The 56,686-nt window shown below is 73.3% G+C and carries 53 protein-coding genes, 1 tRNA gene, 1 pseudogene and 1 riboswitch (1 of these 56 cut by a window edge); of the genes and pseudogenes, 31 read left to right on the forward strand and 24 right to left on the reverse strand.

Annotation, left to right across the window (positions count from 1 at the left end; all coding sequences use genetic code 11):
* From shc to AB4039_RS24240, 4 genes are all read left to right on the forward strand, one after another.
* A partial coding sequence (shc, locus tag AB4039_RS24225; protein WP_442271808.1) for a squalene--hopene cyclase occupies positions 1–1,945 on the forward strand: 1,945 nt, incomplete at its 5' end.
* Positions 1,945–2,589 (forward strand): phosphorylase family protein, encoded by a 645-nt coding sequence (locus tag AB4039_RS24230; protein WP_266843850.1) that lies wholly within the window; start codon positions 1,945–1,947, stop codon positions 2,587–2,589. The genes shc and AB4039_RS24230, both read left to right, overlap by 1 nt.
* A 5-nt stretch (positions 2,590–2,594) precedes the next feature.
* Complete coding sequence (hpnH, locus tag AB4039_RS24235) at positions 2,595–3,626, forward strand: adenosyl-hopene transferase HpnH (RefSeq protein WP_266843852.1); 1,032 nt, start codon at positions 2,595–2,597, stop codon at positions 3,624–3,626.
* Positions 3,623–5,026, forward strand: coding sequence for a class-III pyridoxal-phosphate-dependent aminotransferase (locus AB4039_RS24240; RefSeq protein ID WP_266843853.1), 1,404 nt, complete (start codon positions 3,623–3,625; stop codon positions 5,024–5,026). The genes hpnH and AB4039_RS24240 overlap by 4 nt, the downstream gene beginning before the upstream one ends.
* Before the next feature lie 103 nt (positions 5,027–5,129).
* Here the strand turns inward: AB4039_RS24240 and AB4039_RS24245 are convergent, their stop codons facing one another.
* Positions 5,130–5,951 carry a tyrosine-protein phosphatase gene (locus AB4039_RS24245; protein WP_266843854.1) on the reverse strand — a complete coding sequence of 274 codons (822 nt, stop codon included), beginning with the start codon at positions 5,949–5,951 and terminating at the stop codon, positions 5,130–5,132.
* Between the two features lie 316 nt (positions 5,952–6,267).
* Positions 6,268–6,432, forward strand: a riboswitch (cyclic di-AMP (ydaO/yuaA leader).
* A 4-nt stretch (positions 6,433–6,436) separates the two neighbouring features.
* Between AB4039_RS24245 and AB4039_RS24250 the strand changes: the two genes are divergently transcribed.
* From AB4039_RS24250 to AB4039_RS24285, 8 genes are all read left to right on the forward strand, one after another.
* A complete protein-coding gene (locus AB4039_RS24250) occupies positions 6,437–7,465 on the forward strand; it encodes a peptidoglycan DD-metalloendopeptidase family protein (RefSeq protein ID WP_442271809.1) in 1,029 nt (342 codons plus the stop codon).
* 163 nt (positions 7,466–7,628) lie between these two features.
* Complete coding sequence (locus AB4039_RS24255; RefSeq protein ID WP_266843857.1) at positions 7,629–8,414, forward strand: SGNH/GDSL hydrolase family protein; 786 nt, start codon at positions 7,629–7,631, stop codon at positions 8,412–8,414.
* 219 nt (positions 8,415–8,633) lie between these two features.
* Positions 8,634–9,845, forward strand: a complete 1,212-nt coding sequence (locus AB4039_RS24260; protein WP_266843859.1) for an MBL fold metallo-hydrolase — start codon at positions 8,634–8,636, stop codon at positions 9,843–9,845.
* 275 nt (positions 9,846–10,120) lie between these two features.
* Positions 10,121–11,905, forward strand: a complete 1,785-nt coding sequence (locus AB4039_RS24265) for a sensor histidine kinase (protein ID WP_442271810.1) — start codon at positions 10,121–10,123, stop codon at positions 11,903–11,905.
* A 48-nt stretch (positions 11,906–11,953) separates the two neighbouring features.
* Positions 11,954–12,391 carry a roadblock/LC7 domain-containing protein gene (locus tag AB4039_RS24270; RefSeq protein ID WP_266843861.1) on the forward strand — a complete coding sequence of 146 codons (438 nt, stop codon included), beginning with the start codon at positions 11,954–11,956 and terminating at the stop codon, positions 12,389–12,391.
* Positions 12,388–12,807 (forward strand): DUF742 domain-containing protein, encoded by a 420-nt coding sequence (locus AB4039_RS24275; RefSeq protein WP_266843862.1) that lies wholly within the window; start codon positions 12,388–12,390, stop codon positions 12,805–12,807. Before AB4039_RS24270 ends, AB4039_RS24275 begins: the two co-directional genes overlap by 4 nt.
* The gene (locus AB4039_RS24280; RefSeq protein ID WP_266843863.1) at positions 12,785–13,390 is read left to right on the forward strand and encodes a GTP-binding protein; all 606 of its coding nucleotides are present in this window, start codon (positions 12,785–12,787) and stop codon (positions 13,388–13,390) included. Before AB4039_RS24275 ends, AB4039_RS24280 begins: the two co-directional genes overlap by 23 nt.
* Positions 13,387–13,932: a GAF domain-containing protein gene (locus AB4039_RS24285; protein WP_266843864.1), complete on the forward strand. Its 546-nt coding sequence runs from the start codon at positions 13,387–13,389 to the stop codon at positions 13,930–13,932. The genes AB4039_RS24280 and AB4039_RS24285 overlap by 4 nt, the downstream gene beginning before the upstream one ends.
* Positions 13,933–13,991: 59 nt before the next feature.
* Here the strand turns inward: AB4039_RS24285 and AB4039_RS24290 are convergent, their stop codons facing one another.
* Positions 13,992–14,888, reverse strand: coding sequence for a transketolase (locus AB4039_RS24290; RefSeq protein WP_266843865.1), 897 nt, complete (start codon positions 14,886–14,888; stop codon positions 13,992–13,994).
* 12 nt (positions 14,889–14,900) lie between these two features.
* Positions 14,901–15,602, reverse strand: coding sequence for a transketolase (locus AB4039_RS24295; protein WP_442271811.1), 702 nt, complete (start codon positions 15,600–15,602; stop codon positions 14,901–14,903).
* A 158-nt stretch (positions 15,603–15,760) separates the two neighbouring features.
* On the opposite strand from AB4039_RS24295, the gene AB4039_RS24300 reads away from it, so the two are divergent.
* A tRNA-Pro gene (locus AB4039_RS24300) sits at positions 15,761–15,837 on the forward strand.
* A gap of 118 nt (positions 15,838–15,955) precedes the next feature.
* Here the strand turns inward: AB4039_RS24300 and AB4039_RS24305 are convergent.
* From AB4039_RS24305 to AB4039_RS24320, 4 genes and pseudogenes are all read right to left on the reverse strand, one after another.
* Entirely contained in the window at positions 15,956–16,540 is a 585-nt protein-coding gene (locus AB4039_RS24305; RefSeq protein WP_442271812.1) for a tyrosine-type recombinase/integrase, read from the reverse strand.
* 3 nt (positions 16,541–16,543) lie between these two features.
* Positions 16,544–16,714, reverse strand: a pseudogene (locus AB4039_RS24310) (helix-turn-helix domain-containing protein); the annotation flags it as partial.
* A gap of 29 nt (positions 16,715–16,743) precedes the next feature.
* Positions 16,744–16,866: a hypothetical protein gene (locus AB4039_RS24315; RefSeq protein WP_266844180.1), complete on the reverse strand. Its 123-nt coding sequence runs from the start codon at positions 16,864–16,866 to the stop codon at positions 16,744–16,746.
* 335 nt (positions 16,867–17,201) lie between these two features.
* Positions 17,202–18,548, reverse strand: coding sequence for a hypothetical protein (locus tag AB4039_RS24320; RefSeq protein WP_052872400.1), 1,347 nt, complete (start codon positions 18,546–18,548; stop codon positions 17,202–17,204).
* A gap of 180 nt (positions 18,549–18,728) precedes the next feature.
* Here AB4039_RS24320 and AB4039_RS24325 point away from each other — a divergent pair, with 180 nt between their 5' ends.
* The 6 genes from AB4039_RS24325 to AB4039_RS24350 all read left to right on the forward strand — a co-directional run bounded on the left by AB4039_RS24325 (position 18,729) and on the right by AB4039_RS24350 (position 26,605).
* Complete coding sequence (locus AB4039_RS24325) at positions 18,729–19,748, forward strand: LacI family DNA-binding transcriptional regulator (protein WP_266843897.1); 1,020 nt, start codon at positions 18,729–18,731, stop codon at positions 19,746–19,748.
* 80 nt (positions 19,749–19,828) lie between these two features.
* On the forward strand, positions 19,829–21,172 hold the full coding sequence (locus AB4039_RS24330; RefSeq protein ID WP_266843898.1) for an ABC transporter substrate-binding protein: 1,344 nt from the start codon (positions 19,829–19,831) through the stop codon (positions 21,170–21,172).
* 217 nt (positions 21,173–21,389) lie between these two features.
* Positions 21,390–22,259 carry a carbohydrate ABC transporter permease gene (locus AB4039_RS24335; RefSeq protein ID WP_257553322.1) on the forward strand — a complete coding sequence of 290 codons (870 nt, stop codon included), beginning with the start codon at positions 21,390–21,392 and terminating at the stop codon, positions 22,257–22,259.
* A gap of 3 nt (positions 22,260–22,262) precedes the next feature.
* Positions 22,263–23,105, forward strand: a complete 843-nt coding sequence (locus tag AB4039_RS24340) for a carbohydrate ABC transporter permease (RefSeq protein WP_266843899.1) — start codon at positions 22,263–22,265, stop codon at positions 23,103–23,105.
* Between the two features lie 83 nt (positions 23,106–23,188).
* Positions 23,189–24,184 (forward strand): carbohydrate kinase family protein, encoded by a 996-nt coding sequence (locus AB4039_RS24345; protein ID WP_266843901.1) that lies wholly within the window; start codon positions 23,189–23,191, stop codon positions 24,182–24,184.
* A gap of 606 nt (positions 24,185–24,790) precedes the next feature.
* Positions 24,791–26,605: an ABC transporter ATP-binding protein gene (locus AB4039_RS24350; RefSeq protein ID WP_442271813.1), complete on the forward strand. Its 1,815-nt coding sequence runs from the start codon at positions 24,791–24,793 to the stop codon at positions 26,603–26,605.
* A gap of 1 nt (position 26,606) precedes the next feature.
* Here the strand turns inward: AB4039_RS24350 and dacB are convergent, their stop codons facing one another.
* From dacB to AB4039_RS24380, 6 genes are all read right to left on the reverse strand, one after another.
* The gene (gene dacB, locus AB4039_RS24355) at positions 26,607–28,211 is read right to left on the reverse strand and encodes a D-alanyl-D-alanine carboxypeptidase/D-alanyl-D-alanine endopeptidase (protein WP_442271814.1); all 1,605 of its coding nucleotides are present in this window, start codon (positions 28,209–28,211) and stop codon (positions 26,607–26,609) included.
* Between the two features lie 174 nt (positions 28,212–28,385).
* Complete coding sequence (locus AB4039_RS24360; protein WP_442271815.1) at positions 28,386–29,051, reverse strand: DUF305 domain-containing protein; 666 nt, start codon at positions 29,049–29,051, stop codon at positions 28,386–28,388.
* A gap of 63 nt (positions 29,052–29,114) precedes the next feature.
* On the reverse strand, positions 29,115–29,534 hold the full coding sequence (locus tag AB4039_RS24365; RefSeq protein WP_442271816.1) for a DUF6153 family protein: 420 nt from the start codon (positions 29,532–29,534) through the stop codon (positions 29,115–29,117).
* 70 nt (positions 29,535–29,604) lie between these two features.
* A complete protein-coding gene (locus tag AB4039_RS24370; protein ID WP_442271817.1) occupies positions 29,605–30,384 on the reverse strand; it encodes a class I SAM-dependent methyltransferase in 780 nt (259 codons plus the stop codon).
* A gap of 191 nt (positions 30,385–30,575) precedes the next feature.
* Complete coding sequence (locus AB4039_RS24375) at positions 30,576–31,724, reverse strand: NUDIX domain-containing protein (RefSeq protein ID WP_442271818.1); 1,149 nt, start codon at positions 31,722–31,724, stop codon at positions 30,576–30,578.
* A 103-nt stretch (positions 31,725–31,827) separates the two neighbouring features.
* Positions 31,828–32,451, reverse strand: coding sequence for a LysE/ArgO family amino acid transporter (locus AB4039_RS24380; protein WP_266843910.1), 624 nt, complete (start codon positions 32,449–32,451; stop codon positions 31,828–31,830).
* A gap of 69 nt (positions 32,452–32,520) precedes the next feature.
* Between AB4039_RS24380 and AB4039_RS24385 the strand changes: the two genes are divergently transcribed.
* From AB4039_RS24385 to AB4039_RS24395, 3 genes are all read left to right on the forward strand, one after another.
* The gene (locus tag AB4039_RS24385; protein WP_266844168.1) at positions 32,521–33,426 is read left to right on the forward strand and encodes a LysR family transcriptional regulator ArgP; all 906 of its coding nucleotides are present in this window, start codon (positions 32,521–32,523) and stop codon (positions 33,424–33,426) included.
* Between the two features lie 67 nt (positions 33,427–33,493).
* Positions 33,494–34,576, forward strand: a complete 1,083-nt coding sequence (gene corA, locus AB4039_RS24390) for a magnesium/cobalt transporter CorA (RefSeq protein ID WP_266844170.1) — start codon at positions 33,494–33,496, stop codon at positions 34,574–34,576.
* A 184-nt stretch (positions 34,577–34,760) separates the two neighbouring features.
* On the forward strand, positions 34,761–35,210 hold the full coding sequence (locus AB4039_RS24395) for a VOC family protein (RefSeq protein WP_442271819.1): 450 nt from the start codon (positions 34,761–34,763) through the stop codon (positions 35,208–35,210).
* 88 nt (positions 35,211–35,298) lie between these two features.
* Here AB4039_RS24395 and AB4039_RS24400 read toward each other — a convergent pair whose 3' ends face one another.
* Complete coding sequence (locus tag AB4039_RS24400; protein ID WP_442271820.1) at positions 35,299–36,018, reverse strand: anti-sigma factor; 720 nt, start codon at positions 36,016–36,018, stop codon at positions 35,299–35,301.
* Positions 36,015–36,602, reverse strand: a complete 588-nt coding sequence (locus AB4039_RS24405; RefSeq protein ID WP_371675690.1) for a sigma-70 family RNA polymerase sigma factor — start codon at positions 36,600–36,602, stop codon at positions 36,015–36,017. The genes AB4039_RS24400 and AB4039_RS24405 overlap by 4 nt, the downstream gene beginning before the upstream one ends.
* A 246-nt stretch (positions 36,603–36,848) precedes the next feature.
* On the opposite strand from AB4039_RS24405, the gene AB4039_RS24410 reads away from it, so the two are divergent.
* The gene (locus AB4039_RS24410; protein ID WP_266844172.1) at positions 36,849–37,670 is read left to right on the forward strand and encodes a chitosanase; all 822 of its coding nucleotides are present in this window, start codon (positions 36,849–36,851) and stop codon (positions 37,668–37,670) included.
* Here the strand turns inward: AB4039_RS24410 and AB4039_RS24415 are convergent.
* Positions 37,643–39,118, reverse strand: a complete 1,476-nt coding sequence (locus AB4039_RS24415) for a glycosyltransferase family 87 protein (RefSeq protein WP_266843915.1) — start codon at positions 39,116–39,118, stop codon at positions 37,643–37,645. The genes AB4039_RS24410 and AB4039_RS24415 overlap by 28 nt on opposite strands.
* A 219-nt stretch (positions 39,119–39,337) precedes the next feature.
* Between AB4039_RS24415 and AB4039_RS24420 the strand changes: the two genes are divergently transcribed.
* The 3 genes from AB4039_RS24420 to AB4039_RS24430 are packed head-to-tail and all read left to right on the forward strand — an operon-like array spanning position 39,338 to position 41,782.
* Complete coding sequence (locus AB4039_RS24420; RefSeq protein ID WP_442271821.1) at positions 39,338–40,480, forward strand: molybdopterin-dependent oxidoreductase; 1,143 nt, start codon at positions 39,338–39,340, stop codon at positions 40,478–40,480.
* Positions 40,477–40,920 (forward strand): hypothetical protein, encoded by a 444-nt coding sequence (locus tag AB4039_RS24425; protein ID WP_442271822.1) that lies wholly within the window; start codon positions 40,477–40,479, stop codon positions 40,918–40,920. The genes AB4039_RS24420 and AB4039_RS24425 overlap by 4 nt, the downstream gene beginning before the upstream one ends.
* Positions 40,921–40,969: 49 nt before the next feature.
* On the forward strand, positions 40,970–41,782 hold the full coding sequence (locus tag AB4039_RS24430; protein ID WP_442271823.1) for a GNAT family N-acetyltransferase: 813 nt from the start codon (positions 40,970–40,972) through the stop codon (positions 41,780–41,782).
* Positions 41,783–41,861: 79 nt separating this feature from the next.
* Here AB4039_RS24430 and AB4039_RS24435 read toward each other — a convergent pair whose 3' ends face one another.
* Genes AB4039_RS24435 through AB4039_RS24450 form a run of 4 tightly spaced genes read right to left on the reverse strand, consistent with a single transcriptional unit; the run spans position 41,862 to position 45,799 of the window.
* Entirely contained in the window at positions 41,862–42,254 is a 393-nt protein-coding gene (locus AB4039_RS24435) for a RidA family protein (RefSeq protein WP_266843922.1), read from the reverse strand.
* Positions 42,255–42,258: 4 nt separating this feature from the next.
* Complete coding sequence (locus tag AB4039_RS24440; protein ID WP_442271824.1) at positions 42,259–44,466, reverse strand: AMP-binding protein; 2,208 nt, start codon at positions 44,464–44,466, stop codon at positions 42,259–42,261.
* Entirely contained in the window at positions 44,463–45,092 is a 630-nt protein-coding gene (locus AB4039_RS24445) for a DUF2064 domain-containing protein (RefSeq protein ID WP_266843927.1), read from the reverse strand. Before AB4039_RS24445 ends, AB4039_RS24440 begins: the two co-directional genes overlap by 4 nt.
* Positions 45,089–45,799 (reverse strand): glycosyltransferase family 2 protein, encoded by a 711-nt coding sequence (locus tag AB4039_RS24450; RefSeq protein WP_266843928.1) that lies wholly within the window; start codon positions 45,797–45,799, stop codon positions 45,089–45,091. The genes AB4039_RS24445 and AB4039_RS24450 overlap by 4 nt, the downstream gene beginning before the upstream one ends.
* Before the next feature lie 122 nt (positions 45,800–45,921).
* Here AB4039_RS24450 and AB4039_RS24455 point away from each other — a divergent pair, with 122 nt between their 5' ends.
* The gene (locus AB4039_RS24455) at positions 45,922–46,659 is read left to right on the forward strand and encodes a response regulator transcription factor (protein ID WP_442271825.1); all 738 of its coding nucleotides are present in this window, start codon (positions 45,922–45,924) and stop codon (positions 46,657–46,659) included.
* A complete protein-coding gene (locus AB4039_RS24460) occupies positions 46,656–47,828 on the forward strand; it encodes a sensor histidine kinase (protein WP_266843930.1) in 1,173 nt (390 codons plus the stop codon). The genes AB4039_RS24455 and AB4039_RS24460 overlap by 4 nt, the downstream gene beginning before the upstream one ends.
* Before the next feature lie 63 nt (positions 47,829–47,891).
* Here AB4039_RS24460 and AB4039_RS24465 read toward each other — a convergent pair whose 3' ends face one another.
* Positions 47,892–49,418, reverse strand: coding sequence for an eCIS core domain-containing protein (locus AB4039_RS24465; protein ID WP_442271829.1), 1,527 nt, complete (start codon positions 49,416–49,418; stop codon positions 47,892–47,894).
* Between the two features lie 139 nt (positions 49,419–49,557).
* Positions 49,558–50,628 carry an NAD-dependent epimerase/dehydratase family protein gene (locus tag AB4039_RS24470; RefSeq protein WP_266843931.1) on the reverse strand — a complete coding sequence of 357 codons (1,071 nt, stop codon included), beginning with the start codon at positions 50,626–50,628 and terminating at the stop codon, positions 49,558–49,560.
* A 222-nt stretch (positions 50,629–50,850) separates the two neighbouring features.
* On the opposite strand from AB4039_RS24470, the gene AB4039_RS24475 reads away from it, so the two are divergent.
* From AB4039_RS24475 to AB4039_RS24485, 3 genes are all read left to right on the forward strand, one after another.
* Positions 50,851–51,204: a DUF805 domain-containing protein gene (locus tag AB4039_RS24475; protein WP_266843932.1), complete on the forward strand. Its 354-nt coding sequence runs from the start codon at positions 50,851–50,853 to the stop codon at positions 51,202–51,204.
* Positions 51,205–51,398: 194 nt separating this feature from the next.
* A complete protein-coding gene (locus AB4039_RS24480; RefSeq protein WP_442271826.1) occupies positions 51,399–53,618 on the forward strand; it encodes an NADP-dependent isocitrate dehydrogenase in 2,220 nt (739 codons plus the stop codon).
* Between the two features lie 158 nt (positions 53,619–53,776).
* Entirely contained in the window at positions 53,777–54,322 is a 546-nt protein-coding gene (locus AB4039_RS24485; protein ID WP_266843935.1) for a GNAT family N-acetyltransferase, read from the forward strand.
* 20 nt (positions 54,323–54,342) lie between these two features.
* Here AB4039_RS24485 and AB4039_RS24490 read toward each other — a convergent pair whose 3' ends face one another.
* Both AB4039_RS24490 and AB4039_RS24495 read right to left on the reverse strand, forming a co-directional pair.
* Positions 54,343–55,269 (reverse strand): formylglycine-generating enzyme family protein, encoded by a 927-nt coding sequence (locus AB4039_RS24490; RefSeq protein WP_266843936.1) that lies wholly within the window; start codon positions 55,267–55,269, stop codon positions 54,343–54,345.
* Positions 55,270–55,299: 30 nt separating this feature from the next.
* Positions 55,300–56,686 carry the 3' portion of a sulfatase family protein gene (locus AB4039_RS24495; protein ID WP_442271827.1) on the reverse strand. 29 nt of this gene lie beyond the right edge of the window, so 1,387 of the gene's 1,416 nt are visible here — the last part of the coding sequence; the start codon falls outside the window, past its right edge; it ends in the stop codon at positions 55,300–55,302.

Consider the following 56,686-nt stretch of genomic DNA (forward strand, 5'->3'; position numbering starts at 1 on the left):
GGGCGGGCCCGGCGGCCCGCCGCGCGGTGTCCAGGAAGCCACCGACAAGGCCGTCCGCGCACTGCTGGAGCGCCAGGACCCGGCCGGGTGGTGGAAGGGCGACCTGGAGACCAACGTCACCATGGACGCCGAGGACCTGCTGCTGCGGCAGTTCCTCGGCATCCGGGACGAGGACACCACGCGCGCGGCCGCCCTCTTCATCCGGGGCGAGCAGCGCGAGGACGGGACGTGGGCCACCTTCCACGGCGGGCCGCCCGAACTCTCCGCCACCATCGAGGCGTACGTCGCCCTGCGCCTCGCCGGGGACGACCCCGGAGCCCCGCACATGGCCCGCGCCTCGGCCTGGATCCGGGCCCACGGGGGGATCGCCGCCGCCCGGGTGTTCACCCGGATCTGGCTCGCCCTGTTCGGCTGGTGGAAGTGGGACCACCTGCCCGAACTCCCGCCCGAGCTGGTCTTCCTGCCCCCCTGGGCGCCGCTGAACATCTACGACTTCGGCTGCTGGGCCCGCCAGACCATCGTTCCGCTCACCGTCGTCTCGGCCCTCCGGCCCGTCCGCCCGGCCCCCTTCGCGCTCGACGAGCTGCACACCGACGCGCGCACTCCCTTCCCGGCCAGGCCGACCGCTCCGCTGGCCACCTGGGAAGGGGCCTTCCAGCGCATGGACAAGGCCCTGCACGTCTACCGGCGGTTCGCCCCGGGCCGGCTGCGCAAGGCCGCCATGGCGGCCGCCGGCCGCTGGATCGTCGAGCGCCAGGAGAACGACGGCTGCTGGGGCGGGATCCAGCCACCCGCGGTGTACTCCGTCATCGCCCTGCATCTGCTCGGCTACGACCTGGGGCACCCGGTGATGCGGGCCGGACTGGAGTCCCTCGACCGGTTCGCGGTCTGGCGCGAGGACGGCGCCCGGATGATCGAGGCCTGCCAGTCCCCGGTGTGGGACACCTGCCTCGCCGCGATCGCCCTCGCCGACGCCGGGGTGCGCCCCGACCACCCCGCCCTGGTCAAGGCCGCCGACTGGATGCTCGGCGAGGAGATCCGGCGCAGCGGCGACTGGGCCGTGCGCCGCCCCGGGCTCGAACCGGGCGGCTGGGCCTTCGAGTTCCACAACGACAACTACCCGGACATCGACGACACCGCCGAAGTCGTCCTGGCCCTGCGCCGCATCCACCACCCCGAACCGGCGAAGGTCGAGGCCGCCATCGCCCGCGGGGTGTCCTGGAACCTCGGCATGCAGTCGAAGAACGGCGCCTGGGGCGCCTTCGACGCCGACAACACCAGCCCCTTCCCCAACCGGCTTCCCTTCTGCGACTTCGGCGAGGTCATCGACCCGCCCTCGGCCGACGTCACCGCCCACGTCGTCGAGATGCTCGCCTTCGAGGGCAAGGCCGCCGACCCCCGCACCCGGCGCGGCATCGCCTGGCTGCTCGCCGAACAGGAGCCGGAAGGCGCCTGGTTCGGACGCTGGGGCACCAACTACATCTACGGGACGGGCTCGGTGGTCCCGGCCCTCACCGCCGCCGGCATCGCCCACTCGCACCCCGCGGTCCGGCGGGCCGTGCGCTGGCTGGAATCCGTACAGAACGAGGACGGCGGCTGGGGCGAGGACCAGCGTTCCTACCAGGACCGTTCATGGGCCGGCAAGGGCGCCTCCACCGCCTCCCAGACCGCCTGGGCGCTGATGGCGCTGCTGTCGGCGGGGGAGCGCGACGGCGGGGCCGTCGAGCGGGGACTGGCGTACCTGGTCGGGACCCAGCGCCCGGACGGGACCTGGGACGAGCCGTACTTCACCGGCACCGGCTTCCCCTGGGACTTCTCCATCAACTACCACCTCTACCGGCAGGTGTTCCCGCTCACGGCCCTGGGCCGCTACCTCCACGGAGAACCGTTCGGCCCGGACGGTCCCCGCGCGGCCGGGGCCCACCGGCCGGCCGGAGGCGCGTGATGACCGCCGGAGCGCCGCCGCCCCGGCCCCCGCTGCTGATCGCCTGCGCCCTGCGGATCGAGCAGGCGGCCCTGCGCAGCGCGGGCCGCGGCGGCGCACCGGACGGGGCGCTGCTGCGCACCGGCATGGGCCCGCGCGCGGCCGAGCGCGCCCTCACCCGCGCCCTGGGGCGGCCGGGCATGGAGCGGGCCGCCGTCCTGGCGACCGGCTTCTGCGCCGGCCTCGTCCCCGGGATGCACCCCGGCGACCTGGTCGTCGCCGAGGAGACCCGGGACCCCCGCGGGGCGGTCGCCTGCACCGGCACCGCCCTCCTCGCCGAGGCACTGGCCCGGGCGGTACCCGGCCGGACCGTGCACCTCGGCGCACTGACCGGATCCGACCACGTCGTCCGCGGGCAGGAGCGCGCGCTGCTGCGCGCCACCGGTGCCATCGCGGTCGACATGGAGTCCGCGGCCACCCTGTGGACCGCACACGGGGGCGCCGACCGTCCCCTTGCGGCCGTCCGGGTGATCGTGGACGCTCCGGAGCACGAGCTCGTCCGTATCGGCACGGTGCGCGGTGGAATATCGGCCTTCCGCGTGCTGCGTGCCATACGGCCCGCGTTCCATGACTGGCACCGTTCGTTGCTGCTCCCCAGGAGGTGAGCCAGATGGCCATGCCGTTGCGACAGTCCATCAGGGTCGGGACCTATCTTCTCGAACAGAAGCTCCGCAAGCGCGAGAAGTTCCCGCTGATCGTCGAGCTGGAGCCGCTCTACGCGTGCAACCTGGCCTGTGAGGGGTGCGGGAAGATCCAGCATCCGGCGGGGGTGCTCAAGCAGCGCATGCCCGTCGCCCAGGCGGTCGGCGCCGTCCTGGAGTCCGGCGCCCCGATGGTGTCCATCGCGGGCGGCGAGCCCCTGATGCACCCGCAGATCGACGAGATCGTGCGGCAGCTCGTGGCCAGGCGGAAGTACGTGTTCCTCTGCACCAACGCGATGCTGCTCCGCAAGAAGATCGAGAAGTTCACCCCCTCCCCGTATTTCGCCTTCGCCGTCCACATCGACGGGCTGCGCGAACGCCACGACGAATCCGTGGCCAAGGAAGGCGTCTTCGACGAAGCCGTGGCGGCCATCAAGGAGGCCAAGCGCCGCGGATTCCGGGTCACCACCAACTCCACCTTCTTCAACACCGACACACCCCAGACGATCATCGAGGTGCTGAACTACCTCAACGACGACCTCAAGGTCGACGAAATGATGATCTCGCCCGCCTATGCCTATGAAAAGGCCCCCGACCAGGAACACTTCCTGGGTGTCGAACAGACCCGGGAACTCTTCAAGAAGGCCTTCGCCGGAGGCAACCGGCTGCGCTGGCGGCTCAACCACTCCCCGCTCTTCCTCGACTTCCTCGAAGGAAAGGCGGATTTCCCCTGCACCGCCTGGGCCATTCCGAATTACTCCCTCTTCGGCTGGCAGCGGCCCTGCTACCTGATGAGCGACGGCTACGTGCCCACGTACCGGGAGCTGATCGAGGAAACCGACTGGAGCAAGTACGGCCGCGGCAAGGACCCGCGCTGCGCGAACTGCATGGCGCACTGCGGCTACGAGCCCACCGCCGTCCTCGCCACCATGGGATCCCTCAAGGAGTCGCTGCGCGCGGCCCGGGAGACGATCGGCGGCAACCGGGCCGGCTCGGCATGACGTCCGCGCCCGGAGGGGGCGGGGGCTTCGACCTCGCCGCGCTGCTGGCCGAGCGCGGCGGGGAGCGGTACGAGCTGCACGCCCGCCACCTCAACCACCAGCTGCCCCGGATGCTGCGCACCATCGGCTTCGACAAGGTCTACGTGCGGGCCGAGGGCGCCCACTTCTGGGACGACGAGGGCAACGACTACCTCGACATGCTGGCCGGCTTCGGCGTGATGGGCCTGGGCCGGCACCACCCCGTCGTGCGCCGGGCCCTGCACGACGTGCTGGACGCCCAGCTCGCCGACCTGACCCGCTTCGACTGCCAGCCGCTGCCCGGACTGCTGGCCGAGAAGCTCCTCGGCCACAGCCCCCACCTGGACCGGGTCTTCTTCGGGAACAGCGGCACCGAGGCCGTGGAGACCGCCCTGAAGTTCGCCCGCTACGCCACCGGCCGGCCCAGGATCCTCTACTGCGACCACGCCTTCCACGGGCTCACCACGGGCTCGCTGTCGGTCAACGGGGAGGGCGGCTTCCGCGACGGTTTCGCACCGCTGCTGCCCGACACGAAGATCGCGATGGGGGACCTGGACGCCCTGGAGGCGGAGCTCCGGCGGGGGGACGTCGCCGCCCTGATCGTCGAGCCGGTCCAGGGCAAGGGCGTGCTCGCGGCCCCGCCCGGGTACCTGCGCGCCGCACAGGAACTGCTGCACCGCCACAAGGCGCTGCTCATCGCGGACGAGGTCCAGACCGGCCTCGGCCGGACAGGCGATTTCTACGCGTACCAGCACGAGCCGGGCGTGGAACCGGACCTGGTGTGCGTGGCCAAGGCCCTCTCCGGCGGCTACGTCCCCGTCGGGGCGACCCTCGGCAAGGACTGGATCTTCCAGAAGGTCTACTCCTCCATGGACCGGGTGCTGGTGCACTCCGCCAGCTTCGGCTCCAACGCGCAGGCGATGGCGGCCGGGCTGGCGGTCCTCGCGGTCATGGAGGACGAGCAGGTGGTGGCCAACGCCCGCGCCATGGGCGACCTGCTGCGCGGGCGGCTCGCGGCGCTGGTGGACGAGTACGAGCTGCTGCACGAGGTGCGGGGGCGCGGCCTGATGATCGGCATCGAGTTCGGCCGGCCGTCCTCCCTGGGGCTGCGCAGCCGCTGGGCCGTGCTCCAGGCGGCCCGCAAGGGCCTGTTCGCGCAGATGGTGGTGGTGCCGCTGCTGAACCGGCACCGGATCCTGACCCAGGTCTCCGGCGACCACCTGGAGGTCATCAAGCTCATCCCGCCGCTGATCGTGGACGAAGGGGACGTGGACCGGTTCGTCGGGGCGTTCCGTGAGGTCATGGACGAAGCGCACGGTGGGGGCGGCCTGATGTGGGACTTCGGCAGGACCCTGGTCAAGCAGGCGGTCGGCAACCGCTGAGGGGGCGGCGGGGGGCCGTGCGACCCCCCGCCACGACCCCGCCACGGCCCCGCTACGGCCCAGCCACGGCCCCGCTACGGCCCCGCCGGGCCTCAGCCGGGCCTCAGTCGACGAGGAGCCGGTCGCGCAGCCGGTCCAGCGTGGCGGGCGCGAGGCCGAGTCCCTCGTTGAGGTAGGCCTCCACCCCGCCCCACTGGCCGTCGATGGTGTCGAACGCCGCGAGCAGGTACTCGGCGCGCGCCTCGAAGAGCGGGGCCAGCAGCTCCATGACCTCGGGGGAGCGGGCCTCGGGCGCGTCGCTGCCGCGCCGGACGCGGTAGCGGTTGTGCGGGGTGTTGGACTCCAGGTAGTCGGCCACGATCGCGTCGCGCCCGACGCCCAGGGCGAGCAGGGTGACGGCGATCGACAGTCCCGCGCGGTCCTTGCCCGCGGCGCAGTGCATCAGCGCCGGGACGCTGTCCTCGGCGAGCGCGTGCACCACCCGGCTGTGCTCGGCGGTGCGGGTGCGGATGATCGTCCGGTACGAGTCCCTCATCCGGGCGGCCGCCTTGCCGTCGCCCAGGACGGTGCGGAGCCGGGCGAGGTCCCCGTCGCGGACCATCGTCCAGAACTCCCGTCCGTCGGCCGGATCCGACAGCGGGATGTTCACGTTGCGCACGCCCGCCAGCTCGACGTCCGGGCCCTCCAGGGCCTGGTCGGCTCCGTTGCGGAAGTCGAAGACGGTGTGCAGCCCGAGTGATTCGAGGAACTCCGTATCGGTTTCGGTGGCATGTGCCAGATGTCCACTTCGGAACAGTCGTCCCGGCCTGACCCTCCGCCCGTCGGTGGTCGACAGGCCGCCCACGTCACGGAAATTGCGCACTCCGGAGAGCTTGGGCTCCGGCTCCGGGCCGCTCGGCAGGGGCTGGGGTATCTGCTGGGTCACGTGCGCTCCTCCGCGTGTCCTGCGTGTCCGAATTGCTCTGGTTGGGGCCAACTTGCCATACGTGGAGGCGAGATCGCGCCGGGCCCCGTGAGCCAGATCATACGGTGACCGTCCGTGCCTGATCGCGAAATCCGAATTCCCTTGCCAGGGTGGCTGTTGCGGCAGGGGAATGGACGGAGGGTGACGGGAATTCCGTTGATCCTTCATGCCTGCTATTCCGTCAGGGAATTCATGGCTTGTTGTGCGCACTCCCACTGGATTACCTTCGCGATCGATCCGGGTGGACCGCCTCATCCTGCCGCCGCCCGGGAACCGCACCCGACCATCGACGCGCGCGGCAGGAGCGGGGGAACCAGGTAAGCCGCCGTTCCGGATCACTTCCGGGCGGCTCGGGGTGAAGCCGTACGCGTGTTCCGCGAGTACGGCCGGACACCTCCAGTCCGAACCCGACAGCTCACCTCGCAGGCGCCGGAGAGGAATTCGCCATGCCCGCAAAGGGTAAGCACCGCCGTCCGAAGTCCCGTTCCCTATCCCGCGGTCTCGCCGTGGCCGGCACCGGTGGCGCCGCCCTCGCGCTGCCGCTGGCGGTCGCCGCCGGCGCCCACGCCGCCACCCCGGCCTCGACGCCCGCGCAGGTGCCCCAGGCCCTCCGGGCCCCCCTCTCCGCTCCGGCCTCCGTCCCGGCCTCCGCCCCCTCCGCCGCTCCGGCCGTCTACACCGTCGTGCCGGGCGACTACCTGTCGAAGATCGCCGCCGAGCGTCACCTCCAGGGCGGCTGGGAGCGGCTCTACGCGGACAACCGCGAGGCCGTCGGCGCGAACCCCTCCCTCATCCACCCGGGCCTCAAGCTGACCCTGGACGGCCACGCGGGGACCCCCGCGCCGAAGACTCCTGAGGCCGCGGCCGAGGAATCCTCCAGCGGGACTCAGGCGACCGACGAGGCCCCGTCCGCCGCCGGCGCGACCGGCGGGAACACCGCCCACGGCGCCGACGCGACCCCCGCACCGGAGTCCGGCACCTCGCGCGGACCGGCGGCCAAGGCTCCCGCCCAGAGCCCGGCGCCCTCCGCGCCCGCGGCCGCGGCCGGTTCCGCGGCCCCCGCGAACGGCTCCGGTTTCGTCGCCCCGGTCGACGGCGGCACCTCCACCCCGTACCACCAGAGCGGCAGCATGTGGTCCTCCGGTTACCACACCGGCGTCGACTTCGTCGCGAGCACCGGCACCACCGTCAGGGCGGTCGGCGCGGGCACCGTGGTTTCCGCAGGCTGGGGAGGTGCGTACGGCAACGAGGTGGTCATCCGCCACGCCGACGGCAAGTACTCCCAGTACGGCCACCTCTCCCAGCTGTCCGTCTCGGTGGGCCAGAGCGTCACCGCCGGACAGCGCATCGGCCTCTCCGGCGCCACCGGCAACGTGACCGGCCCGCACCTCCACTTCGAGATCCGCACCGGCCCGTCCTACGGCTCGGACATCGACCCGCTGGCCTACCTCCGCTCCAAGGGCGTGAACGTCTGACGGGAGCCGCGGCAGCGGCACGGACACGCGTGGGGCCGGGACCTGAGGGGGGTCCCGGCCCCACGTGTACTTATTCCTTATCCCCCGCGTGGTATAGATCACGGTCCGTCAACCCYTSATTACGTTGGCGTAGGTTGGTGGCGGGGGTGAAGGATGTCGTCCCGTGGCAGCGACGAAGACGACACTCAAGACCATCGGCTCGTACGCGGCGATCGGGGACAGCTTCACCGAAGGCGTGGGGGACCCGGGACCCGGGGATTCGTATCTCGGCTGGGCGGACCGGCTCGCCGTCCTGTTGGCCGATCAGCGCGACGAGCACGACTTCCGGTACGCGAACCTCGCGGTGCGGGGCAAGCTCCTCGACCAGATCGTGGCCGAACAGGTCCCCAGAGCCAAGGACCTCGCCCCGGACCTGGTCACCTTCTGCGCGGGCGGCAACGACATCATCCGGCCGGGCAGCGACCCGGACGACGTGGCGGAGCGGTTCGAGGCGGCGGTGGCCGACCTCACCGGGGCCGTCGGCCTCGTCATGATCACCACCGGCTTCGACACCCGGGGCGTCCCCGTCCTCAAGCACCTGCGGGGCAAGGTCGCGACGTACAGCGCGCACGTCCGCGCCATCGCCGACCGCTACGACTGCCCGGTCCTCGACCTCTGGTCGCTGAAGTCGGTGCAGGACCGCCGGGCCTGGGACGGCGACCGGCTGCACCTCTCGCCCGAGGGCCACACCCGTGTCGCGCTCCGCGCCGCACAGGTCCTCGGCTACGAGGTCCCCGCCGACCCGGACCAGCCGTGGCCGCCCACCCCGCCGCGCGGGTCGGTGGACGTCACCCGGGACAACATCCAGTGGGCGCGCGAGCACCTCGTGCCCTGGATCGGCCGCCGGCTGCGCGGGGAGTCCTCCGGCGACCACGTCGAGGCCAAGCGCCCGGACCTGCTGCCGCTCTGACGGCCATGGCGGCCCCGTGGGGGAAGGGCCGCCGGGAGAGCCCGCCGGGAGGCCGGCACGGGAGACCGGCACGAGAGGGGCCGCGCCAGGGGGGGGAGGTCGGCCGGGAGATCCGGCCGACACGCGGGCCGAACGCGGAATCCTCGGGGGCCGGTGCGCGTTGGGATGGTCGTAGTCGTACGACCGTCCCAACGTCCTGCACCTTTCCCAGGAGGCGCCTTGACCGGCTCCCTTCCCCTGCGTCCCCGGCTGCGCGCCCTGCGGCCCGAAGCCTTCGGCGCGGACCCGTCCGGCGCACGGCTGGAGCGGATCCTGCGCTCGCCGAACTTCGCCGACGGCGTCTTCCAGAACCCCGTGGGCGCACGGACCAGGCCCTCCGGGTCGCTGGTCGAGTTCGCCAAGATCTACTTCCACAAGGAGCAGCGGGTACGGCGCAACCCGGGCGCCCCCGTCCCGGTGTACCCCACCACCCTCGCCGAGCTGGCGAAACCGCCGGTCAGCGGGCTGCGCCTGACCTGGATGGGGCATTCCAGCGTGCTCGCCGAGATCGACGGGCGCAGGGTGCTCTTCGACCCGGTCTGGGGCGAGCGCTGCTCCCCCTTCCCCTTCGCCGGACCCAAGCGGCTGCACCCGGTCCCCGTGCCGCTGGCCTCCCTCGGCGAGGTCGACGTCGTGGTGATCTCCCACGACCACTACGACCACCTCGACCTGCCCACCATCAAGGCACTGGCCGGCACGGACACCGTCTTCGCCGTCCCGCTCGGCGTCGGCGCGCACCTGGAGCGCTGGGGCGTGGCACCGGACCGGCTGCGCGAGCTCGACTGGAACGAGACGACCGAGGTCGCAGGGCTCTCCCTCACGGCCACCCCGGCCCGCCACTTCTGCGGCCGCGGGCTGCGCAACCAGCAGTTCACCCTCTGGGCCTCCTGGGTCGTGACGGGCGGGGAACACCGGATCTTCCACAGCGGGGACACCGGCTACTTCCCCGGCTTCAAGGAGATCGGCGCCGCGCACGGCCCCTTCGACGCGACGATGATCCAGATCGGCGCCTACTCCGAGTACTGGCCGGACATCCACATGACCCCCGCGGAAGGGATCCAGGCCCACCTCGACCTCCAGGGCGGACTCCCGCACGGGACGATGCTGCCGATCCACTGGGGCACCTTCAACCTGGCCCCGCACCCGTGGGACGAGCCCGGCGAGGGGACCGTCGCCGCCGCGGGGGCGGCCGGGACGGCCGTCGCCCTGCCGATCCCGGGCCAGCCCTTCGAACCGGGCGCGGCCGACGCCCCGGACCAGGCCTGGTGGCGCCCCTTCGTGGCCGCGCCCCCGGCCCCGGTGACGGCCACCCCCGTACGGGCGCGGCCCGCGGCCGCTCCCGTCGCCCCGGCACCGGCCGGACAGGGCGAGCCGGAAGCCGTGGGGTCGTAGCGGACGGTGGGGCCCGGGGGCCCGGTGGGACGCCCGGGCCCCCGGGGTTCGTGGGGGGCGCGGGCCGGGCGGCGTACGCCCCCCGCCGAGCCGGGGTACGCGCTCCCGGYGCATTCGGGCTCTCGTACGAGCGCTCCGTCGGGAGCGGGAAGCAGCCCGCCGAAGTTCCCCAACTGGGCGTCAGGGGCGGGAGCGTGCGGTCTAGCGTGGGTATCCGGTGATCAATACCGGGCCCGGGACCGCCGGTGGCCGGGCCCCACGTACCGAGGACGCCGATGTCCGGATTCCGCGCCGCCCGCCACGCCCCGTCGAGACACGCCGTCACGGGACCCGGCCGGCAGATACGCCCCCAGCTGCTGCGCGCCGCCGTACTGCCCACGCTCGCCGCCGGGCTCAGCGGCACCGCCGCGGTCATCTTCACCCTCCAGCTCGGCGGGGGCGCCGGGGAGCGCGACGCCCGGCTGTGGCCCGTCCTCACGGGCTGCGCCCTGCTCGTCGTCGGCGCCCTCGCCTGCGCCCTGCTCGGGGCGCAGCGGGCGGCCAAGGCCGTGCGCGACCGCTGCGAGGCCCTGCGCCGCTCCAGCGTGCGGGGCCGCCAGGAGCTGCGGACGGCCGCCGAGCGGCTGGAGCGCGGGGAGAATCCGGGACGGCCCGTGCGCGGGGGGCCGAGCGGTCCGCCGCCGGCCGCCGATCCGGCCGGGGTGGACGAGTTCTGGCTGCTCGCGCAGGAGCTGCGCGGCGCCCGCGAACAGGCGCACACGACCCTGGTGCGGCTGGCCGTCCCGGCCGCCCCGAGCGACAGCGACCGCAAGGTGGAGGTCTTCGTCAACCTCGCGCGCCGGCTTCAGTCGCTCGTGCACCGAGAGATCTCCCTCCTCGACGAGCTGGAGGACACGGTCGAGGACCCCGACCTGCTCAAGGAGCTCTTCCACGTCGACCACCTCGCCACCCGGATCCGCCGGCACGCCGAGAACCTCGCCGTGCTCGGAGGGGCCGCCTCGCGGCGCCAGTGGACCCGGCCCATCGACCTGAGCGAGGTGCTGCGTTCCTCGGTTGCCGAGGTCGAGCAGTACACACGGGTCAAGGTGGTGCCCCCGGCGGGCGGCACGGTGCGCGGACACGCCGTCGCCGACGTGGTGCACCTGCTGGCCGAACTCATCGAGAACGCCACCGTGTTCTCCGCCCCCGACACCGACGTCGTGGTGCGCGCGGAGCGGGTCACCGCCGGGATCGCGGTCGAGGTCGAGGACCGCGGACTGGGCATGCCCGCCGGGGAGCAGCACCGCATGAACGCCCTGCTGGGGGACCCCGATCAGGTCAGCGTGCGGCACCTGCTGGCCGACGGGCGCATCGGGCTGTTCGTGGTCTCGGCGCTGGCCCGCCGCCACGGCATCGCCGTCGAGCTGAAGTCCAACATCTACGGCGGGGTGCTCGCCGTACTGGTGCTGCCCCAGGGGCTGCTGGGCGCGGACGCGCCGAGCGGCGCCGACGCGCTGGACGGGGCGCGGGCCACCTCCTGGGGGACCGGCGAGGGCGGCGCGGTGCCTCCGCTGGAACCCGTACGCGTGCGCGTGCCGGGCTCCCGGCCGGAGCGGGAGCCCGAGCCGGAGCAGGGGCCCGTCGGGTGGTGGGCGCAGGCGACGGCCTCCGTGCCGGGGCCCCCCGCGGGCGGGCCGGTGCCCGCTTCCGTTCCGCCGCCCCCCGCCGTGGCCGTGACCCCCGGCGCGCCCGCCGCGGCCGGAGCGGCGGAGCCCGCGCCCGGACCCGTACGGCTGTCGCCCGCGGTGCCGTCGGAGGCCGGGAACGCGGTCCTACAAGCCCCGGCCGTGTTGCCCGCACCGGCACCCCGGCCGCAGCTGGCCACCCCCGCCCCCGCCCCCGCCGAGGCGGAGCGGCCGGCGTTGCCCCGACGCCGGGCCCAGCACCACCTCGCGCCCCAGCTGCGCGAGACCCCCGCCCCGCGCCGGGCACCCGAAACCGAGCAACCCGTGCACGACCCCGGCCTGATGGCGGCCTTCCAGCGCGGCTTCGGCCTCGCCCAGTCGGAGCAGCAGGCATGAACCGGGCCCCCGGCCCGGACCCCTCACCCCAGCAAGGAGCACACCCCCATGGCCGGAGAAGCGGCGACGAAGACAGGCAGCCTCTCGGACCTCGACTGGCTGCTCGGCGGCCTGGTCCAACGCGTGCCGTACACGCGCAGCGCGGTGCTGCTCACCGCGGACGGGCTCGTCACCTGCGTCCACGGACTGGACCCGGACAGCGCCGACCACATGGCCGCCCTGGCCTCCGGGCTGTACTCGCTGGGGCGCAGCGCCGGATCCCGGTTCGGGGACGGCGCCGAGGTCCGGCAGGTGGTGGTCGAGCTGGACACGGCGCTGGTGTTCGTCTCGGCGGCCGGGTCCGGGACCTGCCTGGCGGTGCTCGCGGACCGGGAGGCGGATGCGGGCGTCCTCGGCTACGAGATGGCGATGCTGGTCAAGAGCGTCCGCCCGTACCTGGCGGCCCCGCCGCGCCGGCCCGCGCACGTCGCCGACGCGGAGCGATGAGGGTCTGGGCACGGGGGGACAGGGGATCCGGTGCGGCGCGCGACACGCCCTGGCTGGACGATTCGGCGGGCCGGGTGATGCGCCCGTACACCGCCAGCGGCGGGCGCACCCGGGCGGCCGTCCACCTCGACCTGCTGTCGCTGGTGACCGCGACCGGGGTCCGTCCGCGCGTTCCGCTCGGCGCCGAGCACACCCTCGCGCTGCGGCTCTGCGCGGGCGCGGCCGGGGTGACCGTCGCCGAGGTGGCCGGGCAGCTGCGGCTCCCGGCGGTGGTGGTGAAGGTGCTGCTGTCCGATCTGACGCAGCACGGGGCCGTCTCGGTGCGGGCGCCCCGGTTCCCCGGCGGCGATTCCTTCGCCGACGACGACCAGACCCTGCTCCGGGCGGTGCTCGATGGCCTACGCCGGCGACTGTGACGCCCCCGCCCCGCCCGCGACCCTGAAGATCCTGGTCGCGGGCGGGTTCGGGGCGGGGAAGACCACCTTCGTGGGCGCGGTCAGCGAGATCGAGCCGCTGTGCACGGAGGAAGTGCTGAGCGGGGTGGGCGAGGGCAGTGACCCGCTCGACGGGGTGGAGGCGAAGGCAACGACGACGGTCGCGCTGGACTTCGGCCGGCTCACCCTCGACGACCGGCACGTCCTGTACCTGTTCGGCACGCCGGGGCAGCAGCGCTTCTGGTTCCTGTGGGAGGAGCTGTGCGCGGGCGCCCTGGGGGCCGTGGTGCTGGCCGACACCCGCCGGCTCGACGACTGCTTCCCCGCCGTGGACTTCTTCGAGCGGCGCGGGATCGCCTTCGTCGTCGCCGTCAACGAGTTCGACGACGCCCACCGCTACACCGCCGAGGAGGTCCGCGAGGCGGTCGGACTCGGCCCGCGGGTGCCCGTCGTCCGGTGCGACGCGCGACTGAGGGGTTCCGGTACGGGGACCCTCGCGGCCCTCGTCCACCATCTGCTGTCCACAGCGAAGCAAGCCCACTCGGATCCGGGGGAACCGCCATGACGTACTACGAATCGACCGGCCACCTGCTCCTCACCCCGGTGGACCGGGAGGCACCCGCGCGCGCCGTCCGGCTGCGCGAACTGGGCCTGGGGGAGCGGGCGGACGCGGAACTCGACGCCTTCGCGGCGAGGGTCGCGCGGACCCTGCGGACCCCGTACGCCGGTGTCAACTTCGTCGGGGAGGAACGGCAGTTCTTCGCCGGTCTGCACCACCGCCCGGACGCCGCCCAGGCGGGATACCCGGCGCGGGTGCTGCCCCGGGACCACGGCTACTGCCCGCACGTGGTGGTGCGGCGCCGCGCACTGGTGCTCCAGGACGTACGGGACTTCGCGCGCTTCGCGGGCAACGCGGTCGTGGACGAGAGCGGGGTGCGCTCGTACCTGGGGGCTCCCCTCACCGACCGGCGCGGCGTCGTCCTGGGCACGGTGTGCGCGGTGGACGTGGTGCCGCGGCGCTGGGGGACGGAGGGCCTGGCAACGGTCAAGGCGCTCGCCGCCGACCTGGTGGAGCTGATCCACGCGCGGGAGGACCGGGCCCGCTGACGACGCCGGGCCGGGCGGGGGTACGGGACGCACCCCCGCCCGAGGCCGTTCCGGCACGGTCAGCGCAGGAAGCCGCTGATCCGCTGCCGCAGCGAGGCCGCGTCCAGGCCGTGGGCGGCGGTGTGCTCCTCCATCGTGCCGTAGCGGCGCAGCTCGGCCCGGCCCACCCCGAGCGGCAGGATCCGGTGCGGCACGTCCATCAGGGCCTGCCCGGCGGCCGCCGCGGAGGTTCCGGCCAGGTAGGGCTCGACCAGGACCACCTCCGGCGCGGCCCGGCCCGCGGCGGCGCGCAGGGCCGCCTCGTCGAAGGGGCGCACGGTGGCCGCRTAGAGCACGGTGACGTCGAGGCCCTCGGTCGCGGCGAGGACCTCGTCGAGCAGCGGGCCGACGGCGAGGACCACACCCGCGCTCCCCGTCCGTACGGTCTGGAAGCGCAGGTCGCCGACGGGGCGCGGGGCGGAGTTCGACTGCGCGGTGAGCCGGACGTACACCTTGTCGTCCCCGGCGGCGTAGGCGTGGCGCAGCAGCTCCTCCGCCTCGTCGGGGTGGCCGGGCGTGTGGACCGTCCAGCCGTCGAGGGTGTCCAGCAGCGCCACGTCACCCGGCGCCATGTGGGTGAACCCGCCGGCCGGCCAGTCGTAGCTGGCGGCCGCGCTGACCAGGACCCCGCCCGTGCCCTGGTGCCCGAAGTCCAGCTTGACCTGCTCGAAGGGCCGCTCGACCAGGAAGCTGGCGAAGGTGTGGACCACGGGCCGCAGCCCGGTGAGGGCCAGGCCGCCGCCCACGCCGATGAGCAGCTGTTCGCGGATCCCGACGTTGATCACTCGGTCCGGGTGGCGCTGCCGGGCGGGCCGGAACCCGTCCATGGTGATCTCCGCGAGCACGACCGCCAGCCGGTGGTCCTCGTCGAGCAGCTTCGACGTGACCGACACGAACCGGTCCCGCATGGTGTCCATGACCTGCCTCCCTCAGAACTTCTTCTCGACACGGGCGACGACGGCGTGCGGCCGGCCCGGATGCGGTGCGGTGTAGGCGGCGTGCAGTGCCTCGTGGTCGCGCCCGTCGACGGTGACCGCCGACCAGCCGGCCGCCTCGAAGCGGGAGGCGATCCCGCCGCGCCAGCCGTGGGTCGCGGAGTCGTTGTCGATCACCAGGGTGTGCAGCCGATCCAGTCCGGCCGGGCCGGCGTAGGCGATGGCCTCGTGGTTGCTGCCCTCGTCGAGCTCCGCGTCCCCGATCAGCACCCACACGGCCGCCTCGTCCAGCCCCTGGGCGCGCAGCCCGAGCGCGGTGCCGACCGCGAGCGGCAGCCCGTGCCCGAGCGAGCCGCTGCCGATCTCCACGCCGGGGACCAGGGTGCGGTCGGGGTGGTGGCCGAGGGGGGAGTCGTAGGATCCGAATCCGGCCAGCCACTCGACGGGGAAGAACCCCTTCGCGGCGAGCACGGCGTAGTAGGCCATGGGCCCGTGCCCCTTGGAGAGCAGGAACCGGTCCCGCTCCGCGGCCCCGGCGCTCCCGGGCCCGACGCGCAACACCCGGTCGTAGAGCACCCACAGCGCGTCGAGCGTGGAGGTGGCGGCGGGCCCGTGCTTCTCCGCCCCTGTCATGAGCGCGATGAGCCGGCCCAGATCCTCGTAGCGGAACCCGGTGTCCGCGATTGCCTGTGTCATGCAACCACCATGCTTCCTCAAGCGGACTTGAGGTCAAGCCGTCGTCGCCGGATCCGTCACATCCGGCCGTCCGGGGAAACCCGCGCGCGACCACCCCCGGAAGTGCGGTATTGTTCTCGTGCTGGTCCGGCCAGGGGAAACCCCAGGTCAGCGACCATCGGGACGTGGCGCAGCTTGGTAGCGCACTTGACTGGGGGTCAAGGGGTCGCAGGTTCAAATCCTGTCGTCCCGACCATGCTTCATGCAGGTCGGAGGCCGTTCTCTCATACATGGGAGGACGGCCTTTTCCATGCCCGGAGTCCTGGTGGTCGCAGTGTGGTCGCACGCCCGCTTCGGGGTTGCTCCGTGGCTCGTTAGAAGCGGGTCGGGGCGGGGGAGCGGAGCCGGTTGAGGGCTTCGCGGAGGTGCTGGACGTGGTCGCGTGGTGGTCGCAGCCGTTCCAGCCAGGCCCGTCGGTCGTTTCGCTTCTGGGCCCGGGTGAGGGTGTGGTCGATGGTGTCGACGGCTTCGCGGGCGGCTTGTTGGGTGAGGTGGCTGTAGACGTTGGCGGTGGTCGACAGGGTGGAGTGCCGCAGCGTCTTGGAGACGACGGTCAGGGGCACGCCGGCGGTGATGGTGATGGTGGCGGCCAGGTGCCGTAGGTCGTGAACGGTCACCCGCGGTACGCCGGCTTCTTGGGACAACTGCCGGAGCCGGTCGAGGACGGTGTGGGGTCGCAGGGGTCGGCCGTCGGGTCTGCAGAAGACGAGTCCGGTGAATGGATCGCTGGGGTCGCTGTGGGGGCGGGCCCTTGACCGTGCCACTCGGCGGGCACAAGCCGGCGCCAGTCGCCGTGGGACCACGCGGAGGTGCTGCGGGCCGTGTCGCTCCCGTGCTCGTGGACCACGTGCGACCGCAGGCCACGATGCGTCGCCGTCCGAGTCGAAACATCCAGCCACCCGTCAGGCCACTGGCACTTCGAAGGGTGCGACCCGGGAACTGCTGTGGAGGGTGCGGTGCCGGCTGGGTGTCGTTCCGTAGTGCTCCAGGAACACCTGCCTCATCGTCTCGGCGGAGCTGAACCCGCAGCGCCTGGCGATCGAGGCCAGCGGCAGTGCCGTGGAGACGAGGAGTTGTGCGGCCGCCTCGGCTCGGGCGGTCCCTACGAACTGGGCAGGTGTCTGTCCGAGCTGGCCGAGGACAGCCGGGCCAGGTGGCGCGCGCTGACTCCCGCGTGCGCGGCGAGCGCGGTGGCGCCGAGGTCGTCGCCGAGGACCGTGACCACACCGCAGGTACCAACGTCTCTGCCTGACTGGGCATGGGAGCGCGCAGATGTCCGCCAAGCCCTCCGCACCCGCGATATCGGCACCGTGTTCCGCCACGGCCAGCAGTACAGCAGGGCCAGCCAGGCACGCATCGCGGCTGCCGTCGGCATGACGCAGGCCCGCGTCAACGCCATGGACAGCAAGGTGTCCCTCTGGAAGATCTTGGCACTCCGCCCGGTGGAGCGCTCTAGCTGACTGGCCAGTTCCTGGCGGGCGGTCGATGTCCTCGCACACCCGATTGAGCCTTTCCGGGGTCGTGCCGGGTGACGATCAGACGGGCGTGGGCTGTCGCCCGTCAGGGTGTTGTGGAGCCTGGCCAGATGGCCGAGGCGTCGTCGCGGTGCGGGTCGGGCAGCCGGATCGGGCGGACAGGGATGGTGCGTTCGCGGCCTTCGGTGGCGGCCGTCCACGGGGCGGGGTGCCCGGAGTAGCACAGGGTGGTCAGGACGAAGAGGCCGTCGGCGTAGACCTCGACGTACTCGCCAATGGTGAGGATGCGCAGCGTGGCGGCGGGTTCGGTCAGGACGGTCTCGCCGAGCCGGGTCCCCTCGGGGCCGGTGACCCAGAGGTTCTTGCCGTCGCAGCCGACAACGAGGGCGGGGCTGCCGTCCGGGGAATCGGTGCGGAGAATAACGTCGACGGGCCCGGTGAGGCCGATGTCGCCGACTGCGTGCGGGGCGGGGTGCTCCGTTTCCTCGCCGAGCCAGACGTCCAGGCCGGGCCACCATTCCAGGCGGGGCGTCGAACCGTCCAACATGACAAGGGACTTGGGCTGGGCGAGCATCCCGCGGCAGGTCTCGCCGGAGTCAGTGAGGCCGACCCGGCGAGGCGTAGTGTGCAGCACGACGCGGGAGCCATCGGGCGCGACGATGACGCGCGGGGCGTAGGCGCCGGCCGGGCCGAGGGGACCGCGGCGGGTCCAGGGCCCGCGCAGGCTGGGGGCGGTCCACGACTCGAAGCCGCGGGTCGCGCCGATGGAGCCGAGCAGCAGCCAGCTTCCGTCGTCGAGGCGTTCCAGGACCGGGCACTCCAGTTCATCGACGTCACCGGGGGAGATGAGCGGYGGATGGACGGTCCAGTGCTCCAGGTCCGCCGAGGTGGCCAGGGCGACACAGCCGCTGACCTCCACCGGGAGGGAGGCGTCGCTGGCGCAGACGACCATGACCCAGCCGTCCGACGCGTCATCGCGTACGACGAACGGGTCACGCCAGGCCATCTTCTCGCTGGTGCGGTACCAGCGCGGGTCCGCCTCGACGACCGGCCTGGTGCCATGGCGGCGCCAACCGGTGCCGTCCGTGCGGTCCGAGTACGCCAGTCCGACCGACTGGACCGGCCAGCCGCCCGGTGTGAGACCGAAGACGCCGGTGTAGAACATCGTCATCGCGTCGCCGTGCCGGATGGGATGCATGGTCCACACGGCCTGCTGGTCGAAGCGGCCGGGCAGGCCGTTGCCGAAGGCGGTGCCCTGGGGCTGCCAGTGGACCAGGTCGGTGGAGGTTGCCCGGCCGTAGGAGGTCTCCATCCGCAGATGATCGAACTCCGTTGTCCAGGGCCCCTGCAGGTGCAGCACCGCGTATGTGCCGTCCTCGTCCCGCAGGAGGGCGAAGTCGTTCACACAGAGGCCGGGCGGGGCGTATCGCATGCACATTCCTGTCGGCTCACAGCGCCCAAACGTATGCGCTGATGCTTGATAACAAAAAGGTCTCTCAAGGATCAGCCCAAGTAAATCCGAACGCAAACGCTTGCGCAACAACGAGGGCGGGTTTACGGTCACGTCACCTGCAGATCACATCGACGTGAAACCAACGGGAGGGAATGCGCCGTGACGGCCAGCATCACCGATGTCGCCCGCGCCGCCGGAGTCTCGACGTCCACCGTGTCCCGCGCGCTGCGCGGACGGCCGGGCGTGTCCGAGGAGGTGCGGGCGCAGATCGCGGCCCTCGCCGCCCAGCTCGGCTACACCGCCTCGCGTTCCGCGTCGAGCCTGGCCAGCGGGCGCACCTTCACCATCGGGGTCGTGGTCCCGTACGTGGGCCGCTGGTTCTTCGGCACCGTGCTGGACGCCGCCGAGCAGGTCTTCAGCGCCGCCGGGTACGACGTGCTGCTGTACAACCTGGGATCGCCGGAGACACGCAAGCGTTTCTTCACCAAGCTGCCGGTCCGCAAGCGGGTGGACGCCGTGCTGTCGCTCCTCATCCCTGACGAGGAGGAGTCGGCTGCACTGCGTTCACTCGGGGTGCCGCTGGCCACCACGGTCGGCGGAGCCCGGCTCGGCTTCACCGTCGTCGGCATCGACGACCGGGCCGGAACGGAGAGCGCCGTACGCCACCTGGTGAACCTCGGTCACCGACGGATCGGGATGATCAGCGGGTCCAGTGGGCCGCTGCACTGGACCACCCCCGTCGAAAGGCGCAGCGCCTACCTGGACGTCCTGACCGATGCGGGTATAGAGCACGATGCGGCCCTGGAAGCGGACGGCGACTACACCGTCGAGGGCGGTGAGCGGGCCATGACCGAGCTGCTGGCTGTCTCCCGCCCGCCGACTGCCGTGTTCGCGCAGTCGGATGAGATGGCGATGGGCGCACTGCGCGCCCTGCGCCGCCACCGGCTGAAGGTGCCGGACGACGTGTCCGTCGTCGGCTTCGACGACCACGAACTCGCCGACGTGGTCGGACTGACCACCGTCGCCCAGCCGGTTGCCGACCAGGGCGCCGAGGCCGCCCGGCTGCTGCTGCGGCAACTGGACGAACCCGACGCCGAGCCGCCGGGGCGGGTGCAGATGCCCATCCGTCTCGTCCTGCGCGAGACCACCGCCCCGCCGCGCCTGCGCGGCCCGAGGTAACCCCCGAGCGCCGCACCCCCACGCCCCGGAAAGCTCCCCCCGCACTTCGAACCCTCGCCACAGCACGGAGGCACAAACCCATGAGCTCGACCAACAGAAAGTACCGCCGTACCGTCCGTACGGGCCTGGCCCTCGCCCTCCCCGTGGTGGCGCTGGCCGCCTGCGGCTCGGGCGGCGGCACCGATGTCTCCGCCGAGGCCGGAAGCGGCAAGGGCACCATCAGCGTCTGGGCCCACCAGGGCCAGAAGAACGAGGCCAGTGCGCTGCAGAACGCGGTGAAGTCCTTCAACTCCTCGCAGGGCGACATCAAGGTCGACTTGAAGCTGATCCCCGAGGCCGACTACACCAAGACCATCACGGCCACCGACGCCTCCAAGCTGCCGGACGTGATGGAGTTCGACGGCCCGACCATGGCGAACTTCGTCTACAACAAGAAGCTCGCCCCCATCGACACGCACGTCTCCACCGAGACCATGGACAACGCCACCGACGCGAGCAAGGCGCAGGGCGAGGTCGGCGGCAAGCACTACGGCCTGGGCATGTTCGACTCCGGCCTGGGGATCTACGGCAACAAGAAGCTGCTCGACGCGGCCGGGGTGAAGTACCCGACCAGCCTGTCCAATGACTGGACGGCGACGGAGTTCACCGCCGCGCTGGGGGCGCTGAAGGCCATGGACACCGACGGCAAGACCCTCGACCTCCAGGAGACCGGCGGCTACGCCAACGAGTGGGGCACCTACGGTTTCGCCCCGGTCGTCTGGTCCGCGGGAGGTTCCCTCCTCAAGGACGGCAAGGCGGAAGGCGCCCTCGACACCCCGGCCGTGATCTCGGCCATGAAGACCTTCCAGTCCTGGAAGACGTATGTCGACCCCAACACCGACGGCAACGCCTTCGCCAAGGGCCGCGTCGCCCTGAGCTGGGTCGGCCACTGGATGTACCCCGCCTACAGCGAGGCCCTCGGCGACGACCTCGTCGTACTGCCGCTGCCCGACTTCGGCAACGGCCCCAAGACCGGCCAGGGCTCCTGGGCCTGGGGCATCGGCGCCCACAGCAAGAACGCCAAGGCCGCCGGCACGTTCCTGGACACCCTCCTGAACGACGCCAACATCACCGCCATGACGACGGCCAACGGGGCGGTGCCCGCCACCAAGACCGCGCTCGGCAAGAGCGAGCTCTACAAGCAGGGCGGCCCGCTCCAGCTCTACGCCGACCAGCTCGCCAAGCCCTGCGGCGACAAGGACATCACCAAGTCCTGCGTCGCCGTCACCCGTCCGGTGACCGCCGGCTACCCCCTGGTCACCTCGAAGTTCAGCGAGGCCCTGAACTCCATCTACGGTGGCGCCGACCCCGAGAGCGCTCTGCAAAAGGCCGCCCGCGCCATCGACCAGGACTTCTCCGACAACGCCGGCTACAAGATCCCTTAGGACCCATCGGCCCGGGCGGCCGCGGCTGCCGCGCCCACCCCGCCAGGAACAGGACCCTCCCGTGACATCCGTGGAACCCGCGCACGCCGCGCCGCCCGGCCCGGAGCAGGCCTCATCCGTGACATCCGTGACATCCGTGACATCCGTGACATCCGCGCGATCGACGCGATCAGCGCGGCCGGGCCGCAAGAACCGTGACTGGCTGCACGGACTACTCATGTCCGCCCCGGCCGTCGTCGGACTGATCGTCTTCGTCGGTGTGCCGTTCGGCTACGCCGTGGTGCTCTCCTTCTACAACGTCCGCCTCGGCTCCCCGCTGGAGCCCAGCTTCTTCGGCTTGGAGCAATACCGGAGGCTGTTCACCGACCCCGACCTGTCCGGCCCGTTCCTGCGGGCCCTGCTCAACAACCTGACCTTCGCCGTGTTCGTCGTACCCGTGCAGACGGCCCTGGCACTGGCCCTGGCGATCCTGCTCAACCGCAAGCTCAAGGCCATCGGATTGTTCCGGTCGCTCTTCTTCATGCCGGTCGTCTTCCCCATGGCGCTGGTCGCCGTGATCTGGCGACTCATACTGGCCCGCAGTGACCAGGGCATGCTCAACTCCGCGCTGGACGCGGTGAGTTTCGGCAACTGGGGCGCCTTCGACTGGCTCGGCGACTCCGCCACCGCGATGGCCTCGATCGTCGTGCTGTCCATCTGGCAGGGCGTCGGCTTCCAGATGGTCATCCTGCTCGCCGGCCTCCAGCAGATCCCGGGTGAGCTCTACGAGGCCGCCGAACTCGACCGCGCCAGTCGTTGGCAGCAGTTCCGCCACGTCACCCTGCCCGGCATCCACTCCACCCTCGTCTTCGTTGCGATGCTCACCTCGGTGCTCTCCTTCCGGGTCTTCGACCAGGTGTACGTCCTCGTCCGCGGGGGCGGTCTGGATGAGGACGCCACCCGCACCGTGATGTACCAGGCCGTCACCACCGCCTTCGACCAGAACAACATCGGCCAGGCGTCCGCGATCACCGTCGTCTTCTTCCTGATCGTCGTCGTCCTGACCCTCATCCAGCGCCGCGTCGTCCGGCCCGGAAACGAGGACTGACTCATGGGCACGACCCCTACGCCCCTGCGCCGCTTCACGGACTACGCCGTACTCAGCGTGCTGGCCTCCGTCTTCGTGCTACCGGTGATCTACCTGTTCCTGGGCAGCCTCAAGCCGTCCGACGAGATCCTGAACGGTCTCTCCGGCTTCCTCCCGACCGACCTGTCCTTCGACAACTACTCCGCCGTCCTGAGCAGCCTCAACTCCGACAGCACCGGCTATTTCTGGCGCTTCATGGGCATTTCGCTGCTGCTGGCGTTCGTGGTCGTGACGGGCGGCCTGTTCGTCAACTCGATGGCCGCGTACGGGCTGTCACGGCTGAAGTGGCGCGGACGCGAAGCCGTCTTCACGCTCATTCTGCTGCTGATGTTGGTCCCGTTCGAGTCGGTGGCCGTCCCGCTCTTCTACATGTTCAACGACCAGCGCAACACCCTCTACATCCTGGCGCTCCCCTTCATCGCCAACGCCTTCTCGGTCTATCAGTTCCACACGTTCTTCCGCTCGATCCCACCGAGCATCGAGGAAGCCGCCCGGATCGACGGCGCGGGCCCCTGGCGCACCTTCTTCGCGATCATCGTCCCGATGAGCAAGCCGGCCTTCGCCTCAGTGGCGATCCTGACCTTTCTTATCCAGTGGGGCTCGTTCCTGTGGCCTGTGCTGATGGTCTCCGACCCGTCGGTCCGCCCGCTGCCGCTGGAGATGAGCGTCTTCCAGGGCCAGCAGCCCCCGGACTGGGGCCAGATCCTCGCCTTCGGCGTCCTGCTGGTCCTACCGGTGCTGATCGTCTTCGCGTTCTTCCAGCGGTGGTTCGTCCAAGGCGTGGCCAGCTCTGCGGTCAAGGGCTGAGTCCGGCGCGTGTCCATCCGCAAGGTCAAGGACGAACGCTACGACCGAGCCCCCCGCACTGCGCTTTTACAGAGAGACAGCCCATGAACATCCCCACCAGCAGCGTCACCGTCCTCGGCGAGTGCGTCGCCGACGCCTTCACCGACCCCGCCCTGTCCAGCCCCGCCGATCTCGCCCTGCGCGTCCTGCCCGGTGGCGGCCCCGCCAACACCGCCGTTGCCCTCGCCCGACTCGGCACCCCCACTCGCTTCCTCGCCCGGATCTCCAACGACGTCTTCGGCACCCTCTTCCGCAACCGCCTCAGCGCCTCCGGCGTCGACCTGAGCGGCAGCGTGGCCGCCCCCGAGCCCAGCACCCTGGCCATCGCCGACCTCGACGAGACCCGCCAGGCCACCTACTCCTTCTTCGCCGACGGCGCCGCCGACTGGCAGTGGACCGCCGACGAACTGTCCGACACCGTGCCGGGCGAAACCGTCGCCGTGCACACCGGCTCCCTGGCGCTGATACGCCGCCCCGGAGGCAGCCACATCGAGGACTACCTCGCCAAGGCACGCGAGCACGCCACCGTGTCCATCGACCCCAACGTCCGCCCACTCCTCGTACCGCCCGCCGCCTACCACCAGCGGCTCCACCACTGGTGCGCCGTGGCCGACATCCTCCGCCTCAGCGAAGACGACCTCAGCTTGCTCCTCCCCGGGGCCAGCCCCGAACAGGCCTGCGATACCTGGCACGCGGCCGGCGCGCGCCTCGTCGTCATCACCCTCGGCGGACGCGGCGCCCTCGCCTCCCTCGACGGCGCACGCGTCACCGTCCCGGCCCCGGCCGTCGACGTCATCGACACCGTCGGCGCCGGAGACGCCTTCACCGCCGGCCTGCTGCACCGCCTCACCGCACTCGGACACCTCGGCGGCCGACTCGATGCCCTGACCCTCGAAGGCACCACCGACGCCTGCTCCTTCGCCGCCCGCGTCGCCGCCCTCACCTGCTCCGTCCCCGGCGCAGACCCGCCCTGGGCAGAACGTTTGGCGTCCCGGCCCGCCCAGAACCCGGGCGCACGAGGGAACATCCACAGCACATGAGCCTGGGAAACGGCGCCAACCCGTGGAGGAAGCGGACGGCCTCGTCAGCGGTCCAGATCCGCCGCTCTGGCGACGATGGACGGTGAAGAGCCGGAGGCTGGGACGGGTTCTGCTCGGGTTGCGCGGACTGGGGGGCGGGGGGCGGCCGACGGAAGTGGCGCCACACTGCTTCCTGAGCCGCTTCCCCTTGGCGGCAGTCTGTGATGGAGGGCGGCCCGGGGTCAGATGGTGCCCCTTGGGGACCACCTGGGGACCAGCGCACATGTCGACGGGTGCACAGCAGGTACGGAAGTGCACGCTGTGCACCCTCGAATTTCGGCCCATATCGCGATTTTTCCTCCGACCCGTCGATCTGGGGGTCAAGGGGTCGCAGGTTCAAATCCTGTCGTCCCGACTCGTAAGAGTCGTAGATCGAGGGGCCGTTTCAGAGAAATCTGAAACGGCCCCTCGCTCGTTTCCGGGACCGGGTCCGCCGGCAGCGCCGGCGCCGTGTCCCCCACACGGGAAAACGCGTGGACCGGGCGGGCGTGCTCGCGGGACACTGCGGTTCCTGGCCCGCACCCGGCGAGGTGACGGCGTCTCGCCCCACGAGGACGCAGGGTTGTGATGGGAACGGCTGAATCGTCCGAAGGTCCGACCGGCAGGGGTCCGGTACTCCTCGCACTCCGCTACTACGGCCGCGAACTGGTCCGGCTCCGCCGACTGGCGGGGCCGGCGATGCTGCTCCCGGCGCTGGGCAACATCGGCATCAACTACCTCGCGCCGCTGGTCGTCGCCAAGCTCGTCGGCCGCATCGCCTCGGGCGCCGGAGCGGGGGTGGGCCCGGCGTTGCCCTACGTGCTCGGTTTCGCCGGCGTCCTGTTGCTCTCCGAGGGGCTGTGGCGCCTCGGGCTGCACTTCCTGAACCGCGTCGACGCCCTCGGGATCGAGCGCCTGTACGTGATCGGCATGGACGAGCTGTTCGCCAAGGACGCCGCGTTCTTCCACGACAACTTCGCCGGATCGCTGACCAAGCGGGTCCTGAGCTTCGCGTCCCGCTTCGAGGAGTTCGTCGACACGCTGACGTTCTCGGTACTGGGCAGCCTCGTGCCGCTGCTGTTCGGATCGGTGGTGCTGTGGCAGTACGAACCGCTGCTCGTGGTCGGGCTGTTGTCGCTCATCGTCGTGACGGCGGTGTGCGTGCTGCCCCTGATCCGGCGCCGCCAGGCCCTGGTCGACCAGCGCGAGGAGGCGATCGCCCACGTGTCGGGCCACGTCGCCGACAGCCTGATGAACATGGACACGGTCCGGGCCTTCGCCGCCGAGGAACGCGAGGCCGCCGAGCACCGCTCGCGCGTCGCGCGCTCGCGCCGGCTCATGCTGCGGTCGTGGGACTACGGCAACCTGCGCATCGACACGCTCGTCGCGCCGATGTCCGTACTGACCAACGCGCTCGGCCTGCTGCTCGCCGTCGCGCTGGGCGGCGGGACGCACGGCGTGGAGGCGGTGGTCGTCGCCTTCACCTACTTCGCCAACGCCACGCGGATCATGTTCGAGTTCAACCAGATCTACCGCCGCCTGGAGAGCTCGATGACGGAGGCCGCGCAGTTCACCGCACTGCTGCTGACCCCGCCCACCGTGGTCGACCCGGCCGCGCCGGAGCCGCTGCGCTCCCGGGCCGGCGACGTCCGGTTCGAGGGGGTGACCTTCGCCCACGGGGGCGGGGAGCCGCTCTTCGAGCACCTCGACCTGGACGTGCCCGGCGGGACGAAGCTCGGACTCGTCGGCCGGTCCGGCGGGGGCAAGACCACCCTGACCCGGCTGCTGCTGCGGATGACCGACATCGACGCCGGCCGGATCACCATCGGGGGCCAGGACATCAGCCGGCTGCGCCAGGCCGATCTGCGCGGCCTGATCGCCTACGTACCGCAGGACCCGGCGATGTTCCACCGCACGCTGCGCGACAACATCGCCTTCGCCCGGCCCGACGCCACCGACGCCGAAGTCCGGCGCGCGGCCGAGGCGGCGCACGTCACGGAGTTCGCCGACGCCCTGCCGGACGGCTTCGCCACCATGGTCGGCGAGCGCGGCATCAAGCTGTCCGGCGGGCAGCGCCAGCGGGTCGCCCTCGCGCGGGCGATCCTGCGCGACGCGCCGATCCTGCTGCTCGACGAGGCGACCAGCGCCCTGGACTCCGAGAGCGAGCTCCTCGTCCAGGAGGCGCTGTGGCGGCTCATGGAGGGACGGACGGCGCTCGTGGTGGCACACCGGCTGAGCACCGTGGCCACCATGGACCGGCTCGTGGTCCTGGAGCGGGGACGGATCGTCGAACAGGGCACGCACCAGGAGCTGCTGGCCGCGGAGGGCGCGTACGCGAAGCTGTGGCAGCACCAGTCGGGCGGTTTCCTCGACGACGTTCCGGCCCGCTCGGACTCGCTCTGAATCAGCGCTCCTGGAGGTAGGCGGCGATCATGGCCAGGTCGTTGGCGATGGACAGCACGCCCGCGGGGTCGGCCGTCGGGGTGGAGGCGCCGTTGACGCCCGCGTAGAAGGTGTCGTAGCGGCCGTCGCCCTGGTCCAGGTATCCCGCGATGGTGATCGCCCCGACGGCCAGGCGGTCGTTGAGGGCGTCCGGGCCGACGGCCGCCCCGGTCTTCGCGAAGACCTTGCCGCGGGCCGGGCAGTCGCGGCAGTTGTCCGCCAGCAGCCCGTCGACGCCCAGGACGGGCAGGGCCTCCCGGAACCGTTCGGCCTCCGGAGTGCGCTGCCAGTACGTCAGCATCTGCACCAGCGCCCGCGGAGTGGCGCGGTCCGCGGGGTTGCCGCCCCGGCCGTCCAGCAGTTCCGCCTGCTCGCGGTCGACGCCCGCCCGGTCCAGGAAGCCGGCCAGCACCGGGAAGCCGTCCATGCACTGCCGGCTGCCCGCGGTGACGGCCAGCAGGCACATGTCGAGGTTGGCGCCCAGGTTGTGGCTGACCTTGAGGATGAGCGTGGCGTACTGGACGAACGGCGGGGAGGTGTACGCGGCCACGCGCGGCCGGCCCCGGTAGTCCCGCGGCAGCCGGCCGACCGGGTCGGGGCCCGTCGGGGGTGCGGTGACGCCCACCCCGGCCCGCGCCAGTGCCTCGATCAGGGCGGTGCGGCCGAAGGCCGCCGGATCGGTCACCGGGGCCGTGCGCAGCAGCGGCTGCGCGTCCGCCGCGATCGTGCCGGAGAGCCGGATCCGGGTGCCGCCGCCGGTGGTCGTCACCGTCACGGCGGCCGGGCGGCCCACCGCCACGGTCTTCACCGTCGAGGTGACCTCGTACGGGGCGACCTTGGGCCGCCAGTCCAGGCGGGCGGCGGCGCCGGGACGGTCCCCGGGCGTGGTGAGCAGGTCGATCAGGTTGTCGTTGACGATCAGCGGGGTCGGGGTGGGATCGAAGACCGGCTCCGGGAGGAAGAGGCGGTCGTCGACGATCACGTCGCCGTCGACGCGGGTGATGCCGGCGCCGCGCACCTGGCGGGCGATCAGGTCGATGCCGGCGAGGGGGTTCTCCGGGGTGAGCGTGGCGCCCGGGAAGTCGTTGGCGTAGGTGTGGTCGAGGTCGGTGTAGGCGACCGTGCCGTCGGGGGCGGTCCGGCCGCCCATCGTGAGGTCGCCCTGCGCGACCAGGTCCAGGTCGCCGGTCAGCGTGCCGCCGCGGCGCTCGCCGACCGCGTAGAGCGGGGTCACGAAGCGGTGGTCGGCGCCCAGGGTCCGCCAGGTTGCGGACACCCCGAACAGCTTGGCCGTCGACCCGGGGATGAAGAACGTATCCGGCGACATGCTGTGCACCACCCGGCCGCCGGCGGGGTCGGTCTCCAGGAGGCCCCACCGGGCGTGGCGGTACTCCGGCTTGTGCATGATCGCCGTGATCCGGGGGTCGAGCCCGCCGGCCGCGTCTTCCGCGGACGCCGCGGTTCCCGATCCGGCGGCCGGGCCCGAGGCCAGGGCCGCGAGCAGCAGGGCCGCGCAACCGGCGGCGACGCGGCGTCTGAGGGATCCGGCCTTCGCTCCTCGCACCACAGCGCGCCCCCGTTCCTCGCGACGGTCGCCTGTCCGGGTCTGCGACCAGCGTGGCACGTCCCCCGACGGGCCGCACATCACCCGTCCGCCGACACGTCCGAGGGGGCCGGGGCCCCGCCCGCGGACCCCCGCGGCGCGGCGCGGGCGCGGCGGCGCGGGGGCGCGGGGGTGGGATCAGCTCTTGCCGAGGAGGGTGTTCATGCGGGTGATCTCGGCGCTCTGGGAGCTGATGATGGCGGCGGCCATGTCCTTCGCCGGCCCGTACGCACCCGCGGACTGCTCGGTGCGGGCCATGGCCACGGCGCCTTCGTGGTGCTTGACCATCATCCGGAGGAAGGCCCCGTCGAATTCCTTGCCGGAGGCCTTGGTGAGTTCGTCCATCTCACCGCCCGTCATCATTCCGGACATGGCGTGCCCGCCGTGACCGGCGTCGGCGGCGGGGACCTGCTGCCCCCAGGCCGTCAGCCAGCCCGAGAGCGTCTTGATCTCCGGGTCCTGCGCCTTCCTGATCTCCTCGGCGAGCGCCTTGACCTCGGGCGATTCGGCGCGGGTCGCGGCCAGGCCGGCCATCTCGACCGCCTGGCGGTGGTGGGGGACCATCCCCTGGGCGAAGGCCGTGTCGGCGGCGTTGTTCCCGCCCTGGCCGGGCGTGGCGGAGGCGGTGGACGGGGCGGAGGGCGTGGCGGACGCCGGGGAGCCGGCGGCGTGGCCGTCGTGCACGGGGGCGCCCGCGGAGGAGTCCTTCGCGGAGTCGGTGCCGCAGGCGGCGAGGACGAGGGCGGCGGTCGCCGCCGCGGCCACGGCGACGGTGCGGCGGACGAGGGAACGCTGGATGGTCATGGTGGTGCTGCTCCTGTGCTGGGGTCTGAGGAATGGCTTGGCGGCACGGGTGCCGGAGCCGTCTCATATGCGCAGGAGCCGCAGTTCGCTGAGGGAGGGAGGGGCGCGCCCCCGGACCGCGGACCCGGGTGCGGTCACGTGCGCGGCCGCTGCCATGGCCGGGAGGTCCCCGGGGGCGGGCGCAGGGGCGGGCAGGACCGGGGCTCCGGCCGTGCCGGGCGCCGCGCAGGTCGGGTCGGCGYGCAGGCCGTGCCCGTCGGCGCCGCCCTCGTCGGGGCAGGCGCAGGGACCGGCCGGGACGTGGTCCTCGGCCGCCCGGTGGGCGGCCGGCGCCGCGGCGGGCGTGGTGTGCCCGGAGGCCGGCGTCAGCGGCCCGGGGCCCAGGCCGTGCATGGCGACGATCCCGGTGAGCAGGGCGAGCAGCAGGAACAGGCGCGCGGGCAGCCCGTGCCGCCCGTCCCGTCGCTCCGCCCGTGTGCTCATGCCCGCATCGTAGGCGACCGGCCGCAGATACTCCAAAGGGGTAGGGGGTATGCGGCGCTGCCGCCGGGTGTCAGGCCGGCGTGGCGCGGACGAGGACCAGGGAGCCCTCGTAGGCCGGGAGGCGGCGCAGGTGGCCGTGCCGCTCGTCCCAGGCCCCGGAGTCCAGGTCGCGCCGCAGGGATGCGGTGAACCGCCGGCGCACCCCGTCGTCGACGAAGCTCCACGCCGAACAGGCCTGGCGGGCGGCCGGGTCGAGGAGCATCTCGGGGCGGCCGTAGTACGCCTCGTTGAAACCGTCGGTGCAGTCCAGCGGAATCGGGACGGATTCCACGGTTCCGGTGCCGCCGAGGGCGCTGGCCATGTCCTCGATCGGCGGGTAGCGGCGCGCCTCGGTGTCCAGTACCTCGGGCGCGTAGGAGTACAGCCAGAAGTCGCGCACCAGCTTCGGATCGCAGGTCAGGATGACCACCGGGCCGCGCGTCACGCGCCGCATCTCGCGCAGGCCGGCCCGCGCGTCGGTCCACTGGTGCACGCTGAAGAGGGTCATCGCGCCTTCGAACTCCCCGTCCGCGAACGGCAGGTCCTCCGCCACCGCGTCGACCGCCCGGGGCAGTCCGGCCGGGCGCTGGGCGCGCATCGCGCGGGAGGGTTCGACGGCGGTGACGGAGCGGGCGGCCCCCTCGTAGGATCCGGAGCCGGCGCCCACGTTGATCACCGTACGGGCGTCCCCCAGGGCATCGGCGATGTGCCGGGCGATCCGGGGGTCGGGGCGCCGGTGGCCCGAGTAACCGCTGCCGATGCGGCCGTAGTCGACGTCTCCGGCGCTGCCGTCCGCCCGGCGCTCGCTCATGGGGTCCACCTCGCTCGGTGCAGGAGTCGGAGGAGCGGCACGTCGCCGGTCCGCCCTGCCTGCTCATATCGTGCATCTGCCATGCCAAAATCGGCAATGGACTGGCAACTGCTTGGCTGGATAGGCGAATGAGGTCGTATTTGGTTGAGTGGTGTTCCGGCTCAGGGTAACGTGGCGTGGCCCTTCGGCTGCTAAGGCTGCCTCGGCTGCTTGGGCTCCCTCGGCTGTTTCGGCCCCTTCGGTCCGATAGGGCGGCCCTCGTGGAGTTCCAGCGGACCCGAGTCCCGGGCCTTGGCCTTCAGGCAGGCCTTGATCTGACGGCGCAGCAGCGGCTTGACCAGGCCGCGCAGTTCGTCGCGGCGCGCCGTGCGCCACCGCAGCAGCTCGGACGGCTGCAGGCGGATCCGGGCGAGGGCGTCCGGGTCGAGGACCCCGCCGTCGTAGAGGAAGCGGATCCGTGCCGGGAAGCCGGGCCGGTGGGACCAGTTGACGGCAAGCAGGCGCCCCGGACTCAGTTCCAGGCCGATCTCCTCGCGGACCTCGCGCGCGGCCGCGGCCCGGGGGGTCTCGCCGAGGTCGCTGTCCACACCGCCCCCGGGCAGCAGCCAGCGGCCCGGTTCGCCGTAGCCCGGCTGCACGAGCAGGACCGCTCCGGCCCGATCGGTGAACAGCACGTTGGCGGCGGTGACGGCCTTGGGCCGGGCCGCGCGGTGGCCGGCCTCGTCGTAGCCGCCCGCGTGTTCCAGGGCGGCGCGGGCGGCCGGGTCGAGGCCGGCGGGGGAACCGGGCTGGGGGACGCCGCCGACCAGGTGGGCCAGGGAACCCGAGCGCAGCGCGGCCACGGCGGCGCGCAGCCGGGGGGCGATCCGGTCGGGGAGCCGCTCGGCGGCCTCCTCCGGGGTGAGCCAGTGGGCCTCCGTGATCTCCCCGTCGGCGAAGGAGATCCCCGCGATCCGGGCCGGGTCGAGCGGTCCGACCAGGTGGACGTGGACCACGAGCGAACGGCCCAGCGAGCCGGGCGGGCAGGAGTCCACCGCGAGCAGCCGGCCGACCGGGACGGACAGGTCCAGCTCCTCCTTCAGTTCGCGGGCGAGCCCCTCCTCCGGGGTCTCGGTGTCCTCCACCGTGCCGCCGGGCAGTTCCAGGCCGTCCTTGTAGGACGTGGTGAGGACCAGGACCCGGCCGTGGAGGTCCAGCACGATCCCGGTCGCGGCGACGAGGGGGCCCGCCAGGCCGGCGTAGTACGCGCGCACCGACGCGGAGGAAGCGGAGGAAGGGGACGGGGCGGGGTTCGAGGACGGGGACGGCGCGGCGGGGTTCGAGGACGGGCGGTCGGGCACGGCGGCGGCTCCTGGAGGCGGCGGCGTGCCGGGTACGGGCAGCACCCGGCCGTCAGGCATCAGTACCACGGCCGCCGGGCCGGCCGGGCGGCTCAGCCCCCGGTCAGGCCCGTGCCAGCAGCATGCCGCCCATCGTCACCATGGTGGCGGCCACCAGGCCGTCCAGCACCCGCCAGGCCCCCGGCCGGGCGAGCAGACCGCTCAGCAGCCGGGCGCCGTAGCCGAGCGCGCCGAACCAGATCAGGCTGGCGAGGGCTGCCCCGATGCCGAAGGCCCAGCGCAGGTCGCCCCGGTCCGCGGCCAGCGACCCGACCAGCAGGACGGTGTCCAGGTACACGTGCGGGTTGAGCCAGGTCATCGCCAGGCAGGTCAGCACCGCCGTACGGGCGGAGCCGGCGGCGGCGCCCCCGGCGCTGAGGGCCGCGCCCGCGGCGGGGCGCAGCACCCGGCGCGCCGCGAGGATCCCGTAGCAGACGAGGAAGGTGCCCCCGGCGATCGCGACGGCGGTCAGGGCGGCCGGCCAGGCGGTGACGAACGCGCCGACCCCGGCCACGCCGAGGGTGATGAGCAGCGCGTCGGAGAGGGCGCAGATGGCGACCACGGCGAGCACGGCGTGCCGACGCGCCCCCTGGCGCAGGACGAACGCGTTCTGGGCGCCGATGGCGACGATGAGGGAGAGGCCGGTGCCGAAACCGGCCAGGGCCGCTGTGGTGATGCCGTTGTTCATGGAACCGACCGTAGACACGGCGTGGGGCCGCGTACAGCTAAAGATTTTTACGTACCATTAGCGCCCGTGATGGACGAGCTCCCCCTCGAACAGGTGCGGACCCTGCTCGCGGTCGTCGACGAGGGCACCTTCGACGCCGCGGCCTCCGCCCTGCACGTGACCCCCTCCGCCGTCAGCCAGCGGGTGAAGTCCCTGGAGCAGCGCACCGGGCGGGTGCTGCTGATGCGGACCAAGCCGGTGCGGCCGACCGAGTCGGGGGAGGTGGTGATCCGCTTCGCGCGGCAGCTGGCCCGCCTGGAGCGCGACGCGCGGGCCGAGCTGGGGATGGGGGCCGCCGACGGACTCGGCCCGGTGCGGCTGCCGATGGCGGTGAACGCGGACTCGCTCGCCACCTGGTTCCTGCCCGCGCTCACCCGGGTGCCGCAGGACCCGCCGGTCTGCTTCGAGCTGTACCGCGAGGACGAGGGCCATACGACGGCGCTGCTGCGCGAGGGCCAGGTGATGGCGGCCGTCACCTCCTCCCCGGACCCGGTCGCGGGCTGCACGGTGCGGGCGCTGGGTCTCGCGCGCTACCTGGCGGTGGCCAGCCCCGGCTTCGTCGCCCGGTACCTGACGGGAGCGCCGGCCCGGGACCTGTGCGAGGCCCCGCTGATCGTGTTCGACCGGCGGGACGAACTCCAGGACGCCTTCGTGCGGGGGCTGACCGCCGGCGCCGCGGGCGCCTCCCGGGCCCGGCACCACGTGCCGACCTCGGAGGGCTTCCGGGACGCGGTGGCCGCCGGGCTCGGGTGGGGGCTGGTGCCGCAGACCCAGGCGGATCCCCTGATCCGCTCCGGGCGGCTGCTGGAGCTGGCACCCGAGCGCCCGCTGGACGTACCGCTGTACTGGCAGCAGTGGAAGCTGGACTCGCCCGCCCTGGCCCTCGTCGCGCGGGTGGTCGCCGAGAGCGCGCAGGAGGCCCTGAGGCCGGTGTGAGCGGGCGAACCGGTTCCGCGGTGGCAGACTGGCCGCTGATCCGCCGAAGGGGAGTACGTCCTTGTCCATGTTCAGCAACCTGCGCCGGGCCGTTCGACGCGGCTACCAGCGGGCCGTCGACCTCAGCCACCCCGCCCGCTCCCCGCTCGGCAGCGCCGTCGTCAACTGCCTCGTCTACCGCGACGGCATCCGCCAGGAGGACTGCGCCGAGGTGGAGGAGGCGCTGCGGCGGGTCCGCAAGACGGGCGACGGTTTCGTCTGGATCGGCCTCCACGAGCCGTCCCAGGCGGAACTCGCCGGACTCGCGGAACTGTTCGGGCTGCACCCGCTCGCCGTCGAGGACGCCGTCAACGCCCACCAGCGCCCCAAGGTGGAACGCTACGACGACACCCTCTTCGCCGTCTTCAAGACCGTGCGCTACGTCGAGCACGAGGAACTGACGGCGACCAGCGAGGTCGTCGAGACCGGCGAACTGATGGCCTTCGTCGGCGCGGACTTCGTGATCACCATCCGGCACGGCGGCCGCGGCACCCTCGGCCCCGTCCGGGAGGCCCTGGAGGCGCAGCCGGAGCAGCTGGCCAAGGGCCCGGCGGCGGTGCTGCACGCCATGGCGGACCACGTCGTCGACGACTACGTGGCCGCCACCGAGGCCGTGCAGAACGACATGGACGCCGTCGAGACGGCCGTGTTCAGTGAGCACGGCGGGCGCGGCGACGCGGGCCGGATCTACCAGCTCAAGCGCGAACTCCTCGAACTGCGACGGGCGGTGGCGCCGTTGAGCCGACCGCTCCAGCACCTCGCCACGGAGCCGATACCGGTCATCCCGGCCGAGGCCCGCGCCTACTTCCGCGACGTCTCCGACCACCTGTTCCGCGCCACCGAGCAGATCAACGCCTACGACGGCCTCCTCGACTCCGTCCTCCAGGCGCACCTCGCGCAGGTGACGGTCGCCCAGAACGAGGACATGCGCAAGATCACCGCCTGGGCGGCGATCGTCGCCGTCCCGACCATGGTCTGCGGGGTCTACGGCATGAACTTCGACAACATGCCCGAACTGCACTGGACCTACGGCTATCCGATCGTGGTCGCCGTGATGGCGGCCGCCTGCTTCGTCATCCACCGCGGGTTCCGGCGCAACGGCTGGCTCTGAGCGGGGGCCGCGCCCGCGGTCGGAGCGGCCGGGGCCGGCCGGTGCGAGCGGACGCGCCCGGCCGGAACGACCGGCCGGTCCGGGACCGCCCGGCGCTCCGCCCGTGAGTCCCGGGGCCGGTGTCACAGGCGTGTCCTAGCCTCGGGGGCGAACGGCTCCCACCACCACGCGGAAGGCGGGCACGATGGCCTCGCTGCCACAGAAGATCACCCCGTTCCTGATGTTCGAGGGCAGGGCGGAAGAGGCGATGACCCTCTACACCTCCCTGTTCGAGGACTCCGGGATCCTCGACGTCACCCGTTACGGGGCCGAGGGGCCCGGCGAGGAGGGCACGGTGGTGAAGGCCACCTTCTCGCTCGCCGGCCAGCGCCTCATGTGCATCGACAGCCACGTCAAGCACGCCTTCGGCTTCACCCCCGCCGTGTCGCTCTTCGTGGAGTGCGAGAGCGTCGCCGAGATCGACCGCCTCTACGGGGCCCTCGCCGAAGGGGGCGAGGAGCTGATGCCCCTGGACTCGTACGGCTTCAGCCCCCGGTTCGGCTGGCTCAACGACCGCTTCGGCGTCTCCTGGCAGCTGAACCTCCCGGCGGGCCCGGCGGACCCGGCGGACCCGGCCGCCGCCCCGGGCGCCTGATCAGGGGCGCCGGGCTCGGTCCAGGAGCGGTCCGGGGCGGCCTCGTACTCCGCGAGGCCCGCCGGTCGTCCGGGTCGGGGGCCGGCCGTCAGTGGGGGAGGGGGAGGAGCATCAGTGGGGGGCCGGTCGGGGCGGGGGAGCCGCCCGCGGGTTCCAGGGTCAGGCCGACCGCCGTCGCGCGGCCCAGGGGAGCCGTCAGGACGGTCGCGCCGTCGCCGCCCATGAGCCCCGCCGGCCGCATCGTGCCCCCGTCGGCCAGCCACAGCTGGTAGGTCCGCCCCTCCGGAGCCGCCGGCAGCCCGGAGCCGAGGAAGGCCGCCCGGTCCCGGGAGGGGGACGCCACCACCGTCGCCGTGGCGCCGGACGCCGACCGCCTGATCACCGTACGGGCGTCCGGCGCGGCCAGTACCGCCGTCAGGTCCTGGAGCGCTTCGGCCGACTGGCGGGCCCGCTGGTGTTCCCACACCGCCGTCCCGCCCAGCGCCAGCACCCCGGTCAGGCAGGCCGCGAGCGCCAGCGGCAGCGCACGGCGGCGCAGGGTGGCGATGCCCCGGCGCGCCGGCGACAGCTGCCGGACCCCGTCGATGCGCCCCAGGACCGCCGCCCGCATCCCCGGTGGGGCGGGCAGCGCCACGCCCGCGCCGAGCCGGGCGGCCGTCGCCGCGAACTCCCGTACGTCCTGCGCGCATTGGGGGCACCGCTCCACGTGCCGCTCGAACGCGTCCCGTTCGGCCCGGTCCAGCGCGTTCAGGGCGTAGGCCCCGGAGAGCGCGTGCAACTGCTCGGCGCCGGTTCTCGTGCGGCTCATGCCGTGACCCCCATGCAGTCGCGCAGCCGGATCAGCCCGTCGCGCAGCCGTGTCTTGACCGTGGGCAGCGGGGTGTGGAGGGTCTCGGCGACCTCCCGGTACGTCAGCCCCCCGTAGTAGGCCAGGCTGACGGCCTGGCGCTGGAGTTCGGTCAGTCCGCGCACGCAGCGGCGCACCTGTTCCCCCTCCAGCCGGATCTCCACCTGCTCGCTCACCTCGTCGTAGGGGCGGGCGTGTTCGCGTGCCGCGGTGTCCTGTTCGCGGGCGGTCGCGGCCTGCGCCGAGCGGACCCGGTCCACCGCGCGCCGGTGCGCGATGGTCAGCACCCAGGTCATGACGGTGCCCTTGTCGGGGCGGTAGCGCGGGGCCTGTCGCCAGACCTCGATCAGGACCTCCTGGGTGACCTCCTCGGACTGCGCCCGGTCCCGCAGGACCTTGACGACGATCCCGTGGACGGGGCCGGCGATCACGTCGTAGAGCGCGGCGAAGGCGTCCTGATCGCCGCGGGCGACGTGCTCCATGATGCCGGGGAGGTCGGGGGCGGACCGTTCCTGCGGTGCGCCGAAGGGGATCGGCCGCCTCACGCGCGCCCCCTCCTGCCGTGACCTGCGGGGCGGCGTCGCGTACGGGTCATGGCGGTCCTCCGGGACGGTGGCGGCGTCGGTCATGGAGGACTTCGGAGCCGCCGCCCGAGCGGATTGGTCTCCTCCGGACTTCTTTCCCGGGGGGTGTCGGCCGCCGCCGATGTCTGGTAGGAAAGTTTCCTAACGAAGCCGGGACAGGCTCAACCACCGTACGGAGGCCCTGTGTTCACTCCCCGCCGCAAGACCATGACGATCGGCGCCCTGATCGGCGCCGCGCTCCTCGCCGCCCCCGTCGCCGCGCACGCCACCGCCGCACCGGCGGCGGCACCGGCGGCGGCCTCCCCCGCCGCGGCGGCGGCGACCGGGCTCGACGACCCGGCGAAGAAGGACATCGCCATGCAGATCGTCTCCAGCGCGGAGAACTCCTCGCTGGACTGGAAGGCGCAGTACAAGTACATCGAGGACATACGCGACGGGCGCGGCTACACCGCGGGCATCATCGGCTTCTGTTCCGGCACCGGCGACATGCTCGACCTCGTCGAGTACTACACGCAGGTCAAGCCCGGCAACGTGCTCGCCAAGTACCTGCCCGCCCTGCGCAAGGTCAACGGCGGCGACTCGCACGCCGGCCTCGACCCCAACTTCACCAAGGACTGGGCCAAGGCCGCCGCCGACGGCGAGTTCAAGAAGGCGCAGGACCACGAGCGCGACCGCGTCTACTTCAACCCCGCCGTCGGCCAGGGCAAGAGCGACGGCGTCGGCACCCTCGGCCAGTTCATGTACTACGACGCCATCGTCATGCACGGCGACGGCAGCGACTCCACCAGCTTCCGCAACATCCGCAAGCGGGCCCTGAGCAAGGCCAAGCCCCCGGCCCAGGGCGGCAACGAGACCACCTGGCTCAACGCCTTCCTCGACGCCCGCGTCTGGGCGATGAAGCAGGAGGAGGCGCACAGCGACACCAGCCGCGTCGACACCGCGCAGCGGGTCTTCCTGAAGAAGGGCAACCTGAACCTCAACACCCCGCTCGACTGGAAGGTCTACGGGGACTCCTTCCACATCGGCTGACCACCCCCCACCCGCCCGCGCCGCGGCCCGGGACGAGACCCCTCTCCGTCCCGGGCCCCGGCGCGGCGGCGCAGCGCCCAGCCGGCCAGCACCGCCGCGCCCGCCAGCCCGTACGCCACCTCCACGGTCGCCCCGCCCAACGGCACCCGGCCCACGTACACGACCGCCCCGGCGACGGCCACCCCCAGCCACTCGGCCCGGCCGTCCAGCGCCACCAGGGCCACCAGCAGCAGCGCGTACCAGGAGTACCCCGGGGTCATCAGCAGGAAGGCCGTCCCCGTCACCAGCAGGGCCCCGCTCCACGGCCGTTCGGGATCCCCGCGCCACCAGACGTACGCCACCACCACCAGCATCCCGGCCACCACCGCCGGGACCGCCCAGGCGTCCGGCAGCACCAGCCGCAGCAGCGCGTACCGGCCGCCCGCGCCCGGATCCCCGTACCCCTCCTCCTCGGCGTAGCCTCCCAGGTAGCCGAAGACCGACGAGCGCGACCACAGCACGTACGGCAGGTACGCCAGCCCCACCACCGCCGCCGCGGGCAGCAGCAGCACCGCAGCGTCCCGCCACCGCCGTACGCCCGCCAGCGCGCCCGGCAGCAGGACCGCGGGCAGCAGCTTCGCCGCCACGGCCAGGCCGAACAGGGCTCCGCCCAGGGCCCGTCGGCGCACCACCACCCCCAGGGCGGCCACCGACAGCAGCACGGCGAGCCCGTCCACGTGCGCGTTGTTCACCGCCTCCACCGCCACCGCCGGACACCAGGCCCACCAGGCCGCCGTACGGGGGTCCGCGCCCCGGCGCCGCAGGATCAGCAGCAGCGCCACGGTCACCGCGAACGCCGTCAGGGCCCCGCCGGCCTGGAGCGCCTTGTGGCGCACACCGGGCGGCGAGAGGAAGTGCACCAGGGCGAAGTACCCCTCCGCGACGGGCGGGTAGATGGTGTGCACCGCGGGCCGGTTGATCCGGGTGCAGACCCCCGGCTCGACGACGACCCGGGCGGGTCCGGCACAGGCGGCGGGAGTGTGGGGGAAGAGCCAGCCGTCGCGCAGGGGCCGCAGCACCGGATCCGCCGGGGCGCGGTCGTACGGGGAGGTACCGGCGGCCTGGACCCGGCCGTCCCAGGCGTAGCGGAAGGAATCGGTACTGGTCAGCGGCGGCCCGGCGAGCCCCGCCCCGGCCACCGCCAGCGCCCCGGCCAGCAGCAGGGGGACCACGCGGCGGGCCGGCACGCGGCGCAGCGACCACACGGCCGCCCCGAACAGGGCCCAGGCGGCGGCGTACCAGCCGAGGAGCCCGGCCGGGTCGGTGAAGTACGCGTCGTAGCGGACGGCGGCGACGAGCACGCCGGTCAGCGCGGTGAGCAGCAGCGCGGTCACGGCGACCGGGATGCGGGCGGCGGCGCGGGGGCGGGGGCCCGGACGGGGGCGCAGGCGGAGGCGGGGGTGGTCCATGGTCGCCAGCCTGGCAGCGCGGGCCGCCGCAAGACCCCTGACCGGGCCCGGCGTCCGCGTTTCGTAAGGTGCCGGACGGCCCGCGGCGGCTCCCTGGACGGTGTGATGGGGAGCATGACTTCCGACCCCCCATCGCCCTGTGACCCGTCGCCCACGGACGGCCCGTCGCCGTCGGGCGGGCCTGGGAACGATCCCGCGAACGACCCGGCGAGCGGCCGCATGAAGGCGGCCCTGGCAGCCGTGCGCCCGCCCGGTTCCTCCGGCCGCCTGCACGACGCCCGTACCGCCACCGCCGTCGGCCGCCCGCTCGCCGCCGCCTTCGCCGTCTGCTTCGTGACCGGGCTGATCAGCCACTACCTCCAGCACCCGCCCGCCTGGGCCGCCGACTCCCTCCCCACCCGGCCCGCCTGGGGCTACCGGCTCAGCCAGGGCCTGCACGTCGCCTCCGGGATCGCCGCGGTCGTGCTGCTGCTCGTCAAGCTGTGGACCGTCTACCCCCGGCTCTTCGCCTGGCCGCCCGTGCGCGGCGTACGGCACGCCCTGGAGCGGCTGTCGGTGGCCGTCCTGGTCGCGAGCGCCGTACTGGAGGTCTCCTCCGGACTCCTCAACATCGTGCAGTGGTACCCCTGGCCGTTCGGCTTCGTCGAGACGCACTTCGCCCTCGGCTGGGTCGTGACCGGGTCCATCCTGCTGCACATCGCCCTCAAGGCCCCGGAGATCAGGGACCACTGGACCGCGCGTTCGCCCGGCACCCGCCTGCTGCCCGCCGCGGACGGGCCGGACCGGCGCTCGCTGCTCCTCGGGACGGCCGCCGCCGTCGGCGCGGTCACGGTGACCACCGTCGGCCAGTCCTTCACCCCGCTGGCGTTCCTCGACCTGCTCGGCCCCCGGCACCCCGGCCACGGGCCGCAGGGCCTGCCCGTCAACCGGACGGCCGCCGCGGCCGGGATCGGGCCCGACCGGCTGCGCGACTGGCGGCTGGAGGTGCGCGGCCCCCGCCCGTACAAGCTGACGCTCGCCCAACTGCGCGCCCTGCCCCAGGCGCGGGCCGATCTGCCGATCGCCTGTGTGGAGGGCTGGAGCGCCCAGGCGGCCTGGAGCGGGGTGCGGATCCGGGACCTGCTCGCCCGCGCGGGAGCACCGCCGGGCGCCGGGCTGCGCGTCACCTCGATGGAGACCGGCGGGGCCTACCGCGTCATGGAGATGGGACGGGACCACGCCGAGGACCCGCTCACCCTGCTCGCGCTGGAACTCAACGGGCAGGTGCTGTCGCCCGACCACGGCTACCCGGCGCGGATCATCGCGCCGAACCGTCCCGGGGTGCTCCAGACCAAGTGGGTCACCCTGCTGGAGGTGCTGTGAAGGCCCTGCGTTGCGCCCTGGGCGCGCTCGGGCTGCTCCTGATCGCGGTCGGGGGCCGGCTGGTGGCCGCCCTGCCCGACCCGCTGGACGTGCTCGTCTGGCTCGGCGGCTCGCTCGTCCTGCACGACGGGGTCATCGCCCCGCTCGTACTGGCCGCCGGACTGCTCCTCGCCGCGGCCCCCGCGCGGGGACCCGTACGCGGTGGGCTGATCACCGGGGGCGTGCTGGTGCTCGTCACGCTGCCCGCCCTGCTGCGGCCGGGGGTCCCGGCCAACGCCACGGCCCTGCCGCTGCCGTACGGGAGGAACCTGCTGATCGTGCTGGGCGCGGTGGTGGTCGTCACCGCCGCCGTCGTGACCGTCACGCGCCGACGGAGCCGCGGCCGCCCGGAAACCGGAACCCGGACCGGTGGCGGGCCGGGAGGGGCCGGAAGCCGATAGGCGGAAAATCGGGGGCGGCGGCGGGGACCCGATGCCTAGGCTCGGCCCCATGCCGACCGAGCCGACGCAGCACACGCAGCAGCCGCAGCCGCAGCCGATCGAACCGGGCACCGAACTCCCGCGGATCAACGCCTTCCTGACCGCCTTCGCGCGCCGTCAGGCGGCGCGGACCGTCGAGTTCCCGGGCGGGTTCGCCGCCCTCGACGACGCCTACGCCCGCACCTGGTCCGCCAACCAGATCGTCGTCGAGCGGGCCGTCGACCCCGGGGCGCTGCCCGCACGGGCCGAGGAACTCCTGGGTCACCTGGGGCACCGGATGGTCTCCGTCTTCGACGACGTCACCGCGGCGGCCTGCGCGCCGTGGCTGACCCGGGCCGGGTACACGCACTCGTCCTACCTCGTCATGCTGCACACCGGGTCCGTCCCGGACGGCGCGCACGCCCGGGAGGTGGAACTCGACGCGCTGCGGGCCCCGCTGACCCGGCGTTGGCAGGGCTTCCTGCCGGAGGCCGGGGAGGAGACCGTCCGGGCCCTCGTCGAGCAGCGCGGTGCCCGTCGCCGTGGCGCCGAGTTCGTACGGTTCATAGGTTCCCGCACCGGCGGGGGCGAGATCGCCTCCTGGGCCGACCTCTACGCCGACCCGCGAACGGGCACGGCCCAGATCGAGGACCTGGTCACCGCCGAGGCCCACCTCGGCCGCGGGCACGCCGGAGCGGTCCTGGACACGGCCCTGCGCCGGGCCGCCGACGCGGGGTGCGGCATCCGCTTCCTGATCGCGGACGCCCAGGACTGGCCGCGCACGTGGTACGCCAGGCGCGGCTTCACGTCCATCGGCCACACGCACGTCTTCGAACGGGTCTGAGCGGTCGGGCCGGATCCGGAAGGGACGGTCCTACGGGAGGGACCTACGGGAGGGACCGGCCCTACGGGAGGGACGGGCGCTACGGCAGGACGGCGTCGACCTCCACCTCGACCAGCCAGGCGGGGTCGATGAAGCGGGACACCTCGACGAAGGTGGTGACCGGCCGGACCGAGGCGAACCGCTCCCCGTGCGCCCGCGCCGCCTCCCGCCACGTCGTGACGTCCGTGAGCATGACGCGCGTGCGGACGACGTCCTCCAGCGAGGCCCCGGCGGCCTCCAGCGCCCGTTCGGCGATCTCCAGGCAGCGCACGGTCTGGGCGTGGACGTCACCCGGTCCGACGGTGGCGCCGTCGTCCCCGATGGGGGCGGTGCCGGCGACCGCCACGTACGGGCCGACGCGCACCGCCCGGGAGAAGCCGATCTCGGGTTCCAGGGGCGAGCCCGAGCTGACGTTGTGCCGTGTACTGGTCATGGCGTCATTCTGTCGGGCCGGTCTCGCGGCCGGTGTCGCGGGCCGGTTCCTCCCGGTCGGGGCCGGTCACCACCAGGTTGCCGTCCGGGGTGCGCCGCGCGCGGGCGCCGGTGCGGAAGCGGCCGTCGGCGGTGAAGGCGCGGGCGTTCTCGTCGGGCGCCCGGTAGTAGCCCCGCACGGTGTACGGGCCCCGGACGAGGAGTTCGCCGGCCTCCCCCTCGGGCACCTCCCGGCCGTCGGCGTCGACCAGGCGGATCTCGTCGTCGGGCGAGAGCGGGCGGCCCTGCGTGGTGAGCACGGTCTCGTCCGGATCGTCGGGCCGGGTCAGGACCAGCAGTCCCTCGGGCATGCCGAAGACCCGCTGCGGGCGAGCGCCCCATGCGGGGCCGATCCGTTCGGCGGTCTCCCGCTCCAGGGGCGCGCCGCCGACCTGCACCAGGCGCAGACTGCTCATGTCGGACCGGACCGGGCCGGGCGCGTCGAGCCAGAGCCGGACGGTGGCGGGCGACAGCGACGTGAGGGTCACCCGCTCCCGTTCGACGACCGGAAGGCACGTGGCGGGCCCCGGGTCCTCGACCAGGACGACCGTGCCGCCGACGGAGAGCGTCCCGACGACGCCGGGGCAGCCGAAGGCGAAGTCGGCCCCGGCGGGCAGAGCGGCCAGGTACACGTCGTCCGCGGTCAGCGACACCAGCTCGGCGGCGGCCCGCGCCTGGTAGGCGTAGTCGTCGTGGGTGCGCGGAACGAGTGCGGGCGTCGCGGAGCGGCCGCCGGAGAGGAACATGAGGGCCACCCGGTCCGCGCCCTGCGCGAGCGCCGGGCCGGGCGGGGCGTCGACGGAGCCCAGCGGGACGTAGTGGCAGCCCGCCGGGTCGGTCGTGAAGCCGCCGCCGTACGGGGCGGGGGAGTCCGGCGTTTCGAGGGTGAACACCCGCCGCAGGAAGGGTCCTCGGGCCGCGATCTGCGCGGCCATCGCCGTGTGGTCGACGCCCCGGTACGTCGAGGGGGCGACGTAGCCGACGGCCTCGGTGACCCGCACGAGCCGCGACACCTCGGGCGCGCGGTGCGAGACCGGACAGAACACGGGGACCACCCCGGCGCGCATCAGAGCGAACGCCGTGACGACGAACTCGGGAACGTTCGGCAGCTGGACGACGACCCGTTGGCCGGGCCGCAGGCCGAGCAGCCGGATTCCGGCCGCCATGCGGTCCACGCGCCGGTTCAGGTTCGCGTAGGTGAGGCGGGTGTCGCCGTGCACGAGGGCGGTGCGCGGTCCGTACTGCAGGGCCCAGTCGCGCAGCAGGTTGTCCAGCGTGTTGCCGCGCCAGTGCCCGGCCGCCCAGTAGCGGTCGACGAACTCCTGGGGCCAGGGCGTGTGGCCGTCGGGCATGGTGGTCATGTGCTTCCCCCCGGTCGACGCCGGGCAGCGGTCCCGCCGTCTTGATCTTGTCGATCCAAGACGCCGGGACCTCCCCGCGCAATGCGCTGTCCGGACCATGGCCGCCGGACACCATCGGCGGAAAGTCCAACGAGCGCCGCTGAGCAGGAGGAACGGTCCGGGCTCCGTCCCGTACGGCCCGGCGACGAACACGCGCCCGGCGACCGTCCAGTGGTCCGCGCGGACCCACCCCTGCGCCCCGGCGAGCGCGGTCAGCGCGGCGGCACCGACGCGGGCCCAGGTGAAGGGCGTGCCGAGTGCGCCGCGGCCGTCCGCGACCCGGACCTCGCAGCGCTCGTCCACCTCCACCTCCTCGCACTCCACGATCAGCGACCCCGAGGCGGCGAGGACCTCGGCCATCCGGCCCAGCAGGGCCGCCGGGTCTCCGCCGATGCCGATGTTCCCGTCGATCAGCAGGGCCGTGCCCCAACGCCCCTCGCCCGGCAGGGAGTCGAAGACCGACCGGCGCAGGGCGCTGCCGCCCGCGCGGGCCGTACGGGCCACCGCCTCCGGGCTCACGTCGATGCCCAGCGCCCGGTGGCCCCGGGCGGCCAGCGCCGCCACCAGCCGCCCGGGGCCGCAGCCGATGTCGAGCACCGTCCCGCGGCAGCGCCCCAGCACGGTCCGGTCCGCGTCGTCGGGGGCCTCGCACCAGCGCTCCACCTCCAGCGGCAACAGCCAGCCGTCCACGCGCCGCAGGAACAGGGGGCCCCGGCCGCTGCGCAGGGCGAGGGAGTACGGGTCGTCGGCCGTCCAGGCCGCGGCGGCGGTCACCCCCGCACCGCCGGCGCTCCGCCGTGCAGGGCCGCCAGCCGGGCCGCGAACGCCCCCGCCGGAGCCGAGGCCGCCACCAGTCGGGCGTCCTCGGCCGTGTCCACGTCCCGCAGCAGCGGGAGCCGGCCGGTCCGCAGCCCGGCCGCCCGCAGTCGCGCGTACTGGACGGCGCCCGTCTGCGCCACCGACATCGGCACCCCGCGCAGCAGGCCGGGGTCGGGCTCGGCGAGGCCCAGCGCCCAGAAGCCGCCGTCCACGGCGGGCCCGAACCAGGCGTCGTACCCGTCCCAGTCGACGGTCAGCAGCGCGGGCGTCACCTGCGGGGTGTCCATACCGATCAGCAGCGCGGGCCCGGAGCAGGCTCCGAAGGCCGCCGCGAGACGCTCGTCCAGGGTCCCCGCCGACTGCGGGAGCACCTCGAAGCCGGGCGGCAGCCAGGGACCGGGCCGCCCGTCGAGTACGAGGACCCTCCGCGCGGCGGGGGTCGCGGCGACGGCGGCCAGGGTGTCGGCCAGCGAGGCCTCGGCCAGGGCGGCCGCCTCGGCCGGGGTGAACGGCGGGGTGAGCCGGGTCTTGACCCGGCCCGGCAGGGGTTCCTTCGCGATCACCAGCAGGGTCGTCTTCACCGGGTCCCCCCGGCGCAGGCGCGGTCACGGGCGCCGGGCGCGGCGGGTTCCGCCAGCACCCGGCTCATGTCGCGGACGGCCTGCCAGGTGCCCCGCCAGGTGCCGGTCACCTTCGACTTCCCGGCGCGCGGCAGGTAGGGCACGTCCACCTCCCGTACCCGCCAGCCCGCGTCCGCGGCCCGCACCACCATCTGCAACGGGTAGCCCGAGCGGCGGTCCGACAGTTCCAGGCCCAGCAGGCCGGCCCGCCGGGCCGCGCGCAGCGGGCCCAGGTCGCGCAGGGGCAGCCCGGTGCGGCGGCGCAGCAGCCGGGCCAGCACCAGGTTCCCCACCCGGGCGTGCGCGGGCCAGTCGCGCAGGCCCCGAGGTTGGCGCCGGCCCAGCACCAGGTCTGCCTCGCCGGCGGCCACGGCGGCCACGAAGTCCGTCAGCAGCCCGGGGTCCAGGGAGGCGTCGCAGTCGCAGAAACACACGACCTCCGCCCGCGCGGCGAGCAGCCCGGCGTGGCAGGCGGCGCCGAAACCGCGCCGGGACTCGGTCACCACCGTGGCGCCCAGGGAGCGGGCGATCTCCGCCGAGCCGTCGGTGGACCCGTTGTCCACGACCAGGGCCCGCCAGCCGGGAGGGATGCGGGCGAGCACCCAGGGCAGGGCCTCGGCCTCGTTCAGACAGGGCAGGACGACATCAACACTCACGGTCACGGTCACGTTCTCACCGTAAGAACGCCGGGCCCCGAACGGGGTCCCGCGCTCCTTACGAAACGCGGACGTCACCCCCGGGGGTCCGGGGCCGGGGTCCGCCGGCGGGCGGCGGATGGGAGGCTGGGGGCATGAACAGCATGGAAGAGGCGCCCCCGCGAGAAACGGCGCCCGCGCGGATCCTCGTCGTCGACGACGACCCGACCGTCTCCGAGGTCGTCGCCGGTTACCTGCGGCGGGCCGGGTTCGCCGTGGAGGAGGCGGGCGACGGCCCCGCCGCCCTCGAAGCCGCCGGACGGGCCCGCCCGGACCTGGTCGTCCTCGACCTGATGCTGCCCGGGATCGACGGGCTGGAGGTGTGCCGGCGGCTGCGCGCGGGCGGACCCGTACCCGTGATCATGCTGACCGCGCGGGGCGACGAGGACGACCGGATCACCGGCCTGGAGGTCGGCGCGGACGACTACGTCACCAAGCCGTTCAGCCCGCGCGAGCTGGTCCTGCGGGTCACCTCCGTCCTGCGGCGCAGCCGGGCCGCGGCCGCCGCCGCCGTGCCCGCGCCGCTGACCGGTGCCGGCCTCGCGCTCGACCCCGCGACGCACCGGGCCACCCGCGGCGGAGCGGAACTCGCCCTCACGCTGCGGGAGTTCGACCTCCTCGCGCACTTCCTTCGGCATCCCGGACGGGCGCACGGGCGGGAGGAGCTGATGCGCGAGGTGTGGGGCTGGGACTTCGGGGACCTGTCGACGGTGACCGTGCACGTACGCAGACTGCGCGCCAAGATCGAGGAGGATCCGGGGAGCCCGAGGCTGATCCAGACGGTGTGGGGCGTCGGCTACCGCTTCGAGCCCGGCGGGGCGGTGGCGGCGTGAAGGACGTGCTGCTCATCGCGCTGTTCGCGCTCGGCGGGGCCGCCTGCGCGGGGGTGCTGGGGGCGGGGGTGCTGCGCCTCGTGCGACGCCGCTCGGTCGCCGTCTCCCTCACGGTGATCGCCGGGGTGACGGTCACCGCCATGCTGGCCGGGACGCTGGCCGTGGCCGAGGCCATGTTCCTGTCCCCGCACGACCTCGGCGTGGTCACCCTGGTGGTGGCGATGGCGGCGGTGGTCTCGCTGGCCACCGCGCTGCTGCTGGGCCGGTGGGTGGTGGCCCGGAGCCGGGAACTCTCCCTGGCCGCACGGGACTTCGGTGACGGCGGCCGGTTCGCCGCGCCGCCGGGGCAGACCACCGCCGAACTGGACGCGCTGTCCCGGGAGCTCGCGGCGACCAGCGACCGGCTGGCCGCCTCGCGGGAGCGGGAGCGGGCGCTGGAGGCCTCGCGGCGGGAGCTGGTCGCCTGGATCTCGCACGACCTGCGGACCCCGCTGGCCGGGCTGCGGGCGATGTCGGAGGCGCTGGAGGACGGCATGGCCGCCGATCCCGGCCGCTACCACCGGCAGATCCGCACCGAGGTGGAGCGGCTCAACACGATGGTCGGGGACCTGTTCGAGCTGTCGCGCATCCACGCGGGGGCGCTGGCGCTGAGCCCGAGCCGGATGTCGCTGTACGACCTCGTCGCGGAGGCGCTGTCCGGGGTCGACCCGCTGGCGCGGGAGCACGGGGTCCGGCTGGTGGGGGAGGAGGTGGAGCGGGTCCCGGTGGAGGTCGACGCCAAGGAGATGTCCCGGGTCCTGGCGAACCTGCTGGTCAACGCGATCCGGCACACGCCGGCCGACGGTACGGTCGCCATCGCGGCCGACACCGGGGCGGACGACGGGGTCGTGGTGCTGTCGGTGACCGACGGCTGCGGGGGGATCCCGGCGGAGGACCTGCCGAGGGTGTTCGACACGGGCTGGCGGGGGGCTGCGGCGCGCACCCCGGTGCCCGCGGCGGGCACGGGCGCGGGGCCCTCGGCCGGGCGCCCGGCGGGGGCCGGGGCGGGGCTGGGGCTGGCGATCGTACGGGGCATCGTGGAGGCCCACGCCGGACGCACCGCCGTCCACAACGTCCCCGGCGGCTGCCGCTTCGAGGTGACGTTGCCGGTGGGCTCCGCGGCGTCGTGACGGCGCCGCCGCGGAGCCCGGCCGCCCCGCCGACGGGGCGGCCGGGCGGCGGGGCGGCGGGGCTCAGAGCGCCAGGAGGGCGCCACCGGGGGTGTTGGTGATGATCTGGTGCCGGTTCGCCTGGTCCACCCAGTCTTCTACCCGGCGCAGGTACGCGGCGACCTGCCGCCAATCCCGGTTGCCGGGGTCCTGCTGCTCCGCCTGGTCTATCCAGTCCCATACCTGTTCGCCGCCGTGGATCCGGGCCACGCAGTGCAGGTATTCGGATATGTACTTCTGGGGATAGTCCTTGTCGGACCACGCGTAACCCTGTGACGCGGAGGCGGTGACCGTCGTTTCGATACCGAACCTGAGGGTGTCGATGGGAAGGTAGAGCTCGGAAAGCAATGCGTAGACGCGCCGCATGTCGTCCACCGCGTTCTTGAGGGGATCGTCGTAGCCCTTGTGGGCGGCGTTCGCGCCGGAGAGCAGGATGGTGAGGTTCTTCGACCGCTGGCCCGGTCCGCCGAAACACTCGTTGAGCAGGTGCCCCGCGATGAACGTCAGGTGCGGGTACGCCGCCCGGGCGTCGTCGATGGCCGGGGGAAGCCGGGCGTTGGAGTTGGAGCGCACGTTCTGCAGGCTGAGCGGGCCCAAGACCGCGTTCGCCCAGCTGCCACCGCCACGGTTGCCGAGCGTGGGCCCCCAATCGGGCCTCACCAGGTATTCGGCGTGCCGCAGGTCCTCGACCCGCACGCGCTGACGCCGCTGGGACTGGCGGCCCGCCGAGTTCGACGACGAACCGTGCCGGGCCCGCTGGACGGCCCGGCCGCTCCGCCCGGTGCCACCGGTTCCGGTGTGCCCCGTGGCCGCTCGCTGGAGGGCGGAAGGGGCGGTCCCCGTTCCCGCGGCGAAGGCGGCTCCGTCGGCCCCCGCCATCCGCTCGGACGGCTGGCCGGGGTCGGTGACGGTCGTTCCGTCGCCCCTGCTGACGCCGCTCTCGCGCACACCGTTGAGGTTCTCGCTGAGGTGGCTGAGTTCGTGGCCGATGAGGGCCTTGTCCCCGAGGGCCCCGGGGGGAGCGAAGATGTGCTCGCCGATCGTCATGGCCCGGGCGCCCATCGCCGCGACGGCCCGCTGCGACACGGGGTCGTCGTGGAAGCGGCCGGCGGACAGCCGGTCGTTCCGGAAGAACGGCCCAGCTTCCGCGAGGAGCGACGGGGGAAGGGCGCGGCCCGGGGTGGCCCTGGCGGCGTCGAGCAGGGCCCGCAGGCCGGCCGGCCCCGCATCCGTCGCGGCGCCGTGACCGCGGTCCTCGCCGTCCTCGTGCCGCTCCCCGTCGCCACGGCCGTCCGCGGACCGCTGTACCGGGGCGCCTGAAGACGGGGCGCCCGGTGACGGGGCGCCCTGTGACGGGTGCGAGCATCCCGGACCGTGCCGGTGCCGGTCCTGGGCCCACGTGTGTCCGGCCCGCCGCAGCATCTGGACGACGGCGGCGTTCCCGGGCCCGCCCTGGAGACCCACGAGTCCGTGGGCGGGCGGCGCCGCGGAAGGGGCGCGCGTCCGTCCGGGCGCGCGCCCGCCGTCGGCTTTCCGCTCTTCGTCCCGCATCGGGGCCACGCGCGCTCCTTCGGAAGGGAGTCCGGTCGATCCGGCCCAACCTCGCACGCAGGCCGACGGCCCACCAGGGACCCGGGGGCAGACCGGTGGGCCTATCGGGCACACGGCGAGCCCTCGGGGCCCGTCGGTCTCAGACGGCGGCGGCCGAGGGGCGCTGGGGGGAGGAGGCCAGCTCCGCCATGCCGTCGGCGAAGGGGGTGCGGGGGAGCCAGCCCAGGTCCCGGCGCAGACGGGCGGAGTCGGCCGTGATGTGGCGGACGTCGCCCATCCGGTACTCGCCGGTGACCACCGGGGCGGGGCCGCCGTGGGCGGCGGCCAGGGCCGTGGCCATCTCGCCGATCGTTCGGGGGTCCCCGCTGCCCGTGTTGTACGGGGTGCACAGGCCGGCCGGGAGGGTGCCGGGGGACTCCAGGGCTTCCAGGGCCGCCACGTTCGCCTCCGCCACGTCCGTGACGTGGACGAAGTCCCGCCGCTGGCCCCCGTCCTCGAAGACCCGCGGGGCCTCGCCCCGGGCGAGCGCGGAGCGGAAGAAGGAGGCCACCCCCGCGTAGGGGGTGTCGCGGGGCATCCCCGGGCCGTACACGTTGTGGTAGCGCAACGACACCGCCCGGCCGTCCGTGTCGCGGGCCCACGCGGCCGCCAGGTGCTCCTGGGCCAGTTTCGTGGTGGCGTAGACGTTCCGGGGGTCGGCCGGGGCGTCCTCGGCGACCAGGCCCGGGGTGAGCTCCGCGCCGCACGCGGGGCACAGCGGTTCGAAGCGGCCCGCGTCCAGGTCGGCCGCGCGGCGGGGGCCCGGGCGCACCACCCCGTGGCGCGGGCACGCGTACCGGCCCTCCCCGTAGACCACCATCGATCCGGCCAGGACGAGTCCGCGGACCCCGGCGCGCGCCGTCTCGGCCAACAGGACCGCCGTGCCGAGGTCGTTGGCGGACACGTACGCGGGGGCGTCGGCGAAGCCCGTGCCGAGGCCGACCATCGCGGCCTGGTGGCAGACGGCGTCCACCCCGGTCAGGGCGGCCCGCACCGCCTCGGCATCCCGTACGTCCCCCCGCAGGAACCCGGTGTCCGGCAGCGGGGGCGGGTCCGCGTGGGCGGCGGGGAGCAGGGAGTCGAGGACGACGGGGTCGTGGCCGTGCCGGCGCAGGGCGGTGACGATGTGCGAGCCGATGAAGCCGGCTCCTCCGGTGACGAGTACGCGCATGGACCCGACGCTACGGACCCGTCCGGCCGGACGGGGCTCGGCGCGCCCCTCCGTAAGGGTTTCGTCACTCCTGTCCCGCTGCTGGTCAACTGCTCCTGAAACCAGGGGGGCTGGCCATATTCAGGTGGTCCGGGGTGGCTTGGGAGTGCCGTAAGGAGGGCATAAGTCCGGCCCGGCCCATTCGACGGGGAGGGCCGCAGGTTCCGTCCTCAGGGGGGATGCGTGAACTACTACCTCGACGTCATCAAGCGGTACGTGGACTTCGCCGGCCGTGCCCGGCGCCAGGAATACTGGATGTTCGTCCTCTGGAACATCCCGATCGTCATCGTCCTCACGGTGCTCGACTTCGTGCTCGGCACCTACCCGGTCCTCGGCTGGATCTACACGCTCGCCGTCCTCCTGCCGTCCCTCGGCCTCTCGGTGCGCCGCCTGCACGACACCGGAAAGTCCGGATGGTGGTACCTGGTGAGCTTCATCCCGTTCGTCGGCTGGATCTGGATCCTGGTCCTGATGGCCACCGAGGGTCACCCCGGTGCCAACGAGTACGGACAGAACCCCAAGGAGATACGGGCCTAGTCACCGCCCGCAGGCGTCGCCCCCCGCCACTGACGGCGGGGGGCGACGCCTTTTGCGCGCCCCGGCCACGCCGGGGTGACACGCGTCTCGTCACGCTTGCGGCAGGGGGCTGTCCAGACAGGCCCGATCACGAGATATCTTGATGTCGAGCAATGTTGCAGACGAGAGACGCAGACTGTGGAGCGGAGCATCCGGTGACTGACTCGACCATCATCTACACGCACACTGACGAGGCCCCGGCCCTCGCGACGTATTCCTTCCTGCCTGTCATCCAGGCGTACGCGTCGACGGCCGGTGTGAATGTCGAGACCCGTGACATCTCCCTGGCCGGTCGGATCATCGCCAGCTTCCCCGAGCACCTTGAGGAGAGCCAGCGGATCGCCGACGCCCTCGCCGAGCTCGGCGAGCTTGCGAAGACGCCGGAAGCGAACATCATCAAGCTGCCCAACGTCTCGGCTTCGATCCCGCAGCTGAAGGCCGCGGTCGCCGAGCTCCAGGGCCAGGGCTACGCCCTTCCGGACTACCCGGACGACCCGAAGTCCGACGAGGAGCGCGAGATCCGCGCCCGCTACGACAAGATCAAGGGCAGCGCCGTCAACCCGGTCCTGCGCGAGGGCAACTCCGACCGCCGCGCCCCCGCCTCGGTGAAGAACTACGCCAAGGCCCACCCGCACCGCATGGGCGCCTGGACCCCCGAGTCGAAGACGAACGTCGCCACCATGGGCGAGAACGACTTCCGCTCCACCGAGAAGTCCACCGTGATCGCCGAGGCCGACACGCTCCGCATCGAGCACGTCACCGCCGACGGCGCCGTCACCGTCCTGCGCGACTCCGTGCCGGTGCTCGCGGGCGAGGTCGTGGACGCGTCCGTCCTGCACGTCGACGCCCTGCGCACCTTCCTCAACGACCAGATCGAGCGGGCCAAGGCCGAGGGCGTCCTGTTCTCCGTGCACCTCAAGGCCACGATGATGAAGGTCTCCGACCCGATCATCTTCGGGCACGTGGTCCGCGCCTTCCTCCCGAAGACGTTCGCCCGCTACGGCGAGACCCTCGCTGCCGCCGGCCTGTCCCCCAACGACGGCCTCGGCACCATCCTGAACGGCCTGGGCGCCCTCGCCGACGGTGACGCGATCAAGGCCTCGATCGACGCGGAGATCGCCGAGGGCCCGGCCCTCGCCATGGTCGACTCCGACAAGGGCATCACCAACCTGCACGTGCCGTCCGACGTCATCGTCGACGCGTCCATGCCGGCCATGATCCGCACCTCCGGCCACATGTGGGGCCCGGACGGCGCCGAGGCCGACACCCTCGCCGTCCTCCCGGACAGCAGCTACGCGGGCGTCTACCAGGTCGTCGTCGACGACTGCCGCGCCCACGGCGCCTTCGACCCGGCCACCATGGGTTCGGTGCCGAACGTCGGCCTCATGGCCCAGAAGGCCGAGGAGTACGGCAGCCACGACAAGACCTTCGAGATCGCGAGCGCGGGCACCGTCCGCGTCGTCGACGCCGCGGGCAACACGGTCCTGGAGCAGGAGGTCGCCGCCGGCGACATCTTCCGCGCCTGCCAGACCAAGGACGCGCCGATCCAGGACTGGGTCAAGCTCGCCGTCACCCGCGCCCGCGCCACCGGCGTCCCGGCCGTCTTCTGGCTCGACGAGGGCCGCGCCCACGACGCGCAGCTGATCGCCAAGGTCAAGACGTACCTGGCCGACCACGACACCGACGGTCTGACCATCGAGATCCTCTCCCCGGTCAAGGCCACCGCGTACTCCCTGGAGCGCATCCGCCGCGGCGAGGACACCATCTCGGTGACCGGCAACGTGCTGCGCGACTACCTGACCGACCTCTTCCCCATCCTGGAGCTGGGAACCAGCGCCAAGATGCTGTCGGTCGTCCCGCTGATGAACGGCGGCGGCCTCTTCGAGACCGGCGCCGGCGGCTCCGCCCCCAAGCACGTCCAGCAGCTGGTCAAGGAGAACTACCTGCGCTGGGACTCCCTCGGTGAGTTCCTCGCGCTGGCCGTCTCCTTCGAGCACCTCGCGACCACCACCGGCAACGCCCGCGCCCAGGTGCTGGCCGACACCCTGGACCGCGCGACCGGCACCTTCCTCAACGAGGACAAGTCGCCGAGCCGCAAGCTGGGCGGCATCGACAACCGCGGCAGCCACTTCTACCTGGCCATGTACTGGGCGCAGGAGCTGTCCCGCCAGATCGACGACCCGAAGCTCGCCGCGGCCTTCGAGCCGCTCGCCAAGACCCTGGCGGAGTCCGAGGAGACCATCGTCGGCGAGCTCATCGCCGTCCAGGGCTCCCCGGTCGACATCGGCGGCTACTACCAGCCCGACCCGGCCAAGGCCGCCGAGGTCATGCGTCCCTCCGCGACGCTGAACAAGGCGATCGCCCTGCTCGGCTGACGCCCCCGCGCTCCGCGGCTGCGCCCCGGTCGGCCTCGTGCCCGGCCGGGGCGCAGCCGTGTCCGGGGCGGGCCCGGCGGGCGGGAAGCCGGTCGTGCCGGGCCCGGCGGGCGGAAAGCCTGTTGTGCCGGGCCCGGGACAGGGCGTAGGAAGTCCCCGTGATCCAAGGACGATCGACCGGGCTGCGCGCCCGGCTCCCCGAAGACGTGCCCGTGCTCCACGCGGAGCTCTACGACGACGTCGCCACGCGCTCGCGCGCCGACACCCGGCCCTGGGCCCCGATCGCCGCCGCCGGCGGGAACTCCCCGTACGAGCCCGGGGCACCGGGCGGCGGCGAGGCCTTCTTCTCCGTGGTCGACCGGACCTCCGGCGAACTGGCCGGCGAGGCCCTGCTGTGGGGCATCGACACCCACAACCGCAACGCCCACCTCGGCCTGTCGCTGCGCCCCGCCTTCCGGGGCCGCGGCTTCGGCGCCGAGGTGGTCCAGCTGCTCTGCTTCTACGGGTTCACCGTGCGCGGGCTGCGCCGCCTCCAGCTGGAGACCCTCGCGGACAACGCCCCCATGATCGCCGCGGCCCGCCGGGCGGGCTTCGCCCTGGAGGGCACCCTGCGCGGATCGGCCTGGGTGATGGGGGAGTTCCTCGACGAGGTGATCCTCGGACTGCCGGCCGCCGAGTGGAAGCCGGCAGACTGGCAGCGCTGAGCGGCCCCGCCCGCCCCGCATCACCCGGTGCGGGGTCCGGCCGCCACCCGGAAGCCGATGTTGCCCGCCGAGCTGTCCGGGGTGTTGCGGGTGCGGGCGGCCACCCGGTAGCGGTTGCAGTAGGAGTCGTGGCACATGTGGGAGCCGCCGCGCATCGTCCGCTCGGGACCGTCCGCGCCGAACCGGTCCGCGCTCCACTCCCACACGTTGCCCACGGCCTGGTAGAGCCCGTAGCCGTTGGGCCGGAAGGACCGGGCGGGTGCGGTGCCCGCGTGGCCGTCGGCGCGCGTGTTGTGCCGGGGGAAGTCCCCGTTCCAGATGTTGCACATGTACCGTCCGCCCGGCCGCAGTTCGTCGCCCCAGGGATAGCGGCGCTGCTCCAGCCCGCCCCGCGCCGCGTACTCCCACTCCGCCTCCGTGGGCAGCCGGGTCCCGGACCAGGCGCAGTACGCCTGCGCGTCGTTCCAGGACACGTGTACCACGGGATGGTTCTGGCGGGTGCTCAGGGAGGAGGAACCGGGCCCCTCCGGACGGCGCCAGTCGGCGCCGGAGACCGCCCGCCACCACGGAGTCCCGGCGACCGCCGGTGAGGCGGCGGCGACCGTGGGGGCGAGGAAGCCGCCGAAGACGAAGCTGAAGCCGAAGGACTCCGCCTCCGTGACGTGCCCGGTGGCCTTCACGAAGGAGGCGAACCGGGCGTTGGTGACGGTGGTCGGGGCGATGCGGAACGCCCCGACCACCGCCTCCCGGACCGGCCCCTCCCCGTCCGCCGGGAACCCGTCCGGGTCCTCGGTGCCCATCAGGAACCGGCCCCCCGGCAGGTCCAGCAGGTCCCGGACGGCCCGCTCGGCCGCCGGGTCCGCCGCCCGCGGGGGCGGCGGCGCGGCCGGTGACAGGGTGAGCGGGGCGGATCCGCGTACGGGCGCGCAGCAGGACTTCGGTGCCATGGGTCTCTCCCGGAGGGGCCGGTGGGCGGATCAGCCGGTGCGGTCGGCGGCCAGCCGTGCGGCGAGCGCCGGTATCCCGAGGGCCCGTTCCTGTGCGGGGGTGGCCTGGTACAGCAGGTTCCTCAGCTGGTACGGGTCCTCGACCAGGTCGTAGTACTCGCGGAAGGAGACCTGCCCGGTGCCGGAGACCGCTCCGCTCGCGTCGGTGTGCAGGTCGTAGTACTCCGTATATTGCTTGTCCTTGGCGACGTACGAGGCCCAGGTCCCGGGCCCCCCGCCGCCGGTGCCCTGCTTCCACCACTGGACCAGCAGGTGGTCCCGGTCGGCGGCGCCGAGGAGCGAGTGGCCGTCCTGCCCGGCGGGCTGCCCGATGCCCGCCGCTTCGAGGATGGTCGGCGCGATGTCGATGTTGGCGACGATCCGGTGGTCGGTGGTCCCGGCGGCGAGCCCGCGGGCGGGCCAGGACAGGTAGAACGGCACCTCGTGGGAGGGGGAGTAGGGCACCGACTTCTTCAGCCAGCCGTGGTCGGCCCAGGTGTAGCCGTTGTCCCCGGTGAAGATGACGAGGGTGTTCTCCAACTGGCCCAGCGCCACCAGCCTGTCGCGGATGGCCTGCACCGCGTCGTCGACGGACAGCAGGCTGCGCAGCTGGCGGGTGCGCACCTCGCGGGCGTCGTCCAGGGTGGCCGTGGCGTCCTGGACGAAGGGCGGCTTGTCGGAGCGGTCGGCCTCGGGGACGGAGGGGCGCCCGTTCCACACGGGCACGGGCGTCTCGGCGTACTTGGGCGCGGGGACGTTCGGCGCGTGCGAGGCGTACGGAGTGACGTAGGCGAACCACGGGCGGCCGTCGGTGGCGGCCTTGTCGAGGAAGGCGAGGGTCTTGTTGCGGACGATGTCGGTCGTGTAGCCGTCGATCTGCCGGACGGTCCCGTTCACGTTCCAGCGGGCGTCGTTGTAGGCGGGCTGGAGGAGTGCGAACTCCTCGAAGTGCGGCGGATTGTCAGCCAGGGTCCAGGAGTTGAGGTACTTGCCGAAGAGTCCGGTGCGGTAGCCGGCCTCCTTGAGGTACCGCTGCACGGTGGTGGACTGGTCGAGGCTGTGGGAGGCCGCGTTGTTGCGGACGCCGTGGTGGTGCGCGTGGCGGCCGGAGAACACCGAGGAGCGCGAGGGCGCGCACAGCGGGGTCGCGGAGTGCCCGCGGGTGAAGGTGACGCCCTGGCCGCCGAGCCAGTCGACGGTCTTCGGGATGGCCCAGTCGGTGTGCCTGGGCTGGTCGTCGGTGACGATCAGCAGGATGTTGGGGCGTGCTCCGGCGGGGCCGGCCGCGGGCGTCGCCGCCCGGGCGAGGGCGGGGGTGGCGGCCGAGGCCGCGACGGCCGCCGCACCGGCGAGGAAGCCGCGGCGGGCCACCGCGGGG

It is taken from the genome of Streptomyces sp. M-16, assembly GCF_052114405.1.
In the GTDB taxonomy this organism is placed as follows: domain Bacteria; phylum Actinomycetota; class Actinomycetes; order Streptomycetales; family Streptomycetaceae; genus Streptomyces.

Coding starts and splice junctions, on each gene's coding strand:
- AB4039_RS24350 (WP_442271813.1), top strand. CDS start 24,791: ATGGGAACGGCTGAATCGTCCGAAGGTCCGACCGGCAGGGGTCCGGTA.
- AB4039_RS24470 (WP_266843931.1), bottom strand. CDS start 50,628: ATGCGCGTACTCGTCACCGGAGGAGCCGGCTTCATCGGCTCGCACATC.
- hpnH (WP_266843852.1), top strand. CDS start 2,595: ATGGCCATGCCGTTGCGACAGTCCATCAGGGTCGGGACCTATCTTCTC.
- AB4039_RS24380 (WP_266843910.1), bottom strand. CDS start 32,451: ATGAACAACGGCATCACCACAGCGGCCCTGGCCGGTTTCGGCACCGGC.
- corA (WP_266844170.1), top strand. CDS start 33,494: ATGTTCAGCAACCTGCGCCGGGCCGTTCGACGCGGCTACCAGCGGGCC.
- AB4039_RS24465 (WP_442271829.1), bottom strand. CDS start 49,418: ATGCGGGACGAAGAGCGGAAAGCCGACGGCGGGCGCGCGCCCGGACGG.
- AB4039_RS24420 (WP_442271821.1), top strand. CDS start 39,338: ATGAAGGCGGCCCTGGCAGCCGTGCGCCCGCCCGGTTCCTCCGGCCGC.
- AB4039_RS24340 (WP_266843899.1), top strand. CDS start 22,263: ATGGGCACGACCCCTACGCCCCTGCGCCGCTTCACGGACTACGCCGTA.
- AB4039_RS24385 (WP_266844168.1), top strand. CDS start 32,521: ATGGACGAGCTCCCCCTCGAACAGGTGCGGACCCTGCTCGCGGTCGTC.
- AB4039_RS24455 (WP_442271825.1), top strand. CDS start 45,922: ATGAACAGCATGGAAGAGGCGCCCCCGCGAGAAACGGCGCCCGCGCGG.
- AB4039_RS24330 (WP_266843898.1), top strand. CDS start 19,829: ATGAGCTCGACCAACAGAAAGTACCGCCGTACCGTCCGTACGGGCCTG.
- AB4039_RS24270 (WP_266843861.1), top strand. CDS start 11,954: ATGGCCGGAGAAGCGGCGACGAAGACAGGCAGCCTCTCGGACCTCGAC.
- AB4039_RS24250 (WP_442271809.1), top strand. CDS start 6,437: ATGCCCGCAAAGGGTAAGCACCGCCGTCCGAAGTCCCGTTCCCTATCC.
- AB4039_RS24410 (WP_266844172.1), top strand. CDS start 36,849: ATGACGATCGGCGCCCTGATCGGCGCCGCGCTCCTCGCCGCCCCCGTC.
- AB4039_RS24400 (WP_442271820.1), bottom strand. CDS start 36,018: ATGAGCCGCACGAGAACCGGCGCCGAGCAGTTGCACGCGCTCTCCGGG.
- AB4039_RS24265 (WP_442271810.1), top strand. CDS start 10,121: ATGTCCGGATTCCGCGCCGCCCGCCACGCCCCGTCGAGACACGCCGTC.
- AB4039_RS24275 (WP_266843862.1), top strand. CDS start 12,388: ATGAGGGTCTGGGCACGGGGGGACAGGGGATCCGGTGCGGCGCGCGAC.
- AB4039_RS24430 (WP_442271823.1), top strand. CDS start 40,970: ATGCCGACCGAGCCGACGCAGCACACGCAGCAGCCGCAGCCGCAGCCG.
- AB4039_RS24285 (WP_266843864.1), top strand. CDS start 13,387: ATGACGTACTACGAATCGACCGGCCACCTGCTCCTCACCCCGGTGGAC.
- AB4039_RS24230 (WP_266843850.1), top strand. CDS start 1,945: ATGACCGCCGGAGCGCCGCCGCCCCGGCCCCCGCTGCTGATCGCCTGC.
- AB4039_RS24240 (WP_266843853.1), top strand. CDS start 3,623: ATGACGTCCGCGCCCGGAGGGGGCGGGGGCTTCGACCTCGCCGCGCTG.
- AB4039_RS24415 (WP_266843915.1), bottom strand. CDS start 39,118: ATGGACCACCCCCGCCTCCGCCTGCGCCCCCGTCCGGGCCCCCGCCCC.
- AB4039_RS24280 (WP_266843863.1), top strand. CDS start 12,785: ATGGCCTACGCCGGCGACTGTGACGCCCCCGCCCCGCCCGCGACCCTG.
- AB4039_RS24345 (WP_266843901.1), top strand. CDS start 23,189: ATGAACATCCCCACCAGCAGCGTCACCGTCCTCGGCGAGTGCGTCGCC.
- AB4039_RS24295 (WP_442271811.1), bottom strand. CDS start 15,602: ATGACACAGGCAATCGCGGACACCGGGTTCCGCTACGAGGATCTGGGC.
- AB4039_RS24360 (WP_442271815.1), bottom strand. CDS start 29,051: ATGACCATCCAGCGTTCCCTCGTCCGCCGCACCGTCGCCGTGGCCGCG.
- AB4039_RS24435 (WP_266843922.1), bottom strand. CDS start 42,254: ATGACCAGTACACGGCACAACGTCAGCTCGGGCTCGCCCCTGGAACCC.
- AB4039_RS24335 (WP_257553322.1), top strand. CDS start 21,390: ATGTCCGCCCCGGCCGTCGTCGGACTGATCGTCTTCGTCGGTGTGCCG.
- AB4039_RS24395 (WP_442271819.1), top strand. CDS start 34,761: ATGGCCTCGCTGCCACAGAAGATCACCCCGTTCCTGATGTTCGAGGGC.
- AB4039_RS24490 (WP_266843936.1), bottom strand. CDS start 55,269: ATGGCACCGAAGTCCTGCTGCGCGCCCGTACGCGGATCCGCCCCGCTC.
- AB4039_RS24370 (WP_442271817.1), bottom strand. CDS start 30,384: ATGAGCGAGCGCCGGGCGGACGGCAGCGCCGGAGACGTCGACTACGGC.